The sequence below is a fragment of the Vibrio sp. 14N.309.X.WAT.E.F5 genome, from assembly GCF_030397615.1.
In the GTDB taxonomy this organism is placed as follows: domain Bacteria; phylum Pseudomonadota; class Gammaproteobacteria; order Enterobacterales; family Vibrionaceae; genus Vibrio; species Vibrio lentus.
This window is the reverse complement of the sequence record NZ_JAPNXR010000029.1, coordinates 1-57,671: the sequence shown is the minus strand read 5'-3', so window position 1 is coordinate 57,671 and position 57,671 is coordinate 1. Positions and strand designations below refer to the sequence as shown.

General features: G+C 44.3%; 55 protein-coding genes, 1 tRNA gene and 1 riboswitch. Of the genes, 39 read left to right on the top strand and 17 right to left on the bottom strand.

The genetic code is table 11. The features are described from left to right. Positions 1-21: 21 nt before the first annotated feature. A tRNA-Asp gene (locus OW495_RS22005) sits at positions 22-98 on the top strand. An 869-nt stretch (positions 99-967) separates the two neighbouring features. Here the strand turns inward: OW495_RS22005 and OW495_RS22000 are convergent. From OW495_RS22000 to hemC, 4 genes are read right to left on the bottom strand one after another with little or no spacing between them, the layout of a single operon-like run. Next, positions 968-2,149, bottom strand: coding sequence for a heme biosynthesis HemY N-terminal domain-containing protein (locus OW495_RS22000; protein WP_102513671.1), 1,182 nt, complete (start codon positions 2,147-2,149; stop codon positions 968-970). Further along, the gene (locus OW495_RS21995) at positions 2,149-3,375 is read right to left on the bottom strand and encodes a uroporphyrinogen-III C-methyltransferase (protein ID WP_102513672.1); all 1,227 of its coding nucleotides are present in this window, start codon (positions 3,373-3,375) and stop codon (positions 2,149-2,151) included. The genes OW495_RS22000 and OW495_RS21995 overlap by 1 nt, the downstream gene beginning before the upstream one ends. 19 nt (positions 3,376-3,394) lie before the next feature. Then, entirely contained in the window at positions 3,395-4,123 is a 729-nt protein-coding gene (locus tag OW495_RS21990) for a uroporphyrinogen-III synthase (RefSeq protein WP_102513673.1), read from the bottom strand. A gap of 2 nt (positions 4,124-4,125) precedes the next feature. Beyond that, on the bottom strand, positions 4,126-5,064 hold the full coding sequence (hemC, locus tag OW495_RS21985; RefSeq protein WP_065104291.1) for a hydroxymethylbilane synthase: 939 nt from the start codon (positions 5,062-5,064) through the stop codon (positions 4,126-4,128). A gap of 344 nt (positions 5,065-5,408) precedes the next feature. Between hemC and OW495_RS21980 the strand changes: the two genes are divergently transcribed. After that, positions 5,409-7,937 (top strand): class I adenylate cyclase, encoded by a 2,529-nt coding sequence (locus OW495_RS21980; RefSeq protein ID WP_289888381.1) that lies wholly within the window; start codon positions 5,409-5,411, stop codon positions 7,935-7,937. Positions 7,938-8,007: 70 nt separating this feature from the next. Here OW495_RS21980 and cyaY read toward each other — a convergent pair whose 3' ends face one another. Next, the gene (gene cyaY, locus OW495_RS21975) at positions 8,008-8,322 is read right to left on the bottom strand and encodes an iron donor protein CyaY (RefSeq protein ID WP_289888380.1); all 315 of its coding nucleotides are present in this window, start codon (positions 8,320-8,322) and stop codon (positions 8,008-8,010) included. Here cyaY and OW495_RS21970 point away from each other — a divergent pair. The 8 genes from OW495_RS21970 (at position 8,302) to OW495_RS21935 (ending at position 18,375) form a co-directional block, all read left to right on the top strand. Then, on the top strand, positions 8,302-8,514 hold the full coding sequence (locus tag OW495_RS21970) for a lipoprotein (protein ID WP_017104751.1): 213 nt from the start codon (positions 8,302-8,304) through the stop codon (positions 8,512-8,514). The genes cyaY and OW495_RS21970 overlap by 21 nt on opposite strands. A gap of 42 nt (positions 8,515-8,556) precedes the next feature. Beyond that, positions 8,557-9,810, top strand: a complete 1,254-nt coding sequence (gene lysA, locus OW495_RS21965; RefSeq protein WP_009848209.1) for a diaminopimelate decarboxylase — start codon at positions 8,557-8,559, stop codon at positions 9,808-9,810. 11 nt (positions 9,811-9,821) lie between these two features. Beyond that, positions 9,822-10,652, top strand: coding sequence for a diaminopimelate epimerase (dapF, locus tag OW495_RS21960; protein WP_289888375.1), 831 nt, complete (start codon positions 9,822-9,824; stop codon positions 10,650-10,652). 45 nt (positions 10,653-10,697) lie between these two features. After that, a complete protein-coding gene (locus OW495_RS21955) occupies positions 10,698-11,396 on the top strand; it encodes a DUF484 family protein (protein WP_065104289.1) in 699 nt (232 codons plus the stop codon). Continuing rightward, the gene (gene xerC / locus OW495_RS21950; protein ID WP_289888372.1) at positions 11,365-12,297 is read left to right on the top strand and encodes a tyrosine recombinase XerC; all 933 of its coding nucleotides are present in this window, start codon (positions 11,365-11,367) and stop codon (positions 12,295-12,297) included. The genes OW495_RS21955 and xerC overlap by 32 nt, the downstream gene beginning before the upstream one ends. Positions 12,298-12,312: 15 nt before the next feature. Next, complete coding sequence (yigB, locus tag OW495_RS21945; RefSeq protein WP_289888369.1) at positions 12,313-13,029, top strand: 5-amino-6-(5-phospho-D-ribitylamino)uracil phosphatase YigB; 717 nt, start codon at positions 12,313-12,315, stop codon at positions 13,027-13,029. A gap of 168 nt (positions 13,030-13,197) precedes the next feature. Continuing rightward, a complete protein-coding gene (locus tag OW495_RS21940; protein WP_289888368.1) occupies positions 13,198-15,696 on the top strand; it encodes an EAL domain-containing protein in 2,499 nt (832 codons plus the stop codon). Between the two features lie 192 nt (positions 15,697-15,888). Beyond that, positions 15,889-18,375 carry an EAL domain-containing protein gene (locus OW495_RS21935; RefSeq protein ID WP_289888365.1) on the top strand — a complete coding sequence of 829 codons (2,487 nt, stop codon included), beginning with the start codon at positions 15,889-15,891 and terminating at the stop codon, positions 18,373-18,375. Positions 18,376-18,539: 164 nt separating this feature from the next. On the opposite strand, the gene OW495_RS21930 is transcribed toward OW495_RS21935, so the two are convergent. After that, a complete protein-coding gene (locus OW495_RS21930) occupies positions 18,540-19,136 on the bottom strand; it encodes a DTW domain-containing protein (RefSeq protein WP_102513678.1) in 597 nt (198 codons plus the stop codon). A 2-nt stretch (positions 19,137-19,138) separates the two neighbouring features. After that, positions 19,139-20,683, bottom strand: coding sequence for a hypothetical protein (locus OW495_RS21925; RefSeq protein ID WP_102513679.1), 1,545 nt, complete (start codon positions 20,681-20,683; stop codon positions 19,139-19,141). A 39-nt stretch (positions 20,684-20,722) separates the two neighbouring features. Here OW495_RS21925 and OW495_RS21920 point away from each other — a divergent pair, with 39 nt between their 5' ends. Further along, the gene (locus tag OW495_RS21920; RefSeq protein ID WP_102269105.1) at positions 20,723-21,190 is read left to right on the top strand and encodes an EVE domain-containing protein; all 468 of its coding nucleotides are present in this window, start codon (positions 20,723-20,725) and stop codon (positions 21,188-21,190) included. 87 nt (positions 21,191-21,277) lie between these two features. Here the strand turns inward: OW495_RS21920 and OW495_RS21915 are convergent, their stop codons facing one another. Both OW495_RS21915 and OW495_RS21910 read right to left on the bottom strand, forming a co-directional pair. Next, on the bottom strand, positions 21,278-22,105 hold the full coding sequence (locus OW495_RS21915) for a Cof-type HAD-IIB family hydrolase (RefSeq protein WP_017111719.1): 828 nt from the start codon (positions 22,103-22,105) through the stop codon (positions 21,278-21,280). 190 nt (positions 22,106-22,295) lie between these two features. Then, a complete protein-coding gene (locus OW495_RS21910; RefSeq protein WP_102513680.1) occupies positions 22,296-23,276 on the bottom strand; it encodes an alpha/beta fold hydrolase in 981 nt (326 codons plus the stop codon). Positions 23,277-23,357: 81 nt separating this feature from the next. Here OW495_RS21910 and rhtB point away from each other — a divergent pair, with 81 nt between their 5' ends. The 7 genes from rhtB to OW495_RS21875 all read left to right on the top strand — a co-directional run bounded on the left by rhtB (position 23,358) and on the right by OW495_RS21875 (position 29,912). Further along, positions 23,358-23,975 (top strand): homoserine/homoserine lactone efflux protein, encoded by a 618-nt coding sequence (gene rhtB / locus OW495_RS21905; protein ID WP_029223645.1) that lies wholly within the window; start codon positions 23,358-23,360, stop codon positions 23,973-23,975. 44 nt (positions 23,976-24,019) lie between these two features. Continuing rightward, positions 24,020-25,240, top strand: a complete 1,221-nt coding sequence (locus OW495_RS21900; protein ID WP_102485565.1) for an EAL and HDOD domain-containing protein — start codon at positions 24,020-24,022, stop codon at positions 25,238-25,240. Between the two features lie 99 nt (positions 25,241-25,339). Next, entirely contained in the window at positions 25,340-25,681 is a 342-nt protein-coding gene (locus tag OW495_RS21895; protein ID WP_102513681.1) for a metalloregulator ArsR/SmtB family transcription factor, read from the top strand. A 41-nt stretch (positions 25,682-25,722) separates the two neighbouring features. Continuing rightward, the gene (locus OW495_RS21890) at positions 25,723-26,724 is read left to right on the top strand and encodes an ArsJ-associated glyceraldehyde-3-phosphate dehydrogenase (RefSeq protein WP_102291224.1); all 1,002 of its coding nucleotides are present in this window, start codon (positions 25,723-25,725) and stop codon (positions 26,722-26,724) included. Between the two features lie 173 nt (positions 26,725-26,897). Continuing rightward, positions 26,898-27,407, top strand: a complete 510-nt coding sequence (locus OW495_RS21885; RefSeq protein ID WP_198599790.1) for a cyclin-dependent kinase inhibitor 3 family protein — start codon at positions 26,898-26,900, stop codon at positions 27,405-27,407. A 101-nt stretch (positions 27,408-27,508) separates the two neighbouring features. Then, entirely contained in the window at positions 27,509-28,729 is a 1,221-nt protein-coding gene (arsJ, locus tag OW495_RS21880) for an organoarsenical effux MFS transporter ArsJ (protein ID WP_102308296.1), read from the top strand. Between the two features lie 169 nt (positions 28,730-28,898). Further along, on the top strand, positions 28,899-29,912 hold the full coding sequence (locus tag OW495_RS21875; protein ID WP_102513682.1) for an acyltransferase: 1,014 nt from the start codon (positions 28,899-28,901) through the stop codon (positions 29,910-29,912). A gap of 69 nt (positions 29,913-29,981) precedes the next feature. Here OW495_RS21875 and OW495_RS21870 read toward each other — a convergent pair whose 3' ends face one another. After that, positions 29,982-30,311 (bottom strand): DUF2500 domain-containing protein, encoded by a 330-nt coding sequence (locus OW495_RS21870; protein ID WP_004736596.1) that lies wholly within the window; start codon positions 30,309-30,311, stop codon positions 29,982-29,984. A gap of 244 nt (positions 30,312-30,555) precedes the next feature. Here OW495_RS21870 and OW495_RS21865 point away from each other — a divergent pair, with 244 nt between their 5' ends. The 4 genes from OW495_RS21865 to OW495_RS21850 all read left to right on the top strand — a co-directional run bounded on the left by OW495_RS21865 (position 30,556) and on the right by OW495_RS21850 (position 33,622). Further along, entirely contained in the window at positions 30,556-30,930 is a 375-nt protein-coding gene (locus tag OW495_RS21865) for a DUF4145 domain-containing protein (RefSeq protein ID WP_102513683.1), read from the top strand. Positions 30,931-31,855: 925 nt separating this feature from the next. After that, entirely contained in the window at positions 31,856-32,476 is a 621-nt protein-coding gene (locus OW495_RS21860) for a lysoplasmalogenase (protein WP_102281224.1), read from the top strand. Positions 32,477-32,566: 90 nt separating this feature from the next. Then, positions 32,567-32,803 (top strand): YecH family metal-binding protein, encoded by a 237-nt coding sequence (locus OW495_RS21855; RefSeq protein ID WP_017111725.1) that lies wholly within the window; start codon positions 32,567-32,569, stop codon positions 32,801-32,803. 234 nt (positions 32,804-33,037) lie between these two features. Continuing rightward, positions 33,038-33,622, top strand: coding sequence for a YhgN family NAAT transporter (locus OW495_RS21850; protein WP_029223649.1), 585 nt, complete (start codon positions 33,038-33,040; stop codon positions 33,620-33,622). Positions 33,623-33,707: 85 nt separating this feature from the next. On the opposite strand, the gene OW495_RS21845 is transcribed toward OW495_RS21850, so the two are convergent. Then, positions 33,708-33,974 carry a DUF1145 domain-containing protein gene (locus OW495_RS21845; protein WP_009848233.1) on the bottom strand — a complete coding sequence of 89 codons (267 nt, stop codon included), beginning with the start codon at positions 33,972-33,974 and terminating at the stop codon, positions 33,708-33,710. A gap of 10 nt (positions 33,975-33,984) precedes the next feature. After that, positions 33,985-34,587, bottom strand: a complete 603-nt coding sequence (gene rsmD, locus OW495_RS21840; protein ID WP_017104730.1) for a 16S rRNA (guanine(966)-N(2))-methyltransferase RsmD — start codon at positions 34,585-34,587, stop codon at positions 33,985-33,987. A gap of 230 nt (positions 34,588-34,817) precedes the next feature. On the opposite strand from rsmD, the gene ftsY reads away from it, so the two are divergent. The 6 genes from ftsY to glpG all read left to right on the top strand — a co-directional run bounded on the left by ftsY (position 34,818) and on the right by glpG (position 40,425). After that, the gene (gene ftsY / locus OW495_RS21835) at positions 34,818-36,059 is read left to right on the top strand and encodes a signal recognition particle-docking protein FtsY (RefSeq protein ID WP_289888353.1); all 1,242 of its coding nucleotides are present in this window, start codon (positions 34,818-34,820) and stop codon (positions 36,057-36,059) included. A 77-nt stretch (positions 36,060-36,136) separates the two neighbouring features. Next, the gene (gene ftsE, locus OW495_RS21830; protein WP_004736585.1) at positions 36,137-36,814 is read left to right on the top strand and encodes a cell division ATP-binding protein FtsE; all 678 of its coding nucleotides are present in this window, start codon (positions 36,137-36,139) and stop codon (positions 36,812-36,814) included. Further along, a complete protein-coding gene (gene ftsX, locus OW495_RS21825; RefSeq protein WP_029223650.1) occupies positions 36,801-37,769 on the top strand; it encodes a permease-like cell division protein FtsX in 969 nt (322 codons plus the stop codon). The genes ftsE and ftsX overlap by 14 nt, the downstream gene beginning before the upstream one ends. A gap of 177 nt (positions 37,770-37,946) precedes the next feature. Continuing rightward, on the top strand, positions 37,947-38,804 hold the full coding sequence (gene rpoH / locus OW495_RS21820; RefSeq protein ID WP_029223651.1) for an RNA polymerase sigma factor RpoH: 858 nt from the start codon (positions 37,947-37,949) through the stop codon (positions 38,802-38,804). A 416-nt stretch (positions 38,805-39,220) separates the two neighbouring features. Beyond that, positions 39,221-39,541 (top strand): thiosulfate sulfurtransferase GlpE, encoded by a 321-nt coding sequence (gene glpE / locus OW495_RS21815; protein ID WP_017104726.1) that lies wholly within the window; start codon positions 39,221-39,223, stop codon positions 39,539-39,541. 41 nt (positions 39,542-39,582) lie between these two features. Then, entirely contained in the window at positions 39,583-40,425 is an 843-nt protein-coding gene (gene glpG, locus OW495_RS21810; RefSeq protein ID WP_065112025.1) for a rhomboid family intramembrane serine protease GlpG, read from the top strand. Positions 40,426-40,513: 88 nt separating this feature from the next. Here glpG and OW495_RS21805 read toward each other — a convergent pair whose 3' ends face one another. After that, the gene (locus tag OW495_RS21805; protein ID WP_017111730.1) at positions 40,514-40,921 is read right to left on the bottom strand and encodes a flagellar basal body-associated protein FliL; all 408 of its coding nucleotides are present in this window, start codon (positions 40,919-40,921) and stop codon (positions 40,514-40,516) included. A gap of 162 nt (positions 40,922-41,083) precedes the next feature. Here OW495_RS21805 and OW495_RS21800 point away from each other — a divergent pair, with 162 nt between their 5' ends. Together OW495_RS21800 and ubiA are read left to right on the top strand one after the other, a co-directional pair. After that, a complete protein-coding gene (locus tag OW495_RS21800; protein WP_165689586.1) occupies positions 41,084-41,623 on the top strand; it encodes a chorismate lyase in 540 nt (179 codons plus the stop codon). Further along, positions 41,624-42,478 (top strand): 4-hydroxybenzoate octaprenyltransferase, encoded by an 855-nt coding sequence (gene ubiA / locus OW495_RS21795; protein WP_017111731.1) that lies wholly within the window; start codon positions 41,624-41,626, stop codon positions 42,476-42,478. Between the two features lie 103 nt (positions 42,479-42,581). On the opposite strand, the gene plsB is transcribed toward ubiA, so the two are convergent. Then, positions 42,582-45,005 carry a glycerol-3-phosphate 1-O-acyltransferase PlsB gene (plsB, locus tag OW495_RS21790; protein ID WP_065104273.1) on the bottom strand — a complete coding sequence of 808 codons (2,424 nt, stop codon included), beginning with the start codon at positions 45,003-45,005 and terminating at the stop codon, positions 42,582-42,584. Positions 45,006-45,224: 219 nt separating this feature from the next. Between plsB and OW495_RS21785 the strand changes: the two genes are divergently transcribed. The 4 genes from OW495_RS21785 to dinF all read left to right on the top strand — a co-directional run bounded on the left by OW495_RS21785 (position 45,225) and on the right by dinF (position 48,751). Then, the gene (locus OW495_RS21785) at positions 45,225-45,587 is read left to right on the top strand and encodes a diacylglycerol kinase (protein ID WP_029223652.1); all 363 of its coding nucleotides are present in this window, start codon (positions 45,225-45,227) and stop codon (positions 45,585-45,587) included. Between the two features lie 94 nt (positions 45,588-45,681). Then, positions 45,682-46,302 (top strand): transcriptional repressor LexA, encoded by a 621-nt coding sequence (lexA, locus tag OW495_RS21780; protein ID WP_017104719.1) that lies wholly within the window; start codon positions 45,682-45,684, stop codon positions 46,300-46,302. 97 nt (positions 46,303-46,399) lie between these two features. Continuing rightward, entirely contained in the window at positions 46,400-47,278 is an 879-nt protein-coding gene (locus OW495_RS21775; RefSeq protein ID WP_065104271.1) for a class I SAM-dependent methyltransferase, read from the top strand. Between the two features lie 117 nt (positions 47,279-47,395). After that, positions 47,396-48,751, top strand: coding sequence for an MATE family efflux transporter DinF (dinF, locus tag OW495_RS21770; protein WP_198599791.1), 1,356 nt, complete (start codon positions 47,396-47,398; stop codon positions 48,749-48,751). A 184-nt stretch (positions 48,752-48,935) separates the two neighbouring features. Here dinF and sthA read toward each other — a convergent pair whose 3' ends face one another. Then, a complete protein-coding gene (sthA, locus tag OW495_RS21765; protein WP_102513685.1) occupies positions 48,936-50,336 on the bottom strand; it encodes a Si-specific NAD(P)(+) transhydrogenase in 1,401 nt (466 codons plus the stop codon). A 327-nt stretch (positions 50,337-50,663) separates the two neighbouring features. Between sthA and fabR the strand changes: the two genes are divergently transcribed. Then, positions 50,664-51,305, top strand: a complete 642-nt coding sequence (gene fabR / locus OW495_RS21760) for an HTH-type transcriptional repressor FabR (protein WP_004736697.1) — start codon at positions 50,664-50,666, stop codon at positions 51,303-51,305. Beyond that, the gene (locus OW495_RS21755) at positions 51,305-51,676 is read left to right on the top strand and encodes a YijD family membrane protein (RefSeq protein WP_004736696.1); all 372 of its coding nucleotides are present in this window, start codon (positions 51,305-51,307) and stop codon (positions 51,674-51,676) included. Before fabR ends, OW495_RS21755 begins: the two co-directional genes overlap by 1 nt. A gap of 74 nt (positions 51,677-51,750) precedes the next feature. Here the strand turns inward: OW495_RS21755 and trmA are convergent, their stop codons facing one another. After that, complete coding sequence (gene trmA, locus OW495_RS21750) at positions 51,751-52,860, bottom strand: tRNA (uridine(54)-C5)-methyltransferase TrmA (protein ID WP_102513686.1); 1,110 nt, start codon at positions 52,858-52,860, stop codon at positions 51,751-51,753. Between the two features lie 155 nt (positions 52,861-53,015). Beyond that, a riboswitch (cobalamin riboswitch) is annotated at positions 53,016-53,221 on the top strand. A gap of 39 nt (positions 53,222-53,260) precedes the next feature. Between trmA and OW495_RS21745 the strand changes: the two genes are divergently transcribed. The 3 genes from OW495_RS21745 to murI are packed head-to-tail and all read left to right on the top strand — an operon-like array spanning position 53,261 to position 56,692. Beyond that, positions 53,261-55,111: a TonB-dependent receptor gene (locus tag OW495_RS21745; protein WP_102513687.1), complete on the top strand. Its 1,851-nt coding sequence runs from the start codon at positions 53,261-53,263 to the stop codon at positions 55,109-55,111. 48 nt (positions 55,112-55,159) lie between these two features. After that, positions 55,160-55,825, top strand: coding sequence for an ATPase (locus tag OW495_RS21740; RefSeq protein ID WP_102513688.1), 666 nt, complete (start codon positions 55,160-55,162; stop codon positions 55,823-55,825). Positions 55,826-55,885: 60 nt separating this feature from the next. Beyond that, a complete protein-coding gene (gene murI / locus OW495_RS21735) occupies positions 55,886-56,692 on the top strand; it encodes a glutamate racemase (protein WP_198599792.1) in 807 nt (268 codons plus the stop codon). On the opposite strand, the gene OW495_RS21730 is transcribed toward murI, so the two are convergent. Next, the gene (locus OW495_RS21730) at positions 56,655-57,107 is read right to left on the bottom strand and encodes an RNA-binding protein (RefSeq protein WP_004736687.1); all 453 of its coding nucleotides are present in this window, start codon (positions 57,105-57,107) and stop codon (positions 56,655-56,657) included. The genes murI and OW495_RS21730 overlap by 38 nt on opposite strands. Positions 57,108-57,671 lie beyond the last annotated feature (564 nt).

Below are 57,671 nucleotides of genomic sequence, written 5' to 3'. Positions count from 1 at the left end.
ACTTAGTGAGTTGACCACTGCGGAGTGGTAGTTCAGTTGGTTAGAATACCGGCCTGTCACGCCGGGGGTCGCGGGTTCGAGTCCCGTCCACTCCGCCACTTATTAGAGAAGCCCTGCTAGAAATAGCAGGGCTTTTTTACATTTGAAGAAAAGTGTTTTGCTGTTTGGTTGTATGAGTGCTGTAAAGGCATCGAGCCCCTGCACTTCACGCTATTCCGGCACATATTAGAAAGCCTAGTCTGACGACTAGGCTTTTGTCGTTTCCGGCATATGAATCTTATTATTCAACTTCGAGTTTTGTAGATGCGTTGGCCGTTGATCTCGGGCTCTGATATTCCGACACTTATAACAAAGTCTGCTATTTCTAGTAGAGCTTGAGTTGATGTTGTGCATCACCTAAATGACCAACCTTTCCAGAACGTCTTCAACAGCTCTAATTTCTACTAATTTGAACTGGCTTATAAATATGCCTCGTTATTAATAGCAAGGTTTTGTTGACCGGCGACTCTTGCAATATCCCTTCTACTTAATAGATGAATCTACAGAGCTGTTACGTGAAGCCCTGTCATAAAGGTTTATAGTGGAATATTGAGGGCTATTTAATTGCTAATTCAGCGTGACTTAAAGTGGGTATCTGTCTGCGGGTAAACATCTTTAAACGTCTTCTCTCAAGGTGAGCTCCTTTTACTCTTCAGCTTAGAGGCGTCACTTTTCTTTATTATACCTCTCGAACCTCTTCTAAGAGCGTGTATATAAAAATCGTAATACTACATACAGACACAATTAATGTCGTTCTCCGTGTGTTTGAGAGGCTCCATTGCGTACTTTAATGGTTAGTTAGTTAGTTTGGTGGCGTGGCGTTGGACGCGTAGGGTTCGATGAGATGTGTTGTAGAAGTTATCTAGGGGCAAATAACAGATACAAAAAAGCCGATGCTAGACATCGGCTTAGTTTGAGTCGTTTTGAATTACGCTGGTTGAACGAGAGCGAGTGCCTTACGAGAAACTTCGTGAGCAGCTTTCGTTAGGTTCTGCTTCTCTAGTGCATCAGACAAGTATCCGTAATCTGAAACATTAGAGCGAAGTGCTAGGGCTTTTTCAAAGTGACTTTGCGCTTCTGCCCACTTCTGTTCTCTTAGGTAGAACTGAGCCAATGCGCTGTGTGCCTCGGCATTACTACCATCTTTACTGATAGCGCGTTCTAGCATTACGACTACTGGGTGGTGATCAGCAAGATTAAGCTCAGGAAGCAACATGTAGAGCTCATTTGAACCACTCTTTGCAATGTTCTCTTTGATCACTGTGAACGCTTCTGAGTCAGCTTTACGAGCGATCAGTTGCTTCACAAAACAGGAAACAAGGTGAGAGCTTTGTTTCTGCTTTCTTGAAAGCTTGTTCCAATGGCTGATTAAACCTTCGCTACCTTGCTGCTGTGCAACATCGTGAAGTAAGCCACATTGTGCTTTCTGTTCCAACTCGACTTGCTCATCAGCTGTAAGAAGCTTGTTCTTAGCCAGCTTAGGCGTTAGCTCTAACAATGGCTGCCAAAGTTTAAGCTGCATGTAAGTGGCTTTTAGTAGGCCAAGTACAGCAGTGTTATTAGGGTATGTGCCTTTTAAGGTAGAAAGTGTATCGAATGCGGCTTCGTAGTTTGACTCACTGATCTGTTGTTTTGCTTTCGTTAGCTCAACGGCCAGTAGAGAGTCCTCTTGTTGACTAGCTAGCGCGATGTACTTATCACGCTCACTTGTATTGCCTTGTTCGTGCGCCGCTTGAGATGCGACTAAATAACAAAGCAACGGCATGTCGTGGTGGTTAGCCCAACGAATTACCTTCTTCTCTGCGCCTTTCCAGTCACCTTCAAGAAGCTTGATGATGCCTTCATTGGTATAACGACGAGAGCGTTTCAGCTTACGAACACTGAACCAGTTCCAAGTTGTCGAGCTTGCGTACATAAGCTTTTTAAATAGGTACTCTAAGCCGAATAGAGCCGCTAGAAGAGCAATGACGAAGATAACCAGTGTTGTCACGCTCATCTCAATGGTCTTATTCGCAATTGAGATCAGAACGTACCCTTGTTGACCAGAGAACTGAGTTCCTACAATTAACCCAGCACCTAGAACGAGAAAAAGAAAAATCCAACGAATCATTATTTTTCCTCCGTGGTCATAACGGTGACTTTACGACGTAGGCGTTCACGTATCACGTCTGATAACTCATTTTGAGACTCAAGCTTTACAGGGTATTTCACAGAGATGTTCTGTTCACTTAACTGTTTAATCGCTTTCTCAAATTCAATTACTGAGTTGTTATCTTGGTTTAGGTACGCTTTCGACCATTCGCTAGCGGTATTAAGAGCTGCGCTATAGAGTTCACCTTGCTCTTTGTAGACAGCGCGAATCGCGGTTTCTAATTTACCTTTGATATTTTCACGTAGGTAGAAGTGCTGCTCTGGTGATAGTAGAGGAATGACTTCTCCATCACGACTGCGGAAGGTGATGAAGTTTTCTGAGAAATCTTTCATCGACGTCATCAGGTTGTTCTGCCAATCATTGATGTCTTGCGATACGGCTTTTTTCTCAACAACCGCAGCTTCTGGAAGAATCGCATTGGCAAGCGGTAGAGTATCGACTTGTTGTTGTAGGCTTGTGATACGAAGAACTAAACCATCACGGTCGATCAGAGGGATAGTGCGAAGCTTAGTAATGTCATTGGTCATTGATTGACGAAGAGAGACCAAGCTTGGGTCATTCAGTGCGGCGATACGTTGATCGGCGCTTTCCATTAGTTTGGTTGCACTAACGGCATCATGCTCTAGGAACAGTTTACGACCAGCAAGTTTCACAAGGTAATCAGCTTCAGCAAGTAACCAGTCATTTGGACGGCGACCTTTAACGTCAGCAACTGCTAGCTGTAGGCTTTGAATGCTCTTCTGTTGCTGAGATTGCACGACTTGAGTTTTCTCCACCGCATGTGATGCTTCTTGGATGGTCTCTTGCTTGATGGTTTGTAGATCTTCATTTACTGCAGATTGAGTATTTTGCAGTTGTGCTTGAAGAGCTGCGATCTGAGCTGAGTACTCAGCGCTCTTTTGCTGCATTTGAAACGCGATGCCGCCGCTGAAAATAATAGAAATAGCGATCGCAATAGCGCCTAGTTTGACACCGCGCTTACCTTGCTTTTCCGCTTTTTCTATTTGCTCTTTATGTTCGGCTTGAGGCTGTTCATTTTGAGCGATATTTGACGCAGAGGCATCAAGTTTTTGTTCAGGCTGTTTTGTCTCTGTAGATTCAGCTTTTTCGTTTTCAACAACTACTGGCTGAGTGTCTTGTTTCTGTTCAGGTTCAATATGCTCATTATTTTTTTTGCTTGTCATGCTTATTTCCTGTTTCTAGCTAAGGCCGGAGAGCAGCCAGTAATATTTGGTTCGTAGCACTTTGAGTATTGGTCACGCTAGAGAATCCGAGTTGTTGTGCTCGATCTGCTATGCGCTGGCTTGGGACAAATAGTTGTCTTGTTGAAAGCCAAGCCAAATACTTATCAGGGGTAATTGAGCAGAGATACTCCAATTGCTCCTGACTAGTGATGACAACTTTGGACGTGTTTTTGTTTATCCATGTTTGATAGGTATTGTGGTCGCTAATGGGAATATATTCTCTACGATAGGTCTCACAATAAGAGACTTGTGCACCTCGAGTGAGTAAAGAATCTCTAATGAGCTCACGCCCACCATTGCCACGCAGTATCAAAATGGATTTATTATCTACGCCATTAAGTTCAGTAAGTTTAAGAAGATGTTCACTATCACTAACTTGGGGATAGTTTACTTTTTGTTTACAGACTTTGCTCAAAACGTGCGCAGTTTTTTGACCAACGCCAAGATAAAGCGGCGAAGTAGGCCAAATAGATGAAGTTTTCGAAAGGATGCTTTGGGCAGCGGTCACGGCATGGTGACTGACTGCAATAATAATATCGCTGTTATTAAGCTGGGTGCTTAAATCCACTGAGCCTGGATTATCAACGATACGAATAAGCGGATGATGGATTGCTTGAATCCCTTCATCCGCTAGTTGTTGGCAAAGCGATTGTCCCTCTGAACCGGGACGAGTCACCAACACTGTCATAGTTATTCTTGGTCTGCGTATAGCTTGGTTAAGATTTCTCTCGCACCGTCATCCAGCAGTTGATTCGCCAGAGTAACGCCAAGCGCTTCAGCATCTTTACGAGAGCCAGAGATCTCGCCGCGAACCATTTTAGAACCGTCTGGTTCACCGACAAGTGCACGCAACCAGATGTTGTCGCCGTCTAATAGTGAGTAGCTACCGATAGGCACCTGACAACCACCTTCTAGAGTTAGGTTCATTGCACGTTCGCATAGTACGCGATCGGCTGTATCTTTGTGGTTCAGTGGTTCAAGAAGCTTAATCAGACGCTCATCATCAAGACGACATTCAATACCAACAGCGCCTTGGCCTACAGCTGGCAGAGATTGTTCTGGTTCGATAAAGCTGCGGATACGCTCTTCTAGTTCTAGACGTTTAAGACCAGCAGCCGCCAGTACGATCGCATCGTATTGACCGTCATCGAGCTTACCTAAACGAGTACCTACATTGCCGCGTAGTTCTTTGATGATTAAATCAGGGCGGTATTCTAGTAACTGGCACTGGCGACGCAAGCTACATGTACCCACGACAGCACCTTGTGGTAGCTCATCGATGTTGTTGTAAGTGTTTGATACGAATGCATCACGAGGATCTTCGCGCTCACAAATCGTTACCAGACCTAAACCTTCAGGAAAGTCGACTGGCACATCTTTCATCGAGTGAACTGCGAGGTCAGCACGACCTTCTAGCATTGCCACTTCGAGTTCTTTAACGAACAGCCCTTTACCACCCACTTTAGCAAGCGGAGTATCGAGGATGATGTCACCTTTGGTCACCATAGTTACCAACTCAACCTCTAAACCAGGGTGAGCAGCTTGAAGTGCATCCCTTACAAAGTATGCCTGCCAAAGGGCAAGAGGGCTTTTTCTGGTAGCGATACGGATTGGTGCTGAATTTGTCATGGTGTTTCCGATATAGGTTCTGTAATAGCCTAATCCTAACATTGTGAGGGGAAAATTCTTACTGTTTGATCATTCCATGCTTTGATAGCTGGGAGATTTTCATGAGTTCACCAAAATAGTGTGATTAGTATCTCATTTGAAACATGGGCTATTATTAGAAATAGTCAATAAAGAGGACACTACGGCGCCGTGAGTTTAACTTTCTGTCATCAAGGGATTGGCCAGTATGACGGCTTCCTTTACTTTACCAATAAGGGTAAAAGTGTTAAATTGATCACGTTTTGTTGCTGCTTTCGTTCAGTAACTAAACAGAAGTGCATTTAATCTCAAACCAAGGACTTACCTTGCAGGCTTACACTCAGACTTTGATTCAACGGTTAGACAATCTAAATCAGCAGCGCATTGATCGTGCGTTGGCGTTGATGAATGTCCAAGGTCAGCGAGTTTTCAACCTTATCCCCGCACTGCTTCATTTCAATCATCCAATGATGCCTGGTTACTATGACCAACAAGTTCCTTTTGGAATTCGTAGCTTCGCGCTTAATGAATTCCAAAAGCAATTTGTGTCTGATACCGAATTAACGCTTGGTGGAAAACTCACTGAGGCTGCTGAACCAGCAATCCTTGGCTTGTACACCATGGGTAGCACCTCTTCTATTGGTCAAAGTACTTCAAGCGATCTTGATATCTGGGTGTGTGTGTCTCCGGATATGGATGGTGCATCGCGCGATAGCCTGACCAACAAATGTCTGCTTATTACTGATTGGGCGGAAACCTTAGGGGTTGAGGCAAATTTCTTCTTGATGGATGAACAGCGTTTCCGCTCGAACCATTCTGAAGAGATGACCGGTGATAACTGCGGTTCTTCACAGCACTTGTTGTTGCTTGATGAGTTTTATCGCTCAGCGGTTCGTTTGGCTGGCCAACGTTTGTTATGGCAAATCATTCCTCCTGAGATGGAAGAGTGTTATGACCAATACGTTCAAGGCTTATGTCAGGATGGTTATCTTGATTGTTCGCAGTGGATCGATTTCGGCAAGCTGAATCGCATTCCTGCTGAAGAATACTTTGGTTCAAACCTATGGCAACTTTATAAGAGTATCGACTCACCGTATAAATCGGTGTTGAAGGCGATCCTGTTAGAAGCATATTCATGGGAATACCCAAATACCCAACTGCTTAGTATTGATACCAAGCGTCGCTTCTTCGCGGATGAACCGGATCTGTATGGTATGGATAGCTACTATCTGATGCTAGAGAAGGTAACGCGCTATCTAGAACGTATTAACGACCACACTCGTTTGGATCTGGTGAGACGTTGTTTTTACCTTAAGACTCATGAGAAGTTGTCGCGTGAAGCGGGCATTGGTTCTGTGGCATGGCGTCGTGAAGCCTTAACTGAGATGACTAAATCTTGGAACTGGGGACAAGAAACCATTGCTGAGCTCGACAACCGCCGTAACTGGAAGGTTGAGCAGGTTAAAGTGGTACACCATGCATTGCTTGATGCCTTGATGCTGAGCTACCGTAATCTGATTCAGTTTGCACGTCGCAACGACATCACTTCAGCTATTAGCCCACAAGATATCAGTATTTTGGCTCGTAAGCTTTATGCTGCATTTGAGGTCTTGCCGGGTAAAGTGACGCTACTCAACCCGCAAATTTCCCCTGACTTGCATGAACCGGACTTGAGCTTCATCGAGGTTCGTCAAGGTCAGGCTAATAAGCCAGGTTGGTATCTATATAAACAACCATTAATTGCTCACCGTATTCTTGGTCAACCATCTCTGGAGCACCATGAGTACTTGAGTAAATTGGTGGCTTGGTCATTCTTTAATGGTTTGATTACCGAGTCGACGCGTTTGCACTCTGTGGTTCGCGATGCTCATATTGATATCGATAAGTTCTATCAAATGGTGAGTGACCTTCGTAATACTTTCTCTTTGCGTAAGCGCCGCCCAAGTATGCAAGCATTGGCGAGCCCGTGTGAAATCAGCCAACTGGCGATGTTCATCAACTTTGAAAATGACCCGACTTCTGAATTAAGTGGTCGTGCATTGAAGGTTGATCTTAAGAACGCCGATATCTTCAGTTTTGGTGAAGAAGGTAAGAGTTTAGTCGGCAGTGTCGATCTGGTTTATCGTAACTCTTGGCATGAAGTACGTACGCTTCATTTCCAAGGTGATACCGCGATGCTGGACGCGCTTAAGACGGTACTGGGTAAAATGCACCAAGATGCCTTACCGCCAGAGTCGGTCGATGTGTTCTGTTACAGCAAAAATCTACGCGGTGTCATGCGTAACATGGTGTATCAACTGCTTGCCGAGTGTATCGACTTACGATTGAAACCGATTGAACCAGAGAAACGTCGCCGCTTTAAAGCTATTCGTTTAGCCAATAAGATGTTTGGTCTGTTCTTTGAACGACGTGGTGTTTCGGTACAGATGTTGGAAAACTCGGTCGATTTCTACCGTAGTATCTCAACCAACAAGCTTAAGGGCTCACCTCTACTGATGCTTGATAAAGAGCAAGAGTATCAGTTGCCAGATGTAGTTGATGGCTTTGCGAGTGAAGGGTTAATTCAATTTTTCTTCGAAGATACTGACAAAGGCTTCAATATCTATGTATTGGACGAGTCGAATCAAGTTGAGGTGTATCACCAGTACAGCGGTGAAAAAGATGAGATGATCGCGAGCGTGAATTCTTTCTACACGTCGGTAAAAGATGAGTCGAAGATGTCGTCTAAGTTGATTAACTTTAATCTGCCTCAGTACTACCAAATTGTTCATCCAGAAGAGGGCAACTCTTACGTTGTACCCTATCGTAACGATGCGACTTTAGCTTCTCGGAGCTCAAAAATAGTCAACATCTAGCCTTACTAAGACTGATTGATATTAAAAAGGAGTGATTGATTCACTCCTTTTTAGTTTTGCTTACAAAAGATTAGACCCAATCGATCGCTTCATCTGCGTGCTTCGAGCATTCTTCTTTAACCATCTCAAGCAATTCCATGCCTGTCTTAGAACATGTCCACTTGTCGTCGATTAGCTTGAAGTGAAAACCACCAGATTTAGACGCTAACCAGATTTCTTTCATTGGTTCTTGGCGGTTGATAATGATTTGGCTGCGGTTCTCAAACTCCAGCGTCATTACGTTACCAGTCACTTCGTAATCAATATCTGCCTCTGATTCATCGATAGCTTCTTCGATGTTTTGCATCTGTATATCGACCAGTTGATGAAATTCAGTCTCGTTCATCCTTTCTATCCTATTGCTTTTCCTGAGTGTGGTGCGATTATAGGGGGCATTGAGTTAATAATCACGATATGCAAAATGAAAAAATTAATTACCGCTCTGTTTATGGTGTCCGTTATTGGACTTTCTGGTTGTGGTCAAACGGGTCCTTTGTACGATCCTGATGAAGTTCAGCAGACTGAACAATCACAATAAGTGAAAACACGCAGAAATCGTTATTTATAAGGGATAAGAACTTTGGATTACTTCAACTATCAGGAAGATGGCCAGCTTTGGGCTGAGGACGTCGCACTTTCGCAACTAGCAGAGCAATATGGTACACCGCTGTATGTATATTCTCGTGCAACATTAGAACGCCACTGGAATGCGTTTGATTCGTCGGTTGGCGAGCACCCACACTTAGTGTGTTATGCCGTTAAAGCTAACTCGAACCTTGGCGTGTTGAATACTTTGGCTCGTTTGGGCTCTGGCTTCGACATCGTTTCTGGCGGTGAGCTAGAGCGTGTAGTTGCTGCCGGTGGCGATCCAGCAAAAGTTGTATTCTCTGGTGTCGGCAAAACAGCCGCTGAAATGAAGCGTGCACTTGAGTTGAACATTAAGTGTTTTAACGTAGAGTCTGAGCCAGAACTAGAGCGACTGAATAAAGTGGCTGGTGAGCTTGGTGTTAAGGCGCCGATTTCACTGCGTATAAACCCAGATGTTGACGCGAACACTCACCCTTACATTTCTACGGGTCTGCGTGATAACAAGTTCGGCATTGCCTTCGACCGTGCTCCTGCTGTTTATGCGTTTGCAAAAACACTTGATAACTTGTCTATCCATGGTATTGATTGCCACATCGGTTCTCAGTTAACGGATATCGAACCTTTCATCGATGCCACTGACCGCCTGCTTGCATTGATCGACCAACTACGCGCTAATGACATCAACATCAAACATCTTGATGTCGGTGGTGGTTTAGGCGTGGTTTACCGCGATGAATTACCACCACAACCTTCAGATTACGCGAAAGCTTTGTTGGCTCGCCTAGATAATCATTCTGATCTAGAGCTGATTTTCGAGCCTGGAAGAGCGATTGCTGCTAACGCTGGTGTATTATTAACGAAAGTCGAGTTCCTGAAGCCTACTGAGCATAAGAACTTTGCCATCATAGATGCAGCAATGAACGATCTGATGCGCCCGGCACTTTACCAAGCTTGGCAAGATATTGTGCCCGTGAGCCCGCGTCAAGGTGAAGCTGTGACTTATGACTTGGTTGGCCCTATCTGTGAGACCGGTGACTTCCTAGGTAAAGATCGTGACCTTGTTCTTGAAGAGGGCGATCTACTGGCCGTTCGTTCTGCTGGTGCTTATGGCTTCGCTATGTCATCTAACTACAACACTCGTTCGCGTGCGGCTGAAGTGATGGTTGATGGCGATAAAACTCACTTGGTTCGTCAGCGTGAAGAGCTTACGAGTCTGTGGGAACTTGAAAACATTCTTCCGGAGTAATTTTAAGCGTTATGCACTTCCACTTTTCTAAAATGCATGGTTTGGGCAATGATTTCATGGTCGTGGACTGCATTACTCAAAATATTTTCTTTTCTCCAGATTTGATCCGTCGTTTGGCGGATCGTCACACTGGCGTGGGTTTTGATCAGCTACTTGTGGTTGAGGCTCCCTATGATCCAGAAACTGACTTCCATTACCGTATATTCAATGCGGATGGCAGTGAAGTGGAACAGTGTGGTAATGGCGCTCGTTGTTTTGCACGATTCGTTCGCATGAAAGGCTTAACGAATAAGTACAGCATCAACGTGAGCACCAAGAAAGGAAAAATGGTTCTCAAGATTGAAGACAATGACCAGATCACTGTGAACATGGGCATTCCTGAGTTTGAACCAGGCAAAATTCCGTTCAAGGCAAAGCAGCCAGAGAAGACGTATATCCTGAGAACGGATGTACACACCTTGTTCTGCGGTGCCGTAAGCATGGGTAACCCGCATGTGGTTACTGTTGTTGATGACGTCGATACTGCCGATGTGGAGACCTTAGGTCCGCTTCTTGAATCACATGAACGTTTTCCTGAGCGTGTTAACGCTGGCTTTATGCAGGTTGTTAACCGTGAAGAGGTTCGCTTACGTGTTTACGAACGCGGCGCGGGTGAAACGCAGGCATGTGGTAGCGGTGCGTGTGGCGCAGTTGCGGTTGGTATTACTCAAGGCTTACTGGCTGAGAATGTGAAAGTTTGTCTACCTGGCGGTGACTTACACATTAGCTGGCAAGGTCCGGGTAAACCTCTGTTTATGACTGGCCCTGCAACCCATGTGTTTGATGGTCAACTTTCTTGCTAATAATGACTGATAGCAAATAGATTCATAAAAAATAAAGGATAGGTTTTGTCTTACGTTGAAGCCGACGCACTCACCGCAGAAGTGGTCGCGGAATATTTACGTGATAACCCAGATTTTTTTCAAGACAGAAGAAATTTGGTTGATCGCCTTGCTGTTAACAATGTTGAGCAGGGCGCGGTTTCTTTGGTTGAGGTTCAGCTTAAGCGTCAACGCCAGAGAATCGAAGAGTTAGAAGAAGAGATCACTGGCTTGATGTCACTGGCTGCGAATAACGACAAAACTTTTTATGAGTTTATGGATCTGCAAGCTCAGGTATTGAAATGCAGTGATTTCATGCAAGTTATTAAGGCGGTTGAACAAAAGGCGATTGAATTAGGTTTGAAAGCTCATATTCGCGTACTGTCTCAGTTGGGCTTTTATCAGCTGAACGGAGAGCGTTATTCGAAGTTTTCATTGAACCATTTCAACGGTAAAGATGCTTATTTAGGGCGCTTGAGAAAAGCGGACAGACAAGATTTGTTTGGTGATTTTCCAGTTCCAGAGCTAGGCTCTTATGTAGTACTTCCGCTTGCTAAGCAATCTCCATTGGGCTTGCTCGCCTTTTCTAGCGAAGATGGCGGCCATTTCCAACCCCATATGGATACGCTCTTTTTACGCCATTTAGCGCTTGTTGTTGCTCATTTGGCGGACACCTTACCTTGGCAGATAAATAATGAGCCTAGAGCCCAAAATACCTCTTCCTAACAGCCTTCAAAAGCCACTTTCTCGCTTCTATGAATATCTCAGAAGCGAGAAGGGACTCAGCCTACACACCCAACGCAATTACCGACAACAGCTTGAAACCATGGCCGCTCATTTAGTCACATTAGGACTGAAAGACTGGGCTCAAGTGGATGCTGCATGGGTAAGGCAACTTGCCAGTAAAGGTATGCGTGAGGGAATGAAAGCGAGCAGCATCGCGACTCGTTTATCTTCATTGCGCAGCTTCTTTGATTTCCTCGTATTGCGTGGCGAGATGACCGCCAATCCAGCCAAAGGTGTTTCTGCACCTCGCAAACAACGTCCTTTACCTAAAAACCTCGATGTCGATGAAGTGGGGCAACTGCTTGATGTGAACGAGGACGATCCATTATCGATTCGTGACCGAGCGATGATGGAAGTGATGTATGGCGCGGGATTACGATTGGCCGAACTGGTCGGTATCAACCTGAGAGATGTATTGGCTCGACAGGGCGAAATCCGAGTGATTGGTAAGGGTGATAAAGAACGCAAAGTACCGTTTTCCGGTTTAGCCAAAGAGTGGGTTGATAAATGGTTAAAAGTACGCGGTGAACTCGCTTCGTCGGGTGAGCCTGCGCTGTTTGTTTCGAAACTCGGGACGCGTATTTCTCATCGCAGTGTTCAGAAGCGTATGGAAGAGTGGGGCAAGAAGCAGGCTGTCGCTAGTCATATTAGCCCACACAAACTGCGTCACTCGTTTGCAACGCATGTGCTTGAATCGAGCCAAAACCTTCGTGCGGTCCAAGAGTTGCTCGGGCATGAAAACATCTCGACGACCCAAGTTTATACCCACTTAGATTTCCAACATTTAGCACAAGCTTATGACCAAGCTCATCCAAGAGCTCGTAAGAAGAATAAAGATTAGATTAAAGGTTTAACTATGCGAATTTATCGAGGGTTAAAGCCCATCAAAGCCATGACCTTTGATTTGGACGACACCCTGTACGACAACTGGCCTGTGATCATGAAGGTTGAGAAAGAGATGGCGCAGTGGCTTTATCAAAAGCACCCAGTGTCGGCCTCTCTCTCTTTGGAAGAGTGGCAAGGTATCAAACAGCAAGTCGCTTCTGAAAACCCAGCGTTAAAACATGATGTCACTGTGTGGCGTGAAACACAGATGAAGCGTGGTTTGCTGCAACTGGGTTACTCTCAGCAGCAAGCAGAACAAGCGGCTCGTGAAGGCATAGAACACGCCTTGTGGCTGCGTAATCAGGTGGATGTTCCTCAAGAGACGCATCGCGTGATGGCTGAACTTAGTCAGCGTATTCCTTTGGTGGCGATCACCAATGGTAATGTCGATCCGCATAAAATTGGCTTAGGGCAATACTTTCAGTTAATCCTCAAAGCTGGCCCTGATGGCAGAGCAAAGCCCTACCCAGATATGTTTGAAAAAGCGCAGCAATACTTAGGTTTTGATGCGAACAACATTCTTCACGTTGGTGACCATCTGAGAACGGATGTTTACGGAGCTAAGAAAAATGGCTTCCAAGCATGCTGGTTTAATGACACTGGTTCCAATTTATACCTCTCCTCGAAGGCGAGTGTGCTCCCTGATGTTGAAATAGAGCAACTTAGCGATCTTATGCGACTAATTTAATGGCTACGGTAAGCTATTGTGTCGCATTTATGATATTGAATTGTTACATTAGTCGTAATTAAATGCCTGTTTAGGCTAGGATAATTGGCGACTACTTTTTATCGATTCATTTCAATCATAGCAGTGGTTGCGGGTTCTCACTTCACTCGATTTTGAACAAGGGTTGGCATGCAAACATTTACATTTCTCGCAAATACTGAGGAGTTATTTAAATCTCAATTTGAACAGCGAGAATGGTGTGACCGCAAGCAATACCTAATTCAACTCTTCTCAGCTCAATCTCCAGAGGTTGCTCGACGCATTGCGAGTGTTACTCTCAAGCATCTAAATAATTCCATATTGATAGGCCAAAGTGCGCGTCATGTTATTTGTGATAACTGCCTAGAAAGCGCTTGTACCTTAGTGATTATCAGCGAGTTTGATGAAACACATTTAACCTCTGCTGTGCAGCCTTTTACGGGTAATCCGAACCACGATAGCCAAGCTCTGGTGGCTCAATTATCTCTTTCCAAAGACACTAAAACGGTGATTAGCCTGTGTGATCAGGTTGAAGGGCGCGATTATCCCATTTATGGCGCTTTTGAAAACCTGCCTTATACCTTGCCGGTGGCTGGTGGACTCTGTCATGAGAATGACTTTGGCCGTTGGGTTATGCATAACGAAGAGACCTATCAGCACGCCTGTGTTGCAGTCGCTTTGACCAACCCAAGGTTGAAGGTTTGGTCGGATGCGTATTCTGAGTGGAATCCTATCGGCATGAAGTTGAGAGTCACTCAAGCTGAGGGCAACCGCTTATATGCATTGAATGACAAGCCAGCGATTGACGTGTTCAAACATTACCTTGCTGACGGCAAAGACCTTCCATTTAGTCAATTGATGAGTTTCCCACTCTATCGTGAGCTCGGAAGAAAGAAGGGCATCTCAACGCCTCTTCGCATCAATGACGATGGCAGTATTGAATTTGATAGCCCTTGGCATGTCGGAGAAGAAGCGCAGTTCTGTTATAACCACCCGTCTTTGACCGCTGAAAAAGTGCGTCATGGTGCCGAGGTGCTTGCTATGCATCAGCCTGAATCGGTGATCATTTATAACTGTGTCTCTCGGCTTGAATTCATCGACAGTAAGCTCGAACTAAAGCCATTTGAAGGCATTGTGAAGGCCAGCGGTGCTTATTGTATGGGTGAGCTCTACCGCAATGAAGATCGCCAAGACATACTTCATCATAGCCTTACCTACATTGCGATGAGAGAGTCGGATGAGATAGACGAATTTCGTTGTGATGATTTCCACTGTGACTCAACGGTCTCACCACTGCTCAATTTAGTGAGAAATGCGGTTGCAGACTTAGACAGCATCAATACTCAGATGGAGAAAAAACTTCATCAGCAGGCGCGTCGTTTAACTGAGAGTTATCGAATCGATTCGCGTACCGGGCTGCCTAATCGCATTGTATTAAAAGAGCGCCTTAATACGATTCTGTTCAGTGAACACCTTCTGACTTTAAAGCTAACCAATTTTCATCAGGTTAACGAGAAATATGGTTATCAAGTTGGTGATCAGCTGTTACTCGACCTCTCGAATCATTTTGTTGAGCGATTACACCTTCGTGTCGTGAAAGAATCCAAGGTTCAGGTCGAGCTGTTCAGTATTGGTGTTGGTGAGTGGGCGATCATCTTTAACGCGAGTATCGATAGCGGGAAGATAGAGCAACGCTTCATTGAGTTTGCTGATGACATTGAACACATTAATTTTGAGCCATATGGATTAACCGATATTGATTACCTGTCGGTTTCACTGTGTGGTGGCTTTGCCAGCCGTTGTGATTTCTTAACCGACAGCGGTGATGAGATCTTATTGAAAGCGATTGAAGCTCGACGTTATGGAGTGCGTAACAACACCCACATTACTAATGCTAAAGACATTCAGGTGAGTGAGGAAGATCGCAAGGAACAGCTCGGTTGGTTGAGTTGTGTAAGCCGAGCAATCTTAGATCAGAACATCATCACTTACTCACAGCCTATTGTCGCGGCGGGTACCCACGAAATGATCGGCCAAGAGTGTTTGGTTAGAATCATGGAAGCAGACGGGACGATTGTGCCACCGGGTAAGTTCTTACCTATGATTGCTGACACGCACCTTTATACTCGTCTAAGCCGACATATGATTAAGAACACCATTGGTTATATGGCGGATAAGCAGAGCCCGTTCTCGATCAACCTTTCTCCACAAGACTTGCTAAGCGATAAGACACTTGAGATTCTCGAGACTGCCATTAGTGGTATCAACGATCCCACTCGACTTGGCTTAGAAGTTCTCGAGTCTGAGCAGATCAAAGATTACGGTCGAATGATTGAGGTGTGTGATCACTTCCGTGCTCTCGGGGCGAGAATCATTGTGGATGATTTTGGTTCAGGTTATTCCAACATTGATGAAATCATCAAACTCGAGCCGCAGATCATCAAGCTCGATGGCAGCTTGATTCGCAACATCGATAAAGACCAAAAGCAAAGGAACATCGCTTCTCAATTGGTACGTTTGTGCCAAGTGTTTAATGCCCAAACGGTCGCTGAATTTGTTCATAACCAACAGGTTTGTGAGATAGCAGAGCAAATGGGTGTCGATTACCTGCAAGGTTATTACTTTGGCGAGCCTAAGCGACTGTTTTAGTTATTAAAGCTCGTAAAATTCCATAAGCCCTTATTTTGAAAGCGCTCAGCCACCATGAATGACTGTTTTTTGGTGGAATGAGTGATGTCTAACTAACGTCACATTATTTACAAGACGATTGTAAGTATTCCGTGCAAGCCTTATCTATAATAAGCACAATAACAAATCATTAACGCAACGATTAATGTGAATATGCAGTCGACCTCTCTCCTAATACAAGACATAGAACAAACCCAACGTGAATTGGAAAAGATAGATTTTCATACACATGAAAGCCTACTGATTCAGGTGTTTTCGTCTTTCGAGAAAGGTTCGGTTTTGGCTGCCTGCCAAGTAATTCAATCGACTTTCCCTAACGCAAAGCTCATTGGTTGTAGTGCCAATCATTACATCAGCCAAGGTGTCATTTTACATCAGGGCTTGTTCCTTATTGTTACTCGGTTCGACAGCACCTCATTTTCTTGTGGTGTTGTGGAGTATAGCGAGCAGCCACAACGTGATAGCCAATCGATGTGGGAACAGTTAGGATGTAACGCTCAGACTCAAAGCATTATCTGCTTTGCCGATCGCTTGCAGATAAATAACCGAGCCTTGTTCTCTGCGTTTGAACAATCCAGATACTCACTGCCTATTTGTGGAGGCGCATCGACCATTACCGACAGTGGACGGTGGGTTATGCTGAATGGCCATTGCTACGAAAATGTCTACGTAATGCTGGCCTTACACAGTTCTGAGTTAGTCGTAACCAAAGGCTACTACACAGAGTGGAACCCGATAGGGCGCACCTTTCGAGTCACCGGCGCTGAAGGTCAACGCTTGGCAGAATTGGACGGCATGCCAGTTCGTGATCTTTATAATCGCTACCTTGCGGACGGCCTTGAAGTACCTTTCGAGCAACTCCATAACTTCCCTTTGATGGTTGGCGATCCAAAAGAACAAAACATCCATTTACCACTCAAGGTCATTGATGACGGAGAGATCGAGTTTAGTGGTCCGTTTCAGATTGGCGATGAGGTTCGGTTTTGTTATGACCATCCTTCTCTGACCTTGGAGCAGATACGACTTGGCGTTCAACAAATTGGTGTTCATGCCCCGCAACAGTTCTTTATTTATAACTGCACTTCGCGTATCGACTTTATTGATGGCAACCAAGAGGTGGAGACTTTTCAAAACCTAGCAGACACCTATGGTGTGTATTGTATGGGCGAGCTTTATCAAGATGATGATCAACAACGCATTCTGCATCACAGCCTAACGTATCTCACGCTAAGAGAGGGAGAGGTCGAAGCTGAAGGTGCCGTTCCGCTTGAGACACAACCTGCCACGAACATATCCCCCTTATTTTCATTGATTCGTAATGCCTTGCTCGATGTTGATGACATGAACAACAGCATGGCGAGCAAGATCCGGCAGCAAGCCACTGCACTGACTGCCAGTTACCGTATTGATCGTCGAACGGGTTTACCTAATCGAAGTGTGTTGCGTGAAAAACTGTCAAAAATGAATGCTGATAGTCACTTGTTGGCGTTGAAGGTGACGACGTTTGGACAGATCAATGAAAAGTACGGTTATCGAGTGGGTGATAAGCTGCTTCGTGATTTGAGTGAGTATTTTCAAAAGGCGTTATGGCAGTTTTTTGATGAAGGGTGTCAGCTTTACAGCATCGGTATTGGTGAGTGGGCGGTAGTTTTTGAAAGCTGGGCCAGCCATGAACACATTCATCAGCGCTTTTCTGAGTTTGCCGATAAAACCGAACACGTAAATTTTGAGCCAATGGGCTTGCCGGATATCGATTACCTCTCGGTTTCAATTTGCGCAGGCATTGCGAGTCGTCGTGATTTTCCAACCACATCGATAGATGACTTGTTACTCAAGGCCATTGACGCTCGTCGCAGTGCGGTGAGCCAGAATAAACATCTCGTGAGTGCTAAAACATTAATCCAACTAGAGAAGCAGCGGCAAGAGCAATTAGGTTGGTTGTCTTGTGTAAGCCGCGCGGTGTTGAATCAAAATGTTGTGGCGTGTTCTCAACCCATAGTGTCAGCGCATAGCCATCAAGTTGAAAGCTATGAATGCTTGGTTCGAATAGAAGAAGATGGCCAGCTGATAGCTCCAGGTAAGTTTTTACCGATTATCGAGGGAACGCATCTTTATACGCGCCTCAGTCGCCAAATGATAACGCGTACCTTTGATTTTATGAGTCAAAGAACCGATTCGTTTTCTATTAATTTGGCGCCACAAGATTTCAACAACGAGAAAACTATTCTTCATCTTGAGCAAGCCATCAAAAAGATCAGTCATCCGCAGCGCATTGGGTTAGAGGTACTGGAAACCGAACAGATTCAGGATTACGGTCGATTGATTGAGATATGTAACCATTTCCGCGATATGGGCGTGAATATCATCGTTGATGATTTTGGCTCAGGCTATTCGAACATTGATGAGATATTGAAGCTTGAGCCACAGGTGATAAAGCTCGATGGCAGCCTGATTCGCAATATCGACCAAGATAAGAAACAGCGTAAGATAGCGCAGCAACTTGTTAGCTTGTGCCAGATACTCAATGCGAAGACAGTGGCGGAGTTCGTACATAATGAACAGGTGTGTCGAATCGCAGAGGATATGGGGGTCGATTACCTTCAGGGGTACTACTTTGGTCAACCTCAGCGTTTATTCTAATCGAGCGAGTTAAATTTCTTTCAAAGAGCAGCCAGAGTGTCGGTTTCACGTGAAACACCGATTGGTTCAATAGATTAACGTTAGATGTAAAAAGGGTGAGCTTATGGCTCACCCTTTTTGTTTCAGTTTTACGTTATCTACCGCAAGCTTATACGTGGCTTAATCTACTTGAGTGAATGACCACATTTATCCGCTTGAAACACCTTTAGGTAGTGTTGGTAGTAATCGTTAATCAACTTAGCCGGTTCGATTTCACCTAACGTTTTTAGCAACTCAACGCCAACTTCGCAGGTACATAAGTGCCCGCTGTCTTGATTGCGGCGTAAGGTGTATGACGATTCAGTCGTGATATCGAGATGGATTTGAGGAAGGGTGTTTAACCACGCGCTCTTGTTGAGCATTTTCTTCGCTTCCTGCCATGTCCCATCCAAGATGATGAATAACGGCTTACGATCTCCAGCTACAGATGACACGGCTTGCTGGCACTCAATACTGCTGTCACTTGGAAACAGCAAAAAAGGCTGTAATGCTTTGTCTTCGAGTAAGGCAATCAACTCTTCTGGTGGTGTTTTTCGTTGCCATACGAAGGACTGACATTGCTGAATAGATTGCTCAAGTAACTTTCCGGTGTTGGTGTCTCGCGACAGTTCATTCTCATGAGTGAGCAGTACAAGATCAGCTTGGCTTTCAACACTTGGTATACGATGACAAATACATTGATGAGTGAAGCCACAACCACTGCAAGCTTGTTGATTACTCATGGTTATAGCTTAACTCCGCTTTGTGCTGGTGATATGCCATCAGCAAACAGAACCACATCGCTGATATCAGCATCATTTGCAACTGGAGCGACACTTGGATTCAGTGGGTAGCTAACACCGGTGTAAGACAGCGTGTGCTTCGCAGGTGTCGCTCCACCGCCGCTGACATTGAAGATCAGATCCTGCCAGCCATGATTTTGCGACTTTCCTAAGCGTATATCGCCCTTAACCAGTGTCACTCGGCTATTGAAGCGCCAGTTATCTTGGTGGTTTTCAAAGATAAGTAATGTACAGCCACCCGAGCCACACCAGTCCAGTTGAGCAAACAACTCTTCTTTGCCATCACCGTTCAGATCGTAGGTTAGCCAGCGGTACTGAGTGTTGTCTGGATCGGTATTGTTGATCTTAAAATACTCACGGATCGCTTGGTCGACTTTTTGATCAAGTTGATCACTCGAGTTTATCTGCTTTGCGGTGAGATCAACGGTCGTAGTCGTGTTTACTTGCGCTTGTGCACTCTTGGCTTCGAATAGCACTAGACCGCCATTGGCAATAGGGTAGACAACATTGCCCACTTTCTCTTTTTCAGCGACCAGTTTGCCGTTATCGAGTGTGAAGATGCGCTCAGAGATTAAGTACTGTTGCTGGTGGCGAGTCATCACAACCTGTACTTGATTTTGGTTAAGTTGCTGCCAGAAGCCCTGTTCAACAATAGAAGGATCGCCATTGCTGTATGAGTAAGTCGTAATGGCACTGTGGTCATTGTTGAGTTCTAGGTTGATAGAGAAGCCAGTGTTCTGCGTTGAGCTTGCGAAGTAGAGTCCACTCCAGTTCAGCGTTGGGTCTTGATTGGCCACCATTGCACAGCCATTGTAATTGCTGTCATTGAGATTAAGTTTGGCGTGCCAGCCATAGATAGAGTCACTCATGCCATCGCTGCAGCTCTCTTTCTTAAGGTTTAGATCACCTTGTCCCTGATTACCTTTAAGCTGGTAGTCGCGAGTGCTTGGTGAGGTGCGGCTTGATTCGATATCGAGGCGCTGAGGTTCTTCGCCCATCTTGGTGTATTTGAGTTGGTCTTTATCGAAGGTTGCTGACCAGTAAGGTTCGTTACCAAAAGCGCGTGTCGCGCGAAGTGGTTGGTCACAACGATCAGGGTTCTCTGCCGTTAGCACATTGACTTGGTCAACTACGAAGCGTGCGGTGAAGTCGGCATTGTATCCAGTTTGGCTAGGAACGGTTAAATGGCCGATAAGCTCACCGTATAAGGCTTGATAAGGTCTAGTGGCGAGCCCTTGTGCTTCGAGCGCTAACTCTGGTGATAAATCTAACCAGTATTGTTGTTGGCTGCCGCAAGGCGTGAAAGTTCGGCTCTCATGACCCACCACAACTTGACCACGCATGATGAAGGTTTGCGGCTGAATACTCAGTGGTTCATCTAAGGTTGCTGGTGGTAATTCAGGTTGTTGCGGCGTATCTGGAGCTGATACACAGCCTTGCAAAGCGAATGCGACTAGCCATGTCACTGGGTTTTTCATTACCTTCATGTTATATCTTCCTCGGAGCAACCGTTAATTGGATTTATTATGGCATATTGGTTATTTAAAACAGAACCCGACACCTTCTCTATTCAGACTCTTAGAGTGCAAAAAACCTCTTGTTGGGAGGGTGTACGCAACTATCAGGCTCGAAACATGATGCGTGATGACGTCAAGCTTGGAGATCTGGTGATGATATACCATTCATCATGCAAAAAAGTTGGCGTAGCAGGGATCGCTAAGGTAACCAGAGAAGCCTATCCAGATCATTTTCAATTCGACCCAGAAAGTGATTACTATGATGCTAAATCTTCGCCAGAGAATCCGCGTTGGATAATGGTTGATGTCGAATTTGTGCGAGTAACTGAGCGCTTGATCCCTTTAGCAACGTTGAAAGCTATGCCTGAGCTAGCAGAAATGCCGCTGGTTAAACGAGGCAATCGCTTATCTATCATGCCTGTTACTGAACAGGAGTGGCAGGCGATCTTAGGGAAAGAAGTACTCGGTTCTCGTTAGCGTTAGAGGAAGCTTTTAGCGTAAGGTTCAAAAAAGGCAGCCATTGGCTGCCTTTTTATTTATTCAGATATCTTTGACTAGATTAGATTAAAGCAGGTGCTTTTCTAAGTAGTGCGCAACCGCATCGTCGGCATTACTGCCGATTACTTCATTATTGGGTAGCGCTTCTTTCACTTTATGGTGTGAAGTCTCCATGACTAAACCTTTACCAGCCATTGCGAGCATTTCAGCATCATTCATACCATCACCAAAGGCAACACAGTTCTCGAGGGTCAGATTGAGTGATTTCGCAACAGCGTCTAAGGCATGCCCTTTAGAGACTTCTGCGGCCATGACTTCTAGGCACCAAGGTGTTGAAAAGGCGATATTGAGTTTGTCTCCAAAAGCGTCTTTTAGCTTCTGCTCAAATGTGACCAGATACTCATGGTCTTGCTCTGGGTGCGTGAAGAAGACTTTCGCAATGCCATCACTTGGTGCTTTGTCAGCTTCAAATCGTTTGTAGCTAAAGCCTGACTCACTGTGGAATTTAGCCAGCATTTCATCTTCACGGTCTAGTAACCAATCTTCATTTTGATACATGTGAATGAAAATGTTTGGATCTTGGCGAACCACATCAATAACAGGCTGAACTAAATCCTGAGGCACGTTCTGGCTATACATTAGTTGATCATTTTGGTCGTGCACGCGTGCACCGTTTGAAGTGATCATATACGCCGGAATCCCTGCTATCTCACGAATACCCGCAACATCTACATGATGGCGGCCGGTCGCGAAGATAAAGGTGTAGCCTTGGTCGTGTAACTTCTTAAGTGTTAGTTTGGTAAAAGCGCTTAACTGATGGTTGGGAGCCAGAAGCGTACCATCTAAATCAGAGGCAACGATTTTCACGGAATCTTTTAGTGCAGGAATAGTCATTTAACCCTCATTGCGAAATGCTTAGCTGATATCGACACTAGTCAGTGCTAGCATCCTCTAAAGTACAATATCTCTATGTAGAAATTGTATGCCAAATCTGCGAAAGAAAAGAGGGCAAAGCTCACTTACTTCTCTTCCTCTTTAGCGCTTATCTTTTTTATTCGTCGCGCCTCTTGTTATCCCGCTGACATTAAGCAAAAAACTGATTAATGGCATCCAGTGTTTGATTACGATATTCATCCTTCTCAAACAACACCTCATGCCTAGATCCTTCAATGGCCTTAAACTGGCAAGCTGGGTTGGTTTTCTTTAGCTTATTGATGAACTTCAATTGAGCATCGTTACTTACAATCTTCTCGTTGCCGGCCTGAATCAATAGCAGCGGGATTTTGATTTGACGAGTTTGTTGGATTGCCTGCTTGGCAGCCATTAACCCTTGCCATACCCAGCGAGTGCTTGGTCCGCCAACTTGCAAAGAAGGTGACTCGTCATACAGGCACCGGAACCACTGGTAACGAACCTTGCTGTGGCTGAGTAAATTATTTTCGAATGGCTTGGAATAATACGCTTGTTGTCCTGGGGCGTAAGTCGGTTTGGTATAGCAAGCAGTGAGTACTTGTCCAACAACCATCGCGATGGGCTTGAAGTACCATTCAGTATTGATCCCAAACATGGGAGCACAGAGAGTCGCTTTGTCAAATGGGTGGTTAGGGTTGGTCTGTAGGTAGCGAGTAGCAATGGTGCTGCCCATTGAGTGCGCTAGCAGATAACGATTGGAATATCGGCCAAGGTTAAAACTGTTAATAATGTCGGACATGTCTGATGCGTAATCATCAAACTCATGAATGTGACCAATGTCAGAGTCTGTTACCATACGTTCCGACTGGCCTTGACCTTGGTGGTCAAATGAATAAACGTCATAGCCTTGTTGATAGAAGTCGTAAAAGAGTTCTTGGTATTTTAAGCAGCATTCGATGCGACCATTTGAAATCACAATGGCTTTGGTGTGCGTCGGTGAGGTTAAGCTACACCAGTACAGCTTCTTTTTACCAGATGATGTGATATACCCATCTTTTCGTTGTTGCCAAAGGGCAGGGATCGGGTGTTTAATCGCTTGCTCGAACTCAGGTTCTTGCGTGTATGAAAACGGGGCGGTACTGTGGTTTTCCATGGGAAATTACCTGAACTGATGCATGTGAGAGCGTCATCGCTACTAATGTTGTTAGATTAAAGAACTAGTAAGGAAATGCAAATGGATACTCATGTTTGGCTTGCTTATGTCGTTACGGCGATTTTGTTTAGTTTGGCTCCGGGCTCAGGTACCGTTAATTCAATCAGCAATGGGCTAAGTTATGGAACCAAGAAGTCACTCGCGTCGATCGCAGGCTTACAGCTCGGTTTAGCATTCCACATCATGCTGGTGGGAGCGGGCATTGGTGCACTAGTGGCGCAATCCGCGTTGGCTTTCACTATCATCAAATGGGTCGGTGTGGCTTATCTTTTGTGGTTGGGCATTCAAAAGTGGCGTGATAATTCTAGCTTAGTGGCTTCAGAAGAGAGCACAACTTTATCGAGCGGAAGATTACTGCGCAATGCCGTGCTTATTAATCTAACCAACCCGAAATCTATCGTGTTTTTGGTGGCTCTGTTTCCTCAATTTATCGACCCGACTCAGCCTCAAGCTCCACAGTTACTTGTACTTGGTGTAACCACGGTATTCATTGATAGTGTGGTTATGTTGGGTTACACCTCATTAGCTTCACAAATGGGACGTTTTATTCGTTCTGATCGCGTAATGGGTAAGATAAATAAAATATTTGGTGGTATGTTCATGGGCTGCGGTGCTTTGCTGGCTGCCGCGAAAGCTTAGTTTAGGCAATAGAGTTACCGTTAAACCAATAGAGTTATCAATAAATGACCGCTACCTACGTTGCTAGACAACCTATCTTAAATCGCAAGAAGAACACGCTTGGTTATGAGCTGTTGTTTCGCGACGGAGAAAGGAATGCCTATCCTGCGCATATTGAGTCTAATCGTGCAACGTATCGTTTGATTGTTGAGAACTTCTTGTCGGTTGGGCTTAACCCTTCGATCCCATCTTCACGTTGTTTTATTAATTTCCCTTATCAAAGCCTGATTCGCCGGTTGCCTTTGAGCTTGCCAAAAGACAAGGTCGTGGTTGAGATCCTTGAAACCTGCCAACCGACGGACGAATTGCTCGAAGCGGTCAAAGAGTTGCATCAAGCGGGCTATATGATTGCCTTAGATGATTTTACTTCAACGCCAGAATGGGAACGTTTCCTAAAATACACGCATATTGTTAAGCTCGATATCATGCAGATGGGCTTGGATGAGGCGTGTGAGTTGGTAAGACAACACGAAGGGAAGAAGTTTAGCTTTCTTGCTGAGCGTGTCGAAACCGAACAAGAATTCCAACAAGCCAAAGACGCGGGCTTCCGGTTTTTTCAAGGGTACTTCTTCAGTAAGCCTGAAATAGTCAAAACCAAGTACATTAGCCCAGAGCAGGTGATTGCTATGGAGCTATTTCAGGAAGTGTGTAAAGCCAATGTCGATTTTAAACGAGTTGAAAATATCGTGGCCAAAGATGTGGCGTTGTCATACAAGCTTTTACGCTTCGTAAATTCCATGTCGCCGCGTCTTGAAGTGACGATCTCTTCTTTCCGTCAGGCCTTGGTTTATCTGGGGCAAGAAAAACTTAAAATGTTTGTTTCGCTGGCGGTGGCTTCTTATGTGTCAGATAAAAAGCCGAAAGAGTTATACAGTTTATCGCTTCAGCGTGCTCAGTTCTGTCAGCGTATGTCTCGCTATCAGCCTTTTTCAGGGCATGCTGAACAAGCCTTCATGATTGGTTTGTTTTCGTCGCTCGATGCCCTGTTAGATTTATCGCTAGAAAACTTGGTTGAACAACTCCCGCTGTCAAAAACCATCAAGGTCGCTTTGTTACGCAGAGAAGGACCATACGGGACGCTTTTAGCGCTTGAAGAGAGCTTTGAGCATGCGGATTGGCAACAGATTGATAAACACTGTGCTCATTTGGGACTGAATGTTGATCAGGTCAAAACCGAGCTCACCGAAGCCCAACGCTGGAGTCATAACGTAACCAACCAGCTCTGATTTCTCTCCGTTAAACTTTTATGACAATTGAAACGCACTCCTTGACGTGCGTTTTTTAACGATTAATGTATACGCATATCCATATATGAGTATGTAGTTATGCTTCCTCACCAATTTTTCAAATTACTGTCTGATGAGACGCGAGTGCGTTGCTTAATGTTGATAGTGCGCAATGAGTGCTTATCTGTTGGTGAGCTAACTCAGGCATTACAAGAAAGTCAGCCAAAGGTATCTCGTCACCTAGCGCAGTTGCGTTCAAACGGCATTTTAACTGACGTTCGCCAAGGGCAGTGGGTGTTCTACCGCCTATCACAAGACTTACCGGGTTGGATGCTAAAGTTAATTGATGACCTTATCGCATCGAACTGTTTGAAAACTGAATACCAACACGATAGTGAGCGCCTAGAAGCCATGACTTCACGCCCTCAATGTTGCGTTTAATTTAATATTTTTAGATTCACCACGAGTTGAGAGAACAGAAAATGACAGTCAAAGTAGGTATTAATGGTTTTGGCCGTATCGGCCGTTTAGCACTTCGCGCAGCGTTTGATTGGGCGGAAATCGAATTCGTACAGATTAACGATGTGGCTGGCGACACCGCGACATTGGCTCACCTTCTTGAGTTCGATTCGGTTCAAGGTCGCTGGAACCACGAAGTCGCGGTTGAAGGCGATGAGATGATCATCAAGGGTCAACGCATTAGAACTACGCAAGAGCGTGACATCGATGCGATCGATTGGTCTGGTTGCGATGTTGTCCTTGAAGCGACCGGTGTTCACCGTAAGGCATCTTTCCTAAACAAATACCTTGAGCAAGGTGTGAAGCGTGTTGTGGTATCGGCGCCAGTAAAAGAAGAAGGTATTGCAAACATCGTTGTCGGTGTGAACGACAACATCTTCGATCCAGCAGTACATAAAATCGTAACCGCAGCATCTTGTACAACCAACTGTCTTGCGCCCGTGGTTAAAGTGATCAACGAGAAGCTGGGTATCGAAAATGCAGCTTTCACCACTATTCACGATCTAACCAATACGCAAACTATTCTTGATGCGCCCCATAAAGATTTACGCCGTGCTCGTGCATGTGGCATGAGTCTTATTCCGACAACAACGGGTAGTGCTAAAGCAATTGTTGAGATCTTCCCTGAGCTTGAAAACCGCATCAATGGCCACGCGGTTCGTGTACCACTAGCTAATGCGTCTCTGACCGACATCATTTTCGAAGTGAAGCAAGACACCACGGCAGAAGAAGTTAACGCGATGCTGAAAGAAGCGTCTGAGAACGAACTGAAAGGCATTCTTGGTTTTGAAGAGCGTCCACTGGTTTCTATCGATTACAAAGGTGACCAACGTTCAACCATCGTAGATGCGCTATCAACCATGTTGGTAGGTAAGCGTATGGTTAAGATCTACGCTTGGTACGACAACGAGATGGGTTACGCGACACGTACAGCTGAGCTAGTACGTACCGTTGGCCTAGCTTAATACTCTTCATACTTGAAGCTGCAAGCGTTGTTAACTGCGTAAGTTCACCGGAGCGCCGGCCGCCCTAATCACATAGAACCCCTATGCTCATAGGGCTGAACTTACTGGTTGCCTAGCTGCAACTCCAATTATTTTGAGTATCGGTCTATATACAAAAGAATTTTAAGAGATTGATGACGATGACGAATTCTCAAGTACATCCAACATGGCAACTAGATTTAAAAGCAGGTGCGTTAGTGCTTACTCCGTGCCCAGGTACTAAAGGCGCTGACCTAGATGCATCTCTAGCGCAGCTGAAAGCGCAAGGCGTGGAAGCGATTGTGACGGCTCTAGACAATGAAGAACTGGCGAGCAAGAATGTTGCTGAGCTAGGCGAGAAAGCGCAAGCGCTAGGCATGCAGTGGTTCCAAATCGAAATCGAAGACGATTGTGCACCGGGTACTGATTTTGCTGCGAAATGGCAGGCGGCGAGCCCAGCGCTACACCAAGTGGTGGATAACGGCGGCAAGGTAGCAATGCACTGCATGGGCGGTTCTGGCCGTACTGGTTTGCTGGCTGCACACCTGCTGTTAGAGAAGAGTTGGGATCTGAGTAAGATTGTTCAAGAAGTACAATCACTGCGTCCGGGCGCGTTTACTAAGTCAATTCAGGTTGACTACATTCAAGGTGTTGTTGCTCAGTAACATCGCACTTAGCAGTTACAAGAGCTTTTGGAACATCATGATCCAAAAGCTCTATCTACTCTTCTTACTTCGCTTTTCTCCGTTTTTATAGGTGTGATGTTATGTTCGCAAACCTAAGCAAAAGCGTTCGCCAATACATGTTGGTGACCTTCAACTACTGGAACTTCACCATTACTGATGGTGCACTTCGTATGCTGGTGGTTCTGTATTTCTATGACCTTGGCTACAGTTCGTTAGAGATCGCCTCACTGTTCCTTTTTTATGAATTCTTTGGTGTGGTGACTAACCTAATCGGTGGTTGGTTAGGGGCGCGTCTTGGGCTCAATAAAACCATGAATATCGGCTTAGGGATGCAGGTTGTTGCCTTGGGTATGCTTGCGGTGCCAAGCGCAATGCTGACCATCCCTTGGGTCATGGCCGCGCAGGCGTTGTCTGGTATCGCTAAAGACCTCAATAAGATGAGTGCCAAGAGCTCAATCAAAACTTTAGTTCCTGATGAACAGCAAGGTGCGCTGTATAAGTGGATTGCGATTCTGACTGGATCTAAGAATGCACTGAAAGGTGCAGGGTTCTTTATTGGTGGTTTACTGCTTTCGACGATTGGATTCCAATACGCAGTGCTAACGATGGCTGCTGTGCTGACATTGGTCTTCATTGGCAGTTTGGTGAGCTTAGAAGCGGACATGGGTAAAGCGAAAACCAAACCCAAGTTCAAACAGATTTTCTCTAAGTCTGAATCCATCAATATCTTGTCGGCAGCGCGTATGTTCCTATTTGGTGCTCGTGACGTGTGGTTTGTGATTGCTCTGCCGATTTATCTAGGCAGCGTGTTTGGGTGGGATCACTCATGGGTTGGTGGCTTCTTAGCGGCTTGGACCATCGCTTACGGCTTTGTACAGGGCATTGCACCTAAGATTACCGGTAAAGCGCAAGGCAAGGTGCCTGATGGCCATGCGGCGCTATTGTGGGCGGGTGCATTGGCTATTGTGACCGCTGGTATTGCCTATGCGGTACAGATCGGTTGGCAACCTGAATTGGTTATCATCGGTGGTTTGATGGTATTTGGTGCCATCTTTGCGGTTAACTCATCGCTTCACTCATACCTGATTGTGAGTTATGCGAAAGGCGATGGCGTGTCGCTTGATGTTGGTTTCTACTACATGGCAAATGCGATGGGTCGTTTAATCGGTACCATTCTGTCGGGCTTGGTATTTCAAATGGCCGGTTTGTCTGCGTGTTTGTGGGTATCGTTCGCGTTCTTAGCAATAACGACGGTCATCTCTCTGCGTTTACCTAAGGTGCCGCAAATCTCAGCGGCATAAGCGTCAGCCGCATGAACCTCATTCGCAAGAGTTAAAGTCGCATAATCTAAAGTCGAACGATCTTAATTCGCGATATGCTTCTCCTTTAACAATAAGCTGACTTGGTATTTATTCCGGTCAGCTTTTTTATTGCTATAGTAGAATGATTGAATATTAATCAGGCATTTACATGAAGCAGCGAATTCTCTTTTTTGATTTAGCACGATGTGTCGCGGCCGTAGCGGTTATCGCGATTCATGTTTTAGCACCTTATCGCAATGAGCTAGGAACCATTCCTTTTGGCGAGTGGTTAACGGCAATCACTGTTAATGGCTTCAGTCGTTGGGCTGTGCCCGTGTTTATTTTGATTAGTGGTGCGTTGATGTTGAGCGATCAGCGCCCGTTTGACGCCAAGTATTATCTCAAGCGCCGTCTAGGTAAGGTATTGATACCTTTCATCGTCTGGTCGCTTTTCTATACCTATCTGTCTGGTTGGTCTGCGATGGGCTTTGATGCTGACGTGAGTTGGGAGGTGTTGCTCAATAGTTACCATCACTACACGTACTACCATCTTGGTTTCTTCTATTACTTTATCCCGCTCTACTTTGTGATTCCTTTCTTACAGATCATGGTCAGAAAGTATGGCGACAAAGCGGTCTATGGCTTCACGGCGGTGTGGTTGTTCACGACGTTACTGTTCTTACTAAGAATCGATGGCCCATGGAGTCATGAGTTATGGCTTTATACTGGCTACTTGCCTCTGGGTTACCTGTTATACAAGAAGGTACCGCTTAACAAATTAACCGTTGGTACGAGTGTGGGGCTTGGCGGCCTTGCGTTGTTGACCACAGTCTACATGGTGGTTGATGCGAGTTTGGTCGCGGAAGAGTACACGGTAGGGCGTTGGTTATCTTATAAAACGTTGAATACGGTGCTGGCGGCGAGCATGGTGTTTATGGTGTGTCGTTACTATGGTGAAGGGTTATCTGAGAAAAGTAATCAAGTGGTTGGCTTTATCAGTAAGCACAGCTTAGGTATTTATTTGTTGCACCCAATTTTCTTGTGGCCAATGAAAGAGTTCGGTTGGTACCAAGGAAATCCGGCTTGGGTGATTCCATTATGGATAGTGATCAGTGGTGCAGGGGCTTTATGGATGAGTTGGTTGGTCTCTAAGTCAGAGAAAACACGTTGGCTATTGCCTTAGCGGTGAGCGCTAAGGCTGTTGGCAGCTGATGATGGGGTGTTCTATGGTAGTGGTTGAAGCGGCTAGCATTTAGCGCTTCAAGGCAAAGTGTAAGAACTTATCGCCTTGGTAAGTTAAGGTTCCTTTGTCACCAGGGTTAAGAGCATGGAAGTAGTGGATACCGACTTGGAATTCTCGTTTTGGACCCACGACACCCCGTTGAACGTAAATCCAGTACTCTTGATCTTCTTGTCCCGGTTCAGCGTCAGGAAGGTCGATAGATTGTTTATCTAATACCGTGACGTTCACTTTCTTTTCTGGCGCGTTTTCACCTTGCGAGTGCTTTCGATAGAAACCAATAAATACCCAAGCCGCTAAACCGGCAAGTGCAAAGATGGCAAAAAAGAGTGAATTAGGCATATAACCTCCATGTAGTCGTGATGGTTATTCTAGTCTTTCGGGCAATAGGGATATGTGTTTAAAGCCGCTATTCGTGAACTGCTGTAAGCTAAGCTGATTATTTTTCGGCTGATATCACATTTAATGGCAATTTTGGGATAAAGCATTGTTATTTATTGTCTCTTTCTTATGTAAATAGCAATGATTTAGTATAAAAATAAGGAAATGCTCGACTAGAATTATAGTGTGGAGTGGGAGGGCCAAGATGACCGATATTGAAAAAGTGGTGACAAGAACTCGCAATATAGAGAAATTATTGAGGCTTCAATATCACGCTGAAGGCGAAGGATTGCATGAGCTTGTAACAAGCTGCGAAGAAAGGCTACCGCACGATATGGTAATCAAGCTGCGTTATATCGCAACGTGTCGTAACAAGGTAGTCAATGAACATGAGGCTAAGTTGGAAGATCAACATAAGTTCATCATGATGTGTAACGACTGTGAGAAGGAGCTGACTCCACGAAGCGGTCGTTTTATCTGGCGAGTTGCGCTCTTACTGATGATGGCAATGACTTTAGCTGCCGCGGGTTTCTATTATGCGAACTGGGATGTGCTAACACTGCATCTGTTTTCGAAGTGAAAAATTGAACAAAAAAAGGGACGCTATGAGCGTCCCTTTTTTTATCTGTAACTTGCTTAGTACATCATCGGTAGTGTCATTAGACCTACAACTACCGCGATCATTACAAGTCCTTGTCTTTGCGAAGATGAAATCATAACACTACTCCTAAATTTGGTTGTCTCTCGCTATGTTTTAAAGAATAGCCCACTTATAGGTTTAGATCAAGAATTACTTTCGAAAGCTCCAAAAGTAGTAGAAAACTATTAGTTTTTGGCTTATTTGACTCTGTTTAACTGTGTGTTTTGGTGTGTTCTTATTTTGTTCGTTGTGATTCATGTTTGTTCTTATTTTATTTAAGTTGCTGTTTTATAATGGTTGTTATGTGTAATTTATATTGTTAAAGGTTGTTAAACTGTATTAATAGAGGTTGGTGGCGGCGAGGTTTGATTTGGTTTTATTTCTGGGTTTTTGGCTTGGTTTTGGTGGTTGTTTTGACACGAGGTTTGGGAAACTCTGACAATTATAGGTATAAATAAAACAAGTTACTCACTTTATATACCTAGGGTTGCTCGAGGTTTTTATTTGCTGGTTAACTCTGAATTGTTGATTTTAAGTGATTGTTTTTAGTGTTTTTTATTGGTTTGGTTTTTAATTTTTAGTTGTGGTTTTTGACGGTATTTAACGGTTTATTAGGGTTTCAATGATATAGAAGTGTCTAAAATTGAAAGCTGAGTCCTGTAACGTCGTTTTAAATGAGTTTTACGGTGAATCGCTCTAGTTTTAAACTAATAACCAATATCACGACGGTAATTGTTAGGACTTCAATCGAAAGAGGCTCTTTTTAGTGGAAGCGTAATCAAGATCCAATTTTGAGGGGCTGAGGCTTTACATCAACACTCGTGTGCCTAGACTGGCGACGTTTTAAAGCAATAGGGCAATTGGTATGTGGAGTTGGTTAGCGGTTTCTTTATCTGGTATCGGAGCGATAGCAGGGACGAAACATGGACATATCGGTCAGGCCTTAGTGTACAAGGTGTTTACCTTTGTTTTGTTGGCGGTAGTGGCGGTCACTCAATCGATCGTTGCTGAATATACTTATTGGATTGTCGCTGGCTTAGCTATCTCGGCGGTGGCTGATGTTCTACATACGGTGACTCAAAAACGACCGCTTCATTTTGTCTGTTTTTTATTGGCTCAACTCTGTTATAGCAAGGCATTTTGGCTACAACTCTCAGGAGAGATGGTTTGGTGGTTGTTTGCGTTATTGTTAGCGGCTTGTGTCGTTGCTTTCTTTTTACTTCTGCCTCGCTTAGATAAACTCGTCTTTCCTGTGGTTATCATGGGTATCGTGCTTATTCAGCTTGCATGGGCTTCTGGTGAGCTCTGGTTGCTTGAGCCTCAGCTATCACATGCGGTTGGTTTTGCTGGCTGTAGCGTGCTGCTGCTTTCTGCACTGGCGTATGCTCTAAATTGTTATCGTAGTCCAATCAAGGGCGCTTATCTTTGGGTAACGGGCAGTTACTTCTTCGCTCATGCTCTTATCGTGGCATCTCTAACCATTTAGGATAGAGCACCCTCAACTCTGAGCTACATCAAGGCAGCGTTGCTGAAAATCGGTACTCTACATTTGATTCATTAAACATGAGATAGAGTTATGACGACTGAAATTCACGCACACAACGTTTTAAACCTGCTTAGTGAGAAGCCACTGACTCGCGAAGAACTAACACAAGAACTCGCTCAAACGTATGGCACAGAAGCTCGCTTCCATACTTGTAAGCTAAGTGGTTTAGATTTGGATGGTCTACTTAAGTTTTTCCTGAAGATGGAAAAGGTTGTGGTTGTCGATGATAAGCTTTGCACCAATCGCGAACGTGTATGTAACCACTAATTACCAATGATTTGGTTTTTAGAGCCTTTTGGCTTTTATAGATAAGAAGAGTGGATGCTATCTTTTCGGTTCCACTCTTTAAATTACCTTTCTACCTTTCTACCTTTCTACCTTTCTATTTGCTCTCGTTAAATTCCCTTCTAAATAGCATAAGTTAACTCGTTTATTACTGCGTTCGAAAATCAATGTTGAGGCTGCTATACTCCGCGCACTTACGCTTTTCGAGACAAACTTATGGAAATTTTATCTGCAGCAACCATGCTGTTTCTTATTATGGACCCGCTTGGTAATCTGCCAATCGTGCTCTCAATCCTTAAGCATATCGATCCTAAGCGTCGTCGTATTGTTCTTGTTCGCGAACTGATGTTTGCACTGGTTATTCTGTTGTTGTTCTTGTTTGCTGGCCAAAGCATCATGAACTTCCTGCACGTTCAGCCTGAAACTCTGAGTATTTCTGGCGGCATCATTCTATTCATCATCGCGATTAAGATGATCTTCCCAAGTGCAGGTAGCATCACAGGCCTAGCCGCGGGTGAAGAGCCGTTTATCGTGCCTATGGCTATTCCAATGATTGCGGGCCCATCGGTTATCGCTGCGCTGATTCTTTTGGCAACTCAAAACCCAGACCAGATGTTTGAGTTGTCTCTGTCGGTTTTACTGGCATGGGGCGTAACCTTCTTCATTCTTATGTTTAATGGTTTCTTCCTGCGTATTCTTGGTGAGAGAGGCTTGAAGGCGATAGAGCGCTTAATGGGCTTACTGTTGGTTATGCTGTCGACTCAAATGTTCCTAGATGGTGTGAAAAGCTATATGTCTTAGCATTTTCTTTTCGAACAATAAAAAACGCCGCTCAAATGAGCGGCGTTTTTGTATTTATTTTTCTCGTCACTAGGCTTTAGCTCGACTACATCATGTGTTTGCGTCGGATATCGAGTAGGGCAAAGACTCCGAAAATCAATATTGACCACTTCTCCCAACGTGACATTTCGATCTTATCGCCGAAAGCACCGATAAAGATCAGCATCTGCAGGCCGTGCATGAAGAACAAGAATGCTGTCATGATATAAAGCGCAATCGCAGCATTACCTGGGAATGGGTAGAAAATATTTGCGATTAAGATAAACCAAACAAAGGCGATGGCCGCTTTGGCTAATGGAAGCAAGAACTTCATTCAATAACTCCTATTCTTCAGTGGTTCGATTAAACAGACGGTAGCTCGACTGCCCCGTGGTCTTATCGCGATGCAATTCCCAGTTCTCTGGCATTGCTTCGAGTTGTAATTCTTTTTCTGTCTCAACGTAAATGATGGCATTGTCGGCAAGCCAGCCATTGCTCTCAAGAAGCTCCACAGTTTCAGCTAATAAGCCTTTACGAAATGGAGGATCAAGAAAGACCATATCGTAAGGAGTACCCGGCTTTTTGAGGAAAGAGATCGCATCGGTGTTCACTACGTTGATGTTGTCTGCTTTGAGCTCTTTTGCATTATCAGCAAGCTGCTTAGCGGCCTTCTGATTCATTTCTAGTAGCGTCACTAATTTTGCTTGGCGAGAAGCCGCTTCAAAACCTAGGCCACCAGAACCGGCAAATACATCCAAGCAGGTCGAGTGTGGGATATCTTGTGCTACCCAGTTAAAGAGAGTCTCTTTTACTCGATCAATGGTCGGGCGTAAGCCTTCTAAGTCATGTACGGGCAGTTTTCTACCTCTCCATGAGCCACTAATAATTCGAACAAAGCCTCCGGATGGCTTTTTTTGTGATGTGTTTTGCTGGCGACGTCTTACCATAGATTTTTTGACCGCTAATAAAGTGATACTATACCGAGCCCAATTTAGTTGGGATCGGGTATTAAATAAATTTGCAATGACAAAGTGTATCAAGCTAAAAGCAAACTTATCACTGCTTTGTCATTTTTCTTTACTATTCGTTTGTACAAGCTTGTATTGTATAACAATAGCAAAGAGTCGACGTGCATTAAGTCAATGCAGTTAATTAGTAGATCTAGGAAACTCCTCTGATGACGGAAAAAAAGAAGCGCGGATTATTATCGTGGCTTGGTTTTGGTGAAGAAGAACAAAGCCCAAAAACTCAGAATGAAGCGAACGTAGAAAACGTTGAAGAGCAAACTGAAGTTGAATCACAAGTCGAGACTGAAGCTGAAGTAGCTAAGCCAACTGAAACTCAGTCAGTTGAATCTGAGCTTGCTGAATCAGATCAAGCACTTGAAGAGACTCAAGAAGAGCAGCAACCTGTCCAAGCAGAAGCAGAAGCAGAAGCAGAACAGGAAGACGTTGTTGTTCTTCAAACTAAGATTGAAGAAGTTCAAGAAAAGCCAACAGAAAGCTTTTTTGCGCGTCTTAAGCGCAGCCTAAGTCGCACAAAAGCCAATATCGGTGCTGGCTTCTTTGGCTTATTCAAAGGCAAACAAATCGATGATGATCTGTTTGAAGAGTTAGAAGAGCAACTTCTGATCGCTGACGTGGGTATGAATACTACCGTTAAGATCATTGAAAACCTGACAGAAAAAGCATCTCGCAATGACCTAAAAGATGGTGAAGCTCTATATGGTCTGCTCAAAGAAGAGATGGCAGAAATCCTAAGCCAAGTGGAACAGCCACTGATTGTTGATACCACTAAAACACCTTACGTTATCTTAATGGTGGGTGTGAACGGTGTGGGTAAGACGACCACTATCGGTAAGCTGGCGAAACAATTCCAAGGCGAAGGCAAAAAAGTGATGCTGGCGGCTGGTGATACCTTCCGTGCAGCAGCTGTAGAGCAACTTCAAGTTTGGGGACAACGTAATGACGTTCCTGTGATTGCTCAACATACTGGCGCAGACAGTGCTTCTGTTATCTACGATGCTATCGAAGCCGCTAAAGCGCGTGGTGTTGATGTCGTGATTGCTGACACTGCAGGTCGTTTGCAGAACAAGAGCAACTTGATGGAAGAGCTCCGCAAGATTGTTCGTGTAATGAAGAAGATTGATGACTCTGCACCGCACGAAATCATGCTTACGTTAGATGCTGGCACTGGTCAGAATGCGATCAGCCAAGCGAAACTATTCAGCGAAGTAGCGCCGGTAACGGGTATTACGCTAACTAAACTCGATGGTACGGCGAAAGGTGGTGTGATTTTCTCAATTGCTGACCAGTTCCAGATTCCAATTCGTTACATTGGTGTGGGCGAAGGCATTGATGACCTACGTCCATTTGAGTCGAAAGACTTTATTGAAGCACTATTTAGTCGTGAAGAGTAACTCGTGTAGCAAAGTGGTTTATCCTTAACCTGCTACCGTTTTAAGTTTGATATGAGTGATCGTAAGAGGAATTTTCGGTGATCAAATTTCAGCAAGTGAGTAAAGCCTACCGAGGCGGACGCCAGGCACTCCAAAAAGTGGACTTTCACCTCAAGCGTGGAGAGATGGCATTTTTAGGCGGGCACTCCGGTGCTGGTAAAAGTACCTTGCTGAAGTTGATTTGCGCCATTGAGCGTCCAACGGATGGCCGCGTTTGGTTTAACGACCACGATATCACTCGTATACCAGCCAAAGACATTCCCTTTTTACGCCGTAATATTGGGATAGTCTTTCAAGACCATCGCCTGCTGATGGATCGTTCTATCTTTGATAACGTCGCACTGCCTATGCGTATTGAATCTATTTCTGAAAATGAAATAAAGCGCCGAGTTAGTGCTGCGTTGGATAAAACCGGCTTACTAGACAAAGCTCGTTGTTTGCCAAGCCAGCTTTCTGGTGGTGAGCAGCAACGCGTGGGTATTGCTCGCGCTGTGGTTAATCGTCCAACTCTGCTTTTAGCGGATGAGCCTACCGGTAACCTAGACCCTGAATTGTCGAACCGTGTCCTGCGTTTATTTGAAGAGTTCAATCGCGCGGGTGTTACGATCATCCTAGCGACGCATGATATCGGGTTAGTGAACACTCGCCCTCAATACCGTCATCTTGAATTAAACCAAGGCTTTTTGAGTGAGGTTGAAGACTATGGCCGCGAATAAGCGCATTAAAAAACCTCAATCTAACCGAGCCACTAGCCGTGCTGCTAGTGACGGCTTTTTTGTTGTTCATTGGAAACAAGCCAAATCATCTTTTTCGCAAATGTGGCAACGCCCAATCGGCAACCTGTTGACGCTGGCTGTTATTTCTATGGCCTTGGCTATGCCTGCCTGTTTATATCTATTAGGTAAAAACGTTGGAGAGGTAGCTAAAGACGTCACTAGTCCGTCACAAATCAGTGCTTACGTCGAGGATGGAATTCCTGAGCCGAGAGTGATAGTGCTTAAAGATGAGATAGAAGGTTGGGATCAAGTTGAGTTGGTTGAATACATTTCACCACAACAAGGCCTTGCTGATCTGAGCAAGTACTCTGGTTTTGATGATGCACTGACGATTTTAGATGATTACTCGTTGCCTGGTGTATTGGTGATTACGCCAAGTGTACACAACGACACGCAAATCAAAGAATTGGCGAGCAAGGTTAAGAAGCAAGAGCTCGTGACCGATGTTCGTTTAGACGAAGATTGGCTTGCAAGGCTAGATGCGATCAAAGCACTGGCGGCCGTCATCGTGATTACATTAACCGTGCTTATGCTGGGCGCTGTGTTTTTGATTATTGGCAATACATTACGATTTAATGTGTTGGCGCATAAAGAAGAGATTCAAACCATGAAGCTGATTGGTGCTACCGATAGCTTCATTTTACGCCCATACCTATATTCTGGAATGTGGTTTGGTGTGTTAGGCGCTATCTGCGCTTGGGTAATGACGGCGCTGATTACTGTTTTACTGAATAGTGCTGTTGATGATTTAGCTCAGCTTTACGATAGTCACTTCAGACTGATTGGCTTAAGTTGGGACGAATCGTTACTGCTTTTGATCGTTGGAACCCTATTAGGTAGCGTGGCTGCGAAGCTTTCCGCACAGCGCCACCTAAAAGAAATTGAACCTGTTTAGTTGAATAGAGTCATATTTAGACGATAAATAGGCACTTTTTAATCAGTTTTTACCTTGTATAGACGAATTGATTATGCATAATTACTTCCCCCTTCTTGAATCCTGTTCATTTTAGGTTCAAGATTGTCGGGTTTTAATAGATATATTACTCCAGATCAGAGATTGATGAGGAACCGAATGGCAAACCAATCGTATCAAATGGCTTTAGTCACACAAGATAGCCTAGATAGCTATATCCGCTCAGCGAACAGCTACCCAATGCTGACGCCTGAAGAGGAACGTGGACTTGCAGAGCGATTACATTACAAAGGTGAGATCGATGCTGCGAAAGGTTTGATCCTTTCACACCTAAGATTCGTGGTGCACGTTGCAAGAGGCTATTCTGGCTACGGGCTGCCAATGGCTGATCTCGTTCAAGAAGGTAACATCGGCCTAATGAAGGCGGTGAAGCGCTTCAACCCTGAAGTGGGTGTTCGACTGGTTTCTTTTGCTGTTCACTGGATCAAAGCTGAGATTCACGAATATGTACTGCGTAACTGGCGTATCGTTAAGATTGCGACAACCAAAGCACAGCGCAAACTGTTCTTTAACCTGCGTAAATCTAAGAAGCGTTTAGGTTGGTTCAATAATGGTGAAGTTGAGACTGTTGCGCGTGAACTGGGCGTTGAGCCTTCAGAAGTTCGTGAAATGGAATCTCGCTTAGCGGCACAAGATGCGACCTTTGAAGCTCCAATGGATGACGACGAAGGCGGTTCTGCTTACACGGCTCCGGTTTACTACCTAGAAGACAAAGCGTCAGACGTTGCTGAAACGGTTGAAGCGGCTAACTGGGAATCTCATACCAATAATCGTTTAGGGCTCGCCTTGAAGAGCTTAGACGAACGCAGCCAGCACATTGTGCGCTCACGTTGGTTGGATGATAACAAGTCGACCCTTCAAGACTTAGCGGATACCTACAGCATCTCAGCTGAGCGTGTACGTCAGTTAGAGAAGAATGCCATGAAGAAGTTGAAACAAGCCGTTGGCGACTTCTAAGCACTAAACTAACAGCAGCATAAAAAGTTAGAATTTGAAAAGGCCGAGATCGAGAGATCTCGGCCTTTTTGTTTTGGATCGAATTCTCAACTTTTGCGATCGATATTTGCATTGCGATTTTGTGGATAACTCTGTGAGAAGTTTATTCGTCAGCTGTCTAAAAGCAGGGTGTAGTAAGGCTTTGGAAGGGTTTTTGGTGTGGGGATATGTTTTAAGTAACCCACAGTTAGATCAGGATCATTACTATATGTTGTGGATCCATTTTCCAAAAACCACTTTATTCACGCAATTCACAGGTTTATCCACAATCGGTGTAAAAGTGATCGCTGGTGGATAACCTTATTAAGTGGATGTGATTGTTAGCCTTGGGATAGGTTACAATGGCAGCAAAGTAAATCAGCATAAAAGAGAAAGTCATGGACCAGTTTAAACATATCGATGTTAAAGGTGCTCAAGCCCTTATAGAGCAAGGTGAAGCTCGACTTGTCGATATCCGCGATCCGCAGTCTTTTGCGGTCGCTCACTCTAAAACCGCTTATCACCTAACGAACGATACGATGGTGTCGTTCATGGATGAAGTTGAGTTTGAACAGCCTATTTTGGTGATGTGCTATCACGGCATCAGTAGCCAAGGCGCTGCACAATATTTAGTGAACCAAGGCTTTGAAGAGGTATATAGTGTTGATGGTGGGTTTGAAGCCTGGCATCGCGCAGAACTTCCAGTGAACGCTGGTTAGTTGCGTTAAACGTTTCTCAGTAGAATGAATAGGAAGTGATAATGATTAGACTGATGGTGTTAGACAACCCGCGTCTTGCTCAAGCATTTATTGATTACATGGCTTCTCGCCAGATCCCTATTCAAATGTCTCCTGAAGGTGAGGGGCGTTTTGCTCTTTGGCTGACGGATGGTCAGTATCAGGTCGAGACGGAATCAGAGCTCAATCGTTTCCTGTCTGAGCCAAACCATAAACGCTACCAAGCGGCGTCTTGGGATATGGCAGAAACCAGAAAGAGCAACTTTCATTATCACACCCCGAGCTTCATGGGCATGATAAAAGCAAAAGCAGGCCCTGTGACACTCAGTATCATGCTGGTATGTGTCGTTATTTTTGCTCTGCAGCAGATAGGTTTTGGTCAGGCTATTTTTAACGCCTTACATTTTCCTGCGGTTGATGGACAACAGTGGCAGCTTTGGCGCTGGTTAAGTCACGCTGTTTTGCATTTCTCTGTTATGCACATCGCGTTCAATATCTTGTGGTGGTGGCAACTGGGCGGAGATATAGAGAAAAAGTTAGGCGGTCTCAAACTGCTTCAGATCTTTGCTGTGTCTTCTGCACTTTCAGGAGCCGGACAATACTGGGTTGAGGGAGCAAACTTTGGTGGTCTTTCTGGCGTGGTGTATGCGTTGGTCGGTTATTTGTGGGTAGTGGGTGCAAAAGCACCTCAGCTTGGCTTAGGTATTCCAAGACAAATCGTCGGCTTTATGTTGGTGTGGTTAGTCTTAGGTTATATGCAGCCGTTCATGGCCATCGCCAATACTGCACATCTAGCTGGTTTAGCGGCTGGTGTGATCATTGGTTTTATTGATGCAATGAAAGCGCCGAGCTCAGCAAGAAGTTAAATGATGATCTCTCATTGATAGAGAAACGATAAAAACAAAAAAGCGGCCAATGGCCGCTTTTTTATTGGGAATCTAGTAGTAATGACTGTTACTGGTAGAGGTATTTAGTAAACAGTAAGTCAGCAATGATCGTTTTGCCTGTTTCCGGAAGTAGAATCTTGTTGAGGTGCTCAACTAGGCTTTTTCTTAAATCTTCACGACCAGACAAAGATTTAATGGTTTCTTCGTTTTGTTTACCAAGTAATTCAATCACCGCATCACGAATCAAAGGCTGGTGATGTTCAATGGCCGCTAGGTCATCACTATTTGCTACCATGATGTCGAGACGTACCTGAATGTAGCCGAGATTTTTACCTTTAGTGTAAAAATTGGTAGTGAGGTCTGGCTCTAGTGTGAAGTAGGCGAGTTTAGGCCCAGACTCTTCCTCTGCAAAACTTGATGCTGAAAAAAGAAGGCTAATCGCAAGAAATATTTGGGCTACATAACGTTTGTGCATATTTGTGACTTTTCTTTAGTTTATTCGCGATATTCGAAACGCATTAGTCTTGTTACAATGAGCGGTCTAAATCTAAATACGTTTACAATTCGAAGAACGCTTTAATTTTGTTCGAAAGTTGAAGCTTTATTGTACGTGTAAAGTCACCTATTGAATACTAGTATGAATCAGCCAATATCGCTGTATCTTAATTCGTTAATGAATGTAGATTGGCAAAGTACAGAAACATTTGATTTTCCTAATGAAACCACCAAAGAGTGGCTGATGGAGCAAGGTTCTCTTTCCCGTAAGTTGGGCAAGAGCTGTCAGCACCTGTCTGTTGAGTTGCTTCATAACCAAGTTGTAGAACGCTCAAGGCTACAACAAGACGAGGAACATCTTTTATCATCGTTTGATTGCTTATTGCGTAAAGTGATTTTAAAAGGTGATGATACCCCGTGGGTGTTAGGTCGTACCCTAATTCCCAGAGTCACGCTAGACGATCAGCATTCTGACCTTTCTCAACAAGGTAATGTCCCGCTTGGTTTAACGGTTTTCAGCGCGGAGAACGTGAAGCGAGATGCGCTGCAAGTCGGATGGGTTATTGCAGGCGATGAGCGATTGCTCGCTCGCCGCTCTCGATTATGGATGAACCATAAGCCAATGCTTGTGGCAGAGTTGTTTTTACCCACAGCCCCAATTTACTCTAAGGAGAATGTGTAAATGCTGGCCACCAAAGCGAAAGCGTATTGGCAGTTAACGCGAATGAATCGCCCAATTGGTACCTTATTACTCCTTTGGCCGACCTTATGGTCTCTGATTATTGCTGCGCAAGGCATGCCAGATTTTGATGTCTTGGTTGTTTTCGTACTTGGCGTCGTGTTGATGCGTTCGGCAGGCTGTGTGATCAATGACTTTGCCGATCGCAAAGTCGATGGTCATGTAAAACGCACTAAGCAGCGCCCATTACCTTCAGGTTTAGTTTCCAGTAAAGAAGCGATATTACTCTTCTTAGTCTTGGCGGTGGTTTCATTCTTGTTGGTGTTAACCATGAATCCGCTGACGATTAAGCTTTCTGTTATCGGTGTTGGCTTAGCCTTTATCTATCCTTTCATGAAGCGTTTTACACATCTCCCACAACTGTTTCTTGGGTTAGCTTTTAGTTGGGCGATTCCAATGGCGTGGGCTGCTCAAACCAATGAACTGCCAAATGTAGTGTGGTTTATTTTCGTGATTAATGCGCTTTGGACGATAGCCTACGACACGCAATATGCGATGGTGGATCGAGATGACGACCTTAAAATTGGCATCAAATCGACCGCTATTTTATTTGGCCGCTTCGACAAGCTTATCGTTGGCTTCTTACAATTAGTGACACTGGCGATGTTGATTGCGCTAGGTATGCATTACCAGCTGGGTGATACCTTCTATTGGGCATTGTTGGTGGCAGGTAGCTTGTTTGTGTATCAACAACATTTGATGCGTCATCGTGACCGAGACTTATGTTTCCAAGCTTTCCTAAACAACAACTATGTTGGAATGGCAGTGACAGCAGGTTTATTCATTACTTTCTGGTAAGTTTTGGTCATTGAATCCGTTCCAAATAAAAGGCACCCATTGGGTGCCTTTTTCGATCGTGGTCAATCAAACCTTGAACAGAGATTCACGGTATACCAAGAGGTTACTCTGCTTGGTGAATACTTTCTTGAATAGTCAGACGCACTTCTGGGTAAAGCATCGAGTAAAGAAGCTTAGCGAACTGCTGAGTCTTTTCTAAATCACAGTTACCATCGTTATCAAGATATTGCTGCTGTTTCAGTGTCGCAAACATCGATGCGAATACACCTTTGTCGAAGAACTCTGGCGCATTGATACCGTGCAAACGACCTAGTCGTTGCGCGATGTCTTGGCTCTTCTGCTCAAGATCAGATTTATCAAGATCAGGGTTTTCTGCCAACAGATTCAGCGCAATTGAGTAACGTTGTAAAGTCTCTGAAATCGTGCGACCTAACAGCATCAGTGCTTGGCTGTTTGATTGGTTGATCGTTACTTCACCGTCAGAAACGACAATCATACCTTGGCTGACTAGCTCATTGATGATGTTCGCAACCACGTCTTCAAGCTGATCTTCGTCATAGCTTAAGAACAGTTCTTTCTTCAAGAACGGGTAGATCGCAGCAACATTCTTCTGAATGGTCGCAATTGAGATACCACGTTGGCGAATTGTCATCTGAGCAATCAGTGATGGCAGTGCAAACAAGTGGATGATGTTATTACGATAGTAAGTCATCAGAATGGATTGGTGACGATCAAGTGAAATGATGTCGCCCATCGTGTCTGATTCAATCAAGAACTTGTTCAATGACTCTGCGTGTTTGACTAAGTCTTCAGCGCTGTCTTTAGGCACAGTGAATGTATCCGAATAGGGTACGTTCTTAAGCAGAGACAGGTAGCAGTTGATTTGAGAAACCAGAGAATCACGAGACAATGCACGCTGTCGAGAAGCGAGTAGCGCGGTCGCACAGAGTGTCAGTGCATTCGTCGCTGCTGCATCGTTAATGTGCGTCATCATCTTAGTCGCCAGATCGTTAACCACAGGATTCATCCATTGTGGTTTGCTGGTGCCCATTGGATCGATGTCTTTAGTCCACTCCGGTGCGTGCTCGTTCAGGTATTGGTTAAGTTGTATCGGCTCACCGAAGTTCACATAACCTTTACCAAAGTTGCGCAGCTTACGTAGAGTACGAATCACAAGGCTCGCATTCTCTTTCTCTTTGCGTTTACCACGAAGTTCCTTGGCGTAAGTCGCCACTTCCATTACGTGTTCATAACCGATGTACACAGGAACCAAAGTAACAGGACGGTTCATACCGCGCAGCATGGCTTGAATGGTCATCGCTAGCATGCCCGTTTTCGCTTGCAGTAGACGACCCGTACGAGAACGACCACCTTCACTGAAGTACTCTACCGAGTAACCTTTAGCGAACAGTTCGGCTAGGTATTCACGGAAAATCGTTGAGTAAAGCTTGTTGCCTTTGAAGCTACGACGAATAAAGAACGCACCACCGTGACGGAAAATAGGACCGGCAGGGAAGAAGTTCAGGTTAATACCCGCAGCGATGTGCGGAGGCACCATGCCTTCATGATAAAGCACATAAGAAAGCAGTAAGTAATCCATGTGGCTGCGGTGACAAGGCACGTAAACAATCTCGTGGCCGTCTTGAGCTAGCTTACGAACCGTTGAAGCGTTGCTAATATGCAGGCCTTGGTACAACTTATTCCACAACCAACCAAGAATCTTCTCACCGCGTTTAATCAGCGAGTAAGAGAAGTTAGCTGCGATCTCATCCATGATGTCCTGAGCTTCTTTGCTCGCTTTCTCTATGGAAATATTTTTTGCTTCAGCTTCGTCTTCTATCGCCTTTTTGATAGCTTCTGACTTTAGCAGGCGGTCGAACAGAGCTTGGCGGCTTGGCAGGTTAGGACCTGATGCTGCAAGCTTTTGACGAGAGAAGTGAATGCGCGCCACGCGAGCAAGCTTGTGCGCGATAGTGCTATCAGTGCCGTGAGAGTTGGCCATGTAGCGTAGAGAGACAACCGGACTAAAGCGAACCAGACAGTCACGACCAGCCAGCAATACAGCTTTTGATTTTTCTAAGCCGTTCATTGCTTGTAGGTAAGGTTTCTGGTTATTCTCTTTACCTGGTTTACGTCCCCACAAGACAGTTGCTGGGATAACTTGAACATCAAGCTCTGAGTCTTCAGCATGCAGTGAAAGCAGCTCAGAGAAAACTTCAATTGAAGAGCTTGGTACATAGTCATCATCTTGCAGCAGTGTTTTGCGTGAAGAGATGAACACGAAGCGTTGCAGTGATTTACCGTTTATTTCAAGCTTGCTAAAAGGATCGGGTAAGCCCAATTCCAGCGCATGCTTTTGCAGCGTAAGTAGGTCGACACTTGAGCGAAATGGTAAGGCGTATACAATCGGTTTGCCTAAATCAATGTTCAAATCCTCAACCGGATTCGAAGGTATTGATGTGCCCTTTACCAAAACGGATAAAGGTAGCTTCATTAATGAACGTGAAAAAGATTGTCCAGAAGACATATAGGTTCACTGCCTCAATAGTTATTTCAATGTGCTTAAGCGTATCTCTATTTCTATGATGAAAGGATAAATCCTGTGAGTGAAATAGGGATAAGCCTAGGCGTAAATTTAATCGATGCAAGAATACCAGAAACTGGTCTAACCTTTTAATGGAAATAGTCATATTGCCGTTAAGTTTGTTTAAAATCATTCATCGACTGATTGAGTATAGGGTTAAAAATGAGCAAAAAATCAAACACCGGATTCAAACGCATAGTGAAAGCAGCAGGCTTTTCATGGCAAGGCATCACTAGCTCATTTAAAAACGAGGCGGCATTTCGCCAAGAAGTATTTATGGCAGCGGTGTTAATCCCACTGGCGTTCTACTTAGATGTGAGCCAGGTAGAGCGCATCTTAATGATTGCTGCTGTTGTATTAGTGGTCGTGGTCGAGTTGATCAATACGGCGATTGAAGCGGTCGTTGATCGGATTGGCAGTGAACATCATGAGCTAGCGGGCATGGCTAAAGATGCCGGTTCTGCTGCAGTTTTTGTCTGTTTAGGTTTGGCGGGTTATGTTTGGCTAGACATTTTATTTTTGTGATTTTTGAAAAATGAACTAAAAACAACCAATTGCTTTGCTTTTGTTCGGTTACTGGATATACTCACAGTCAACTGTATAAAAAGACAGGTGAATCATGAAGCCGTTAACGCCCCGCCAACAACAAGTTTTCGATCTTATCAAAAGTAAGATTGACGATTTCGGTATGCCACCGACACGCGCAGAAATTGCACGTGAACTAGGCTTCCGTTCTGCTAATGCAGCAGAAGAACATTTGAAAGCTCTTGCTCGTAAAGAAGCGATTGAGATTATCCCGGGTGCGTCTCGCGGTATTCGTATTTTGCTTGAAGATGCAGCGAACGAAGAGCAAGGTTTACCATTAATCGGTCAGGTTGCTGCTGGCGAGCCTATTTTGGCTCAAGAGCATGTAGAAATGCATTACCAAGTTGACCCAGGTATGTTTAAGCCACAAGCTGACTTCTTACTTCGCGTAAATGGCGAAAGTATGAAAGACATCGGTATTATGGATGGCGATTTACTGGCCGTGCATAAAACACAAGATGTGCGTGATGGACAAGTTGTCGTTGCTCGTGTTGACGATGATGTAACAGTAAAACGCCTAGAGCGCAAAGGTTCTACCGTTCTGTTACATGCTGAAAATGAAGAGTTTTCTCCAATTCACGTGGACTTAGAATCCCAACACTTGTCTATTGAAGGGCTTGCGGTTGGTATTATTCGTAACACGGACTGGATGTAGTCATTACAAGCAGCTTATTGATATTTATTCTCAATAACTTGTTATTGTAATTGATATTCATTATCATCTTCTTTGTCGAGATACAAGGAAGATGATGATGCCAAACCCAACCAAACCTCAAATGAAGCCGCTTGTTCGTAAGCCGCGCTCCTCTGATCAAAAGGCTTCTTCTGATCGAGGGTCTGCACATCAAGAATTTCAAGTTCCGACCAATCTTGTTCAACACCTTTGGTTTCGCAGTCGCGAAAGTCTTGCCGATGATGGCTTAGTTTATGACCCTATTGCAGCTCAAGCCTGCAAGCGTTGCCAACTAGCGCCTGAATGTCTTACCGGTGAACTCGACCAACAGCAACTTCTCTACGCAACATTGACTCAGCTTTGCGATTCTCAGGTACAGCAGTTTTTATCTCATAACCCAGATGCTTGGATCATTAATGTTGGTGCCGGGCTTGATACGCGTTTCTACCGTTTAGATAATGGCCGTTGTCATTGGGTTGAATTGGATGTCACAGAGAACTTAGTTTGGCGCCAACGCTTGTTCCACAAAAATGAACGCTATCGTTTGGAATGTGGCTCGGTTGACGATCTTACGTGGCTCGATGAATTGAACATTCCAGAGCAAGCCTCAGTGATGGTGGTGTGTGAACATGCTCTGCTTGATTGCAACGAACAGCAGACGGCACATTTTATTCAGTCTCTCAGTCGTTATTTTACTCATGCCCACGCCTGCTTAGTATTGGCCGGAGATAAGAGCTCAAGTACGCTGGGGCAGAAGCTAGGATCTGGTGAGTATGCCCACGGGTTGTCTTCACCAATAGACAGTGTTCTTAATTGGTTGCCATGGGCGCAATGGGTTAAGTCATTTTCACCATTAGAGCAGCAATGTAACCGTTGGAAGTTGTGGCAGCGATTGTTGTGTAAAATTTCTCAGCTTAAAAAGCGTTTAACGCCTCAATTAGTACTCGTTAAGTGGTAGCGCTAGCTTCTTCTATCAACAGATAGTTTGGTAAAAGCTAACCAATATACAAAGTACACAACATAGTGAAAGCACACTCACTAGGTTAAACTATCGCCTCTAATCAAAGAGGTGATCGTGAAGCTATTTAATCCCCAAACTATTTTTCAAACGCTATCCAATCAAGCGATGCACAAGAAAGTGCTGTTGCTCGCGATCCCGATGGTTCTTTCCAATATTACGGTTCCTCTACTGGGTTTAGTCGATGCTGCGGTTATCGGTCACTTAGAGCATTCTTGGTATTTAGGTGGTGTCGCTTTGGGTGGGACTATGATCAGCGTGACCTTTTGGTTGCTTGGTTTCCTACGAATGTCGACGACTGGACTGGCTGCGCAATCTTATGGGGCGAACGATGGTAAGCAACTTGGTTTAGTCTTTGTGCAAGGCGTGACCATGGCCTTAGGGTTTGCTGGTGTCTTTTTGCTATTGCACAGCTTCGTTGCGGATGCGGTTTTCTCTCTGAGTAGTGCCAGTGACCAAGTGAAGCACTATGGTCAGCAATATTTCTCCATCCGAGCATGGAGTGCGCCTGCTGCGTTGACTAACTTTGTGCTGTTAGGTTGGTTACTCGGAACCCAAAATGCCAAAGCACCCATGTGGATGGTGATCATTACTAATATCACCAACATCGTTTTAGATATCGTATTTGTGATTGGCCTCGGCTGGCAAGTTGAAGGCGCTGCGTTGGCATCAGTGATAGCGGATTATGCGGGTCTAACGTTTGGCTTAATTTGTGTTTATCGAATCTGGATGAAGAGGCAACTGCCATCCCCATGGGAGCTGCTTAAGAAAACCAGCCAAGGCTTGAGTCGCTTCGTAAAGCTGAATCGCGATATCTTTCTTCGTTCATTATGTCTGCAAGCCACTTTCACTTTTATGACTTTCCAAGGTGCAAGCTTTGGTGATGATGTGGTGGCAGCCAATGCGGTACTCATGAGTTTCTTGATGATCATCTCTTATGGGATGGATGGTTTTGCCTATGCAATGGAAGCGATGGTAGGTAAGGCGATAGGCGCGAAAGACAAAGAAGAGTTAAATCAGTCATTGATCGGTACTTTCTTCTGGAGCTTCAATATTTGTTTGGTACTGACCATAGTGTTCGCGATTGCTGGGTCTAGCTTGATTAATATGATCACCACAATCCCAGCAGTTAAGACTCAGGCTGAAGTTTATTTACCGTGGTTGATTGCGATGCCGCTTGTTTCTATGTGGTGCTTCTTGTTGGACGGTATCTTCGTGGGCGCAACTAAAGGCAAAGATATGCGTAACAGTATGTTTGTTGCGACCTGCAGTTTCTTTGCGATTTTCTACTTAGCATCAGGTTTAGAAAACCATGCGCTGTGGCTAGCAATGTTGAGCTTTATGGCGATGCGAGGGATTGGTCTTGGTGTTTTATTTATTTCTCAGTGGAAGAATGGAGAGTTTCTCGCTTAGCTTAGATAGCTTAGTTCAGGGAGCGATAAATAGAAGCTGTGCAGGTAAAAGGGTATTTAGAACATCATGATCTAATTGCTCACATAGCCATGTAATTCAGTGATTTAAATAAAAACAGCAAGCTCATGGCTTGCTGTTTATGTATTTGGCCTATAGGTGGTCAAATAGTCCTATTGTTCTTTGTTTAGAACAAACGGTTAAGTCCGTTAAGCGCTGCGACGCGATAAGCTTCGGCCATCGTCGGATAGTTAAAGGTGGTATTCACAAAGTACTCGATGGTGTTGGCTTCGCCTTTTTGTTCCATAATCGCTTGTCCGATATGAATGATTTCAGCGGCACGCTCACCAAACACGTGGATACCTAAAATCTCTTTAGTTTCACGATGGAAAAGTATCTTCAAGCTACCAATATCTTTACCTGCGATTTGAGCGCGAGCTAAGTGCTTGAATGAAGATCGTCCCACTTCATAAGGTACTTTAGCCGCGGTAAGCTCTTGTTCTGTTTTACCTACAGAGCTGATCTCAGGAATGGTGTAGATGCCCGTTGGAATGTCTTCAATCAGGTGGCCTTCCGCTTCGCCTTTCACTATTGCTTGAGCCACGAAACGACCTTGGTCATAGGCAGCACTTGCTAGGCTAGGGTAGCCAATCACATCACCCACGGCATAAACGTGGCTAATACTGGTTTGGTAGTTGCTGTTGACTGATACTTGTCCACGAGAGTCCGCATCTAAGCCGACGGCACCAAGGTTGAGCTTGTCTGTGTTACCTGTTCGGCCATTGGCATACAGTAGGCAATCAGCACGCATTTTCTTACCAGACTCTAAGTGAATGATTACACCGTCATCAGTACCTTCAATTTTCTCAAAGGTTTCATCGTTACGAATTACGACACCACTGTTCCAGAAGTGGTAAGAAAGCGCATCTGAAGTTTCATTGTCTAGGAATGACAGTAAGCGGTCTCGAGTATTGATGAGATCGGTTTTTACGCCTAAGCCGCGGAAAATCGACGCGTACTCACAACCGATAACGCCGGCACCATAAATGATGATGTGTTGAGGGTCGTGTTTAAGAGAAAGAATAGAATCGCTGTCGTAGATACGTTCGTGTAGGAAGTCGACGTTATCTGGCTGGTAAGGACGTGAACCTGTCGCAATAACAAACTTGTCTGCACTGTAATGTTCTTCAGTACCATCGCTTTGTAAAACCGAGATGGTGTTGGTATCGATAAAACGCGCAGTACCAAATACCAGTGTGCATTGGTTGCGATCGTAGAAACCTTGGCGCAGTCGAGTTTGCTTATCGATGACTGATTTAGCATGACCCAGTATGTTGGAGAAGGTTGAGTGAATGCTTTTGTTGTTCTGACAAAACAGCGGGTTGCTGTTGAATTCAATAATACGACTCACGGCATGACGCAGTGCTTTTGAAGGAATGGTTCCCCAGTGAGTACAACCACCACCAACGCTGCTCTCTTTTTCAATGATTGCAACGTTCAACCCGGCTTTGGTTAATCCCATCGCTGCCCCTTCGCCTCCGGGGCCACTACCAATTACGATTACATCAAAGTGGTTGGAGTGTGGCATAGATATCTTCCTTGTTATATTTGATTAACATTGCTTTAGCGAGATTTTAACTGATTCTGTTCTTGGGTACATGAAAAGGACATCAGAGAGTCGGTGGGATCACGCAGTGTTATCGAAAAAATAATATTTGGTATGTCGTATGTCTCCAAATGACAGTGTGGAGATTGAAATTTTTTATTCGAACGTATTTACTTCGGTACGTGAACAAAGAGGTATGTTGAGTGTCTTATATAACCAGAGTGCCTTATATAAATAAGTGATTCGCGTTATATTGAAGAGAGTATTAGACATGCCTGTTTAGGCTGTAAAAGAAGATGTTGATAAAGTATGAAACCAATGGGCATTCGCGCACAGCAAAAAGAAAAAACTCGTCGTAGCTTAATCGATGCGGCATTTAGCCAACTCAGTGCTGATCGTAGTTTTTCCAATCTAAGCTTGAGAGAAGTCGCTCGTGAGGCTGGAATAGCACCGACTTCCTTTTATCGTCATTTCAAAGACATGGATGAGCTTGGCTTAACTATGGTTGATGAAGGTGGCTTACTATTGCGCCAGCTAATGCGACAAGCTAGGCAACGCATAGTAAAAGAAGGCAGTGTGATTCGCACATCGGTTGAAACCTTTATGGAATTCATTGAAAGCAGCCCAAACGTATTCAGACTGTTATTGCGAGAGCGCTCCGGAACTTCATTTGAGTTTCGTGCAGCGGTAGCTCGTGAGATACAGCACTTCTCTGCTGAGTTAACCGAATATTTGATAACGACTGGCATGACACGAGATGAAGCTTTTACTCAAGCTGAAGCCTCCGTCATCTTAGTCTTTAACTCAGGGGCAGAAGCATTAGATTTAGATCGACGTCAGCGAGATGAACTGGCTGATCGCTTGATCATGCAATTGCGAATGATGGCCAAAGGGGCTTTTTGGTATCGTAAAGAACGTGAACGTAACCGATTAAAAGGCGGGATTGAATAATGTCGAATGAAAATAATACTGTAAACCGTGGTTCTGAAAGAAAGACACTCGTACTTGCTGTTGTTGCAGGTGTGTGTGGTGATGCATTGTTATCTTGGGTAACAATGAGCGAAGTGGGCTTCTCTATTTTCCCGCTGATTGCTTTAGTTTTGGCTGTACAAGCGCTTTACCAAGAATACCTAACTAATCCAGTATCTGAAGATATTCCGTTAGTGGGTTTAGCTTGTTTCTTTGTAGGTGCATTTGGCCACTCGGCTTTTGTGAAAGCACAACACCCTGATGCAGGTTCAAACTTCTTTGCGATTATTGTCGCTATGTTACTGCTCGCTTGGGTAGGTAAGAAGCTAGGTTTTATCGGTAAAACCGCTTAAACCAACGTATAAATAAAAAAACGAGCCAATTGGCTCGTTTTTTTGTATCTGCTGTGCGACCTAGAGAGCGAGATTTATGCTTTACGCTCTAGGAATACACCGGCTTCCATGTGGTGCGTATAAGGGAACTGGTCAAATAGAGCAAAACGAGTGATGTCGTGTGTTTCGCTTAGAATGTCTAGGTTCTCTTTCAATGTCTCAGGGTTACAAGAGATGTACATGATGCGCTCGTAGCCTTGAACCATCTTACAAGTATCAACGTCCATGCCTGAACGCGGTGGATCAACAAAGATAGTGTTGCAGTTGTAGCTCTTCAGATCGATGTTTGCTTGTTGCAGACGGCGGAATTCACGCTTACCTTCCATTGCTACGGTAAAGTCTTCCGCAGACATACGAATAATCTGAACATTATCAATCTTGTTCGCCGCAATGTTGTATTGAGCAGATTCAACAGATGGCTTCGCTAACTCAGTTGCTAGTACACGCTCAAAGTTTTGTGCCAGCGCTAATGAGAAGTTACCGTTACCACAGTAAAGTTCTAGCAAGTCACCTTTGCTGTCTTGAGTACAGTCGACAGCCCACTCAAGCATTTTCTCTGCTACTTTACCGTTTGGTTGAGTAAAGCTGTTCTCTACTTGTTGGTAGATGTAGCTGTCACCATTCACATCTAGCTTTTCAATGACGTATTCGCGATCAAGGACGATTTTCATCTTACGCGCACGGCCAATCAGGTTTAGGTTAAAACCTTCATCATTCAATTGCTGTTTCAGTGCTTTAGCATCTTGAATCCATTGCTCACCCAATTGACGGTGGTAAAGCAGTGATACCAAAATCTCACCACTCAACGTAGAAAGAAAATCCACTTGGAATAGCTTGTGGCGTAGAGAGTGGTTCTCTTTCATTGCATCTGTTAATAGAGGCATTAAGTCGTTGATAAGACGGCTTGCTGCTGGAAACTGGTCTACACGGTATTTTTCTTTGGTCTCTTGATTGAACATGACGTAATACATATCGTCACCTTCATGCCACACGCGAAATTCAGCACGCATGCGGTAGTGTTGTTCTGGAGATTCATACACTTCCAACTCAGGCACATCGTATTGTGAGAACATCTCAGTAAGACGCTCAGTCTTTTCTGCTAGTTGTTCTTGGTAGCGTTGCGGGTTTACATCTAAATTCGCCATTGTTATGCCTTTTTGCTGTCGTGCTTTTAAATCAAGAGCGCAGATTTTATTCAATCACAGGCGCTTGTCCAGTGTTGAGAGCTATTCAATGTAAATCGAGCATGAAAACTATAGCTTATAACTATCTTAGACTAGACAAATGATTCATAGGTTAATACTATCTCCCGCAAGCTGGTGCCATTTGGATGTATAGATGGCTGAAGAGGGAATCTGGTGTGAATCCAGAACTGACGCGCAGCGGTAAAAGAGAACGAATATTCACAAGACACTGCAAATAGCTTTTTGTGGGAAGTCGAATATGAGGTAAACCATAAGGTTGTGCTCTTGAGTCCGAATACCTGCCAGTAGCTAAACCATACAATGTGGTTTGGTAGGAATTTACGCGATTTAGGATCACAACATGAACAAATCCCTTTTAGCGGTTGCTGTAGCATCGCTGCTTTCACCTATCTCCAATTTACACGCCCAAGAAGCATCTACTGACGAAACCATGGTGGTTACGGCTAACCGTTTTGAGCAAGTTGACGGTGCTGTATTAGCTCAAACTGTTGTCGTTACCAAAGAAGATATTTCAAAACTTCAAGCAAATAGTCTTATTGAAGTTTTTCGAACGTTGCCAAGCGTTGAAGTTGCTCAATATGGTGGTCGTGGGCAAACAGCCTCGTTCTATGTGCGAGGAGGTAGTTCTTCTCAAGTACTAGTTCTAATGGATGGTACCCGCTTACCAAGAGCTATGATGGGTGGTGTTGATTTTAATTCTTTGCCAGTTAACTCAATTGAAAGAATTGAATTCATTCGTGGTGCTCGTGCCTCGATCTATGGTTCAGAAGCGATTTCTGGTGTGATCAATATTATTACCAGAGCCGATGTGAATGAAAATGCCGTTAAAGTGTATGGCGGGTATGGTACAAACAATCATTATGTAACCTCTTTAGCTGCTCTGCATAAGATTGATGAAAGCCAACATATTAAAGCTGTTGTTGGTTATGAAAAAGATGATGGGTTTAATGTTAAGCCGATTGAGGGTATCAATGATGGTGATGAACACGGTTTTGAGTCATACAATGTAAATATCGGCTACCAAAATCAGCTAACTAAGACCGTTAATGCTTTTGTTAATGTTGTGGCTTACGACAATGAAGGTGAGTACGACAATAGTTCGACCGCTTCTCCTTGGGGGCCTGCTCGACATGAAGAAAAAGTTGGCCGAACTGAATTTCGCTCAATCAATACAAACTTGGCTTATAACGAAGATAACCTCACTTCAACCTTAGATCTTACTTATGCAGAGCAAGACAACTACGATTATATTGTAGGTAAGAGTAAGAAGAGTGGCGGTATCACATCGATTAACCAAATCAATGCTGCTTGGTTGAATTCATACCGAGTAAACGAGCAGTTGGCTTTGGGTGGTGGTTTAGATTATCGACGTGAAGAGTTAGATGAAGGATATACAGGCTCTAGTTACTACAAACCTGAAGAAAACCCTCGTGAAAACTATGGTGTAAGTGTTATTAGTCAATACACCATAGATAGCTGGACACTTGAAGCAAGTGCTCGAAATGATGAGAACAGCCAATATGGAAACAACACCACGTGGCAAGCTGCGGCGGGTTGGACGTTCCTTGATAACTATGAGATTAAAGCAAGCCATGGTACAGCCTTCAGAGCACCTACTTTTTTAGACTTATATTACCCGGGTTACGAAGCTCCTAATCTAAAAGCAGAAGATTCTCAAAACACAGAGCTAACGCTAGAAGGTTCACATTCTTATTTAGATTGGTCGATTACTGGTTTCATCAACAAGATTGATAACATGTTGATGTGGCAAGGCTCAGGTATGACTAATATTGGAGAGGCTGAAATAAAAGGAGTTGAACTGGGCTTAGGTTTTGACACCTCAATTGTTACACATCAGTTCTACTTAGACTGGAAAGATCCAGTAGATAAATCTAATGGTAAAGAACAACAATTAGCATACCGTTCCAAACAAGGTGCTAAGTGGAACGCTTTTGCTGAATTTGGTGATTGGATCTTAGGCTCTCAGTACCTTTATCAAGGCGAACGCTTTAACGGGACGACGCGATTGGCAAGTTACAGCCTTTGGAACTTTACTGCTGAGTACGCAGTTTCGGCAGATCTAAAGGTGAAAGGAAAACTGAGTAACGCATTCGATAAAGACTATGAAATGTATAGCGGTTACGCGACACCTGGTCGTGAGTACTTCGTATCAGCTTCTTACCAATTCTAATTTACACCTAAACCGCCTCAGGGCGGTTTTTTCTTATTGGGTATATGAATGAAAAAGAAAGTCGTCATAAGTTGGTCGTCAGGTAAAGACTCGACATTAACGCTAGAGCGTCTACTTGAAAGCTCCGAATGTGAAGTTGTTGCTCTCTATACGACATATGTTGGAGATGAAGTTCCTTTCCAAGTGACTCCGATTGATGTTGTTGCCATGCAGGCGCAATTAGTCGGTTTGCCATTAATCACGATTGAACTTCCGGAAGTGTTTCCTAGTAATGAGATCTATCAAAGTACCATTGTTACGGCGCTTAAAGGCTCTGGTTTATCTATCGATGCCGTGGCATTCGGCGATATGTTTTGCAATGGCATTGCTGATTACCGAAGAAGTTATATAGAACCTGCGGGTTGGGAATGTGTATTTCCTCTAATGGGAGAGAGCAGTCAGGCACTTGCGAGTGAAATAATAGACAGAGGAATCGACACCTTTCTCGTCACAGTTGATAGCGATGCATTGGACATGAGCTATTGCGGGAAAGAATACACGCTTGAGCTAATAGACAGTTTACCGAGTCATGTCGATCCATGTGGCGAAGATGGCGAGTTCCATACCTTAGTAACGTCAGCGCCATGCTTTAAAGGAAAGCTTAAGATAGAGCTGGAAAATGTAGAGCAGGGTGATCGCTTTGTTCATCAACGTTATCAAGCTTGCATTATATAGAGTGAGGATTGGCGAAAACTAAGCGAAGGAGTATCATTGCAGCGAAACTTATTATAGGTAATCGTTGTGTCGGATAGTCTGCAAAAAAATATACTGGTCTTTGATTCTGGAGTGGGTGGCCTATCTGTATATAAAGAGATAAGCCAGTTACTACCGAATCATAACTATACTTATGTATTCGATAACGAGGCTTACCCATACGGTGAACTCAATCAACAAGTCCTTGTTCGCAGAGTCCAAAGCATCGTCGCCAGTTTTGTGGCAAGCCACGCTATTGATATCGTAGTAATAGCCTGTAATACCGCAAGTACGATTGTATTGCCTACACTCCGCGCTAATAATCAAATCCCAATTGTTGGCGTTGTTCCGGCAATCAAGCCTGCATCCCTACTTGCCAATAAAGCCGTGGGTCTCATTGCTACTCCCGCAACGATTACTCGTGAATACACACACGAGCTCATCAAAAACTTCTCAAGTAATAAAAGAGTCGAACTTTTAGGTTCTACTCGGCTGGTGGATATGGCTGAGGAGAAACTCAGAGGCGAGGCGATTAACCTTGAAGAGCTGCATCAAATTCTTCAACCGATGATCAACATGGTTGATGTAGCGGTATTAGGATGCACTCATTTCCCTCTGATCAAATCAGAGATTCAACAAGTATTAGGTGAAAGCGTAGTGCTGATAGATTCTGGTAAAGCGATAGCTAAGCGGGTTCAAGATTTGTTGGGTTTGGAAAGCATTAATAAAGAAGGGGGAGTGCGTGAGGTTTTTTGTAGTGCACTTCCTAAGAAAGAAAGTGCACTAAATAGCATGTTAAAGCAGTTAGGATTTAGCTCAGTTCAGCTTCGTCCGTTTCTGGATGTTTAGGATCATTTGCAACTCGCACTTTTAAAGTTCGTTGCATGTAATCTTTATCGTTAAGTTCTGAAATAGCATGATTCACATCATTGCTAGCCATTACGACAAATCCAAAGCCTCTTCTTTTACCAGTACGTTTGTCTTTCATTAAGCGTACTGCAAAGACTTCACCATACTCTGAGAATAATTCACGTACGTGTGACTCATTCGCTTTGTATGGAAGGTTACCTACATAAAGTGTTTTTGTTGATGCCTTAGGTTCTGAATCTGATTTTGAGTCGGTGCTTGAAAAGTTAACAACAAAAGCGGAAGCCAAGACACCAAGGATAAAGGTAATTGCAGGCGATATATCTACCTGAGAGAAAACAATGCCACCTAGAACAGCTAGTGCGACAATTAACAACATCGATTTTTTTGAGTTCATATCGGAATACTACATATTAATAAACGAAATAGACGCATCTACTCTTAACAAAATAGATACATGAATCTTACGTTCATGGTTTCCATTTTGCCAATGTATTGCTGTGATACGTCTCAAATGTTTAGTTTTTATTCGAAAAATGCGGATCTGGTGGCTTTTTAGGCGAACAAAACTTTTATTCAAAAAAGCCCTTGTGCTCTATGTCGATCTCTCTATAATGCCGCCTCACCGACACGGAGTGAGACGAAAGTCACACAGCGAAATCGGTAGAGAAAAAGGAGTTGAAAATAACCCTTGACTCTCTAAGTGGTGCAGGTATAGTACGCACCCCTAGTGACTGAGATGTAAATCACAAAACGCTAGCGCTCTTTAACAATTTAAACCTATCAATCTGTGTGGGCACTCGTTGATGAATATCAAAGCGTTATTACTTAGGTAATGACAGTTACTTCGGTAACAAAATTGATTTCAATGAACTGAGTGACCAATACGAATAACTTCGGTTATTTGGCACAGTCAATTCATTACCATTCTGTTGGAATGGTAATAGCTTTAGAATTACAT

What these genes read in the sequence shown, in the direction of transcription:
- OW495_RS22000 (WP_102513671.1), bottom strand. Translation starts at nt 2,149, where the DNA reads ATGATTCGTTGGATTTTTCTTTTTCTCGTTCTAGGTGCTGGGTTAATT.
- OW495_RS21995 (WP_102513672.1), bottom strand. Translation starts at nt 3,375, where the DNA reads ATGACAAGCAAAAAAAATAATGAGCATATTGAACCTGAACAGAAACAA.
- OW495_RS21990 (WP_102513673.1), bottom strand. Translation starts at nt 4,123, where the DNA reads ATGACAGTGTTGGTGACTCGTCCCGGTTCAGAGGGACAATCGCTTTGC.
- hemC (WP_065104291.1), bottom strand. Translation starts at nt 5,064, where the DNA reads ATGACAAATTCAGCACCAATCCGTATCGCTACCAGAAAAAGCCCTCTT.
- OW495_RS21970 (WP_017104751.1), top strand. Translation starts at nt 8,302, where the DNA reads ATGAAATTCAGTCTCGTTCATCCTTTCTATCCTATTGCTTTTCCTGAG.
- cyaY (WP_289888380.1), bottom strand. Translation starts at nt 8,322, where the DNA reads ATGAACGAGACTGAATTTCATCAACTGGTCGATATACAGATGCAAAAC.
- dapF (WP_289888375.1), top strand. Translation starts at nt 9,822, where the DNA reads ATGCACTTCCACTTTTCTAAAATGCATGGTTTGGGCAATGATTTCATG.
- xerC (WP_289888372.1), top strand. Translation starts at nt 11,365, where the DNA reads ATGAGCCTAGAGCCCAAAATACCTCTTCCTAACAGCCTTCAAAAGCCA.
- yigB (WP_289888369.1), top strand. Translation starts at nt 12,313, where the DNA reads ATGCGAATTTATCGAGGGTTAAAGCCCATCAAAGCCATGACCTTTGAT.
- OW495_RS21940 (WP_289888368.1), top strand. Translation starts at nt 13,198, where the DNA reads ATGCAAACATTTACATTTCTCGCAAATACTGAGGAGTTATTTAAATCT.
- OW495_RS21935 (WP_289888365.1), top strand. Translation starts at nt 15,889, where the DNA reads ATGCAGTCGACCTCTCTCCTAATACAAGACATAGAACAAACCCAACGT.
- OW495_RS21930 (WP_102513678.1), bottom strand. Translation starts at nt 19,136, where the DNA reads ATGAGTAATCAACAAGCTTGCAGTGGTTGTGGCTTCACTCATCAATGT.
- OW495_RS21925 (WP_102513679.1), bottom strand. Translation starts at nt 20,683, where the DNA reads ATGAAGGTAATGAAAAACCCAGTGACATGGCTAGTCGCATTCGCTTTG.
- OW495_RS21920 (WP_102269105.1), top strand. Translation starts at nt 20,723, where the DNA reads ATGGCATATTGGTTATTTAAAACAGAACCCGACACCTTCTCTATTCAG.
- OW495_RS21915 (WP_017111719.1), bottom strand. Translation starts at nt 22,105, where the DNA reads ATGACTATTCCTGCACTAAAAGATTCCGTGAAAATCGTTGCCTCTGAT.
- OW495_RS21910 (WP_102513680.1), bottom strand. Translation starts at nt 23,276, where the DNA reads ATGGAAAACCACAGTACCGCCCCGTTTTCATACACGCAAGAACCTGAG.
- rhtB (WP_029223645.1), top strand. Translation starts at nt 23,358, where the DNA reads ATGGATACTCATGTTTGGCTTGCTTATGTCGTTACGGCGATTTTGTTT.
- OW495_RS21900 (WP_102485565.1), top strand. Translation starts at nt 24,020, where the DNA reads ATGACCGCTACCTACGTTGCTAGACAACCTATCTTAAATCGCAAGAAG.
- OW495_RS21895 (WP_102513681.1), top strand. Translation starts at nt 25,340, where the DNA reads ATGCTTCCTCACCAATTTTTCAAATTACTGTCTGATGAGACGCGAGTG.
- OW495_RS21890 (WP_102291224.1), top strand. Translation starts at nt 25,723, where the DNA reads ATGACAGTCAAAGTAGGTATTAATGGTTTTGGCCGTATCGGCCGTTTA.
- OW495_RS21885 (WP_198599790.1), top strand. Translation starts at nt 26,898, where the DNA reads ATGACGATGACGAATTCTCAAGTACATCCAACATGGCAACTAGATTTA.
- arsJ (WP_102308296.1), top strand. Translation starts at nt 27,509, where the DNA reads ATGTTCGCAAACCTAAGCAAAAGCGTTCGCCAATACATGTTGGTGACC.
- OW495_RS21875 (WP_102513682.1), top strand. Translation starts at nt 28,899, where the DNA reads ATGAAGCAGCGAATTCTCTTTTTTGATTTAGCACGATGTGTCGCGGCC.
- OW495_RS21870 (WP_004736596.1), bottom strand. Translation starts at nt 30,311, where the DNA reads ATGCCTAATTCACTCTTTTTTGCCATCTTTGCACTTGCCGGTTTAGCG.
- OW495_RS21865 (WP_102513683.1), top strand. Translation starts at nt 30,556, where the DNA reads ATGACCGATATTGAAAAAGTGGTGACAAGAACTCGCAATATAGAGAAA.
- OW495_RS21860 (WP_102281224.1), top strand. Translation starts at nt 31,856, where the DNA reads ATGTGGAGTTGGTTAGCGGTTTCTTTATCTGGTATCGGAGCGATAGCA.
- OW495_RS21855 (WP_017111725.1), top strand. Translation starts at nt 32,567, where the DNA reads ATGACGACTGAAATTCACGCACACAACGTTTTAAACCTGCTTAGTGAG.
- OW495_RS21850 (WP_029223649.1), top strand. Translation starts at nt 33,038, where the DNA reads ATGGAAATTTTATCTGCAGCAACCATGCTGTTTCTTATTATGGACCCG.
- OW495_RS21845 (WP_009848233.1), bottom strand. Translation starts at nt 33,974, where the DNA reads ATGAAGTTCTTGCTTCCATTAGCCAAAGCGGCCATCGCCTTTGTTTGG.
- rsmD (WP_017104730.1), bottom strand. Translation starts at nt 34,587, where the DNA reads ATGGTAAGACGTCGCCAGCAAAACACATCACAAAAAAAGCCATCCGGA.
- ftsY (WP_289888353.1), top strand. Translation starts at nt 34,818, where the DNA reads ATGACGGAAAAAAAGAAGCGCGGATTATTATCGTGGCTTGGTTTTGGT.
- ftsX (WP_029223650.1), top strand. Translation starts at nt 36,801, where the DNA reads ATGGCCGCGAATAAGCGCATTAAAAAACCTCAATCTAACCGAGCCACT.
- rpoH (WP_029223651.1), top strand. Translation starts at nt 37,947, where the DNA reads ATGGCAAACCAATCGTATCAAATGGCTTTAGTCACACAAGATAGCCTA.
- glpE (WP_017104726.1), top strand. Translation starts at nt 39,221, where the DNA reads ATGGACCAGTTTAAACATATCGATGTTAAAGGTGCTCAAGCCCTTATA.
- glpG (WP_065112025.1), top strand. Translation starts at nt 39,583, where the DNA reads ATGATTAGACTGATGGTGTTAGACAACCCGCGTCTTGCTCAAGCATTT.
- OW495_RS21805 (WP_017111730.1), bottom strand. Translation starts at nt 40,921, where the DNA reads ATGCACAAACGTTATGTAGCCCAAATATTTCTTGCGATTAGCCTTCTT.
- OW495_RS21800 (WP_165689586.1), top strand. Translation starts at nt 41,084, where the DNA reads ATGAATCAGCCAATATCGCTGTATCTTAATTCGTTAATGAATGTAGAT.
- ubiA (WP_017111731.1), top strand. Translation starts at nt 41,624, where the DNA reads ATGCTGGCCACCAAAGCGAAAGCGTATTGGCAGTTAACGCGAATGAAT.
- plsB (WP_065104273.1), bottom strand. Translation starts at nt 45,005, where the DNA reads ATGTCTTCTGGACAATCTTTTTCACGTTCATTAATGAAGCTACCTTTA.
- OW495_RS21785 (WP_029223652.1), top strand. Translation starts at nt 45,225, where the DNA reads ATGAGCAAAAAATCAAACACCGGATTCAAACGCATAGTGAAAGCAGCA.
- lexA (WP_017104719.1), top strand. Translation starts at nt 45,682, where the DNA reads ATGAAGCCGTTAACGCCCCGCCAACAACAAGTTTTCGATCTTATCAAA.
- OW495_RS21775 (WP_065104271.1), top strand. Translation starts at nt 46,400, where the DNA reads ATGCCAAACCCAACCAAACCTCAAATGAAGCCGCTTGTTCGTAAGCCG.
- sthA (WP_102513685.1), bottom strand. Translation starts at nt 50,336, where the DNA reads ATGCCACACTCCAACCACTTTGATGTAATCGTAATTGGTAGTGGCCCC.
- fabR (WP_004736697.1), top strand. Translation starts at nt 50,664, where the DNA reads ATGAAACCAATGGGCATTCGCGCACAGCAAAAAGAAAAAACTCGTCGT.
- OW495_RS21755 (WP_004736696.1), top strand. Translation starts at nt 51,305, where the DNA reads ATGTCGAATGAAAATAATACTGTAAACCGTGGTTCTGAAAGAAAGACA.
- trmA (WP_102513686.1), bottom strand. Translation starts at nt 52,860, where the DNA reads ATGGCGAATTTAGATGTAAACCCGCAACGCTACCAAGAACAACTAGCA.
- OW495_RS21745 (WP_102513687.1), top strand. Translation starts at nt 53,261, where the DNA reads ATGAACAAATCCCTTTTAGCGGTTGCTGTAGCATCGCTGCTTTCACCT.
- OW495_RS21740 (WP_102513688.1), top strand. Translation starts at nt 55,160, where the DNA reads ATGAAAAAGAAAGTCGTCATAAGTTGGTCGTCAGGTAAAGACTCGACA.
- OW495_RS21730 (WP_004736687.1), bottom strand. Translation starts at nt 57,107, where the DNA reads ATGAACTCAAAAAAATCGATGTTGTTAATTGTCGCACTAGCTGTTCTA.